Below are 57,671 nucleotides of genomic sequence, written 5' to 3'. Positions count from 1 at the left end.
AGATCAAAAGCGAAAGCAATGTCAGGCCGAACCGATCTCTCGTAGTCTCTTCCTGGCATTTCTGGATCTGAAACGGGTCGTGCTCGCTGTGATGGTGGCTGAAAATCATCTAAGCCTTGATGCTCTCAAACGAATTAATCGCACGAGACGATCAATCGAACGCTGGACCGATCTGATGCTGGGCCAGTTTGTACTGCGATACAACATGCAGGAATTTGCCCACGATCCGGATCGCTCCCGCGATTTTGGCGAAGACCAGTCTTCAAACCTGAATGCCCCTTCCCCCGTGCAGACCTGGGACCTGATCACAGCCGGGTTACGCATTTCATTCCCGGCCGGACTGACCAGTCAAAGCAGTGACCACTGGGAAAATATGCTGGCAGCCGTCATGGCCTGCTATCCTGCAGAATGCTTCCACCAGTCTGCAATGATGAAATCAATCCAGCACATTCGCATCGCACGCAGTGGACTTGCCGCTGAAACTCACCCCGATCAAGTTCCCGAACTGTTTCGTACACTGTTACCACACACCTCCTCGAACGATCACAATCCCCCTCACTTCAAACCAACAAAACAACAGCAGCAAATAAACTCCAGTTCCCCAAACCAGGGAATCAGTTTTTCACATCTCCATAAGCGAACTTCAAAAGGCCCTCATTTCTAAGCCGTCCAGACCCATTAAGAAACTTTTGAATTTCTCGGTTGACTTAATTTGTTCCGCAGGAGTATGATTTACCTATGCTGTTTCCTTTAGTGGAAATTTAATAGAAATCTGATTTTCTCCTGTTTGGAGTTTCTCCGTGACACGTCGGTCTGGTACTTTTAGCTTTAATTTCGTGCGGCTGTCTTTTTTTACAGCCTGGCACTTTTTGAGCTATTGGTTTACCGGAACAGGTTACCTGACCGATCGAATAGATACCGTTCATATTTGATGAACAAACCCTGAAATCGATTGGCCCTGTAACCTCACTGGTTACAGGGCTTTTTTTATTCCCTGAGACTGAATTAGAAATGAGTCAACGCCATGATAGTTGTAATGAAACCAAATGCTACTGCTGAGATGGTCCAGGCCATGGTCAGACGCGTCGAAGAAATGGGACTGAAAGCCCACGTCATTGTCGGTGAAGAACGCACCGTTATCGCTGCTGCAGGTGTCAAACGCGATGGACATCAGGAAGAGCTGGAATCCTGTGCTGAAGTCGAAAAAGTCGTGCCGATCATCGCCGCTTATAAAGTCGCCAGTAAAGAAACCAAACCAGAACCAACTGTCGTGACCACGCGCAATCTCAAAATTGGTGGTTCCCATGTCGGCGTAATTGCTGGCCCCTGCTCTGTGGAAAGTGAAGAACAAATCCTGCAGGTCGCTCACCAGGTCAAAGCCGCGGGCGCCACCGGCCTCCGTGGGGGTGCCTTCAAACCCCGCACCAGCCCCTACTCATTCCAGGGGATGAAAGAGGACGGCCTTAAACTCCTCGCGATGGCTCGCGAAGAAACCGGTCTCGCTGTCGTCACCGAAGTCATGACACCAAACCATGTAGATCTGTTATGCCAATACGCTGACGTCCTGCAGATTGGTGCCCGCAATATGCAAAACTACCATCTCCTGCAGGCTGTGGGGGAAACCCGTCTGCCAGTCCTGCTTAAACGCGGCCCTTCCGCAACAATTGAAGAATTCCTGCTCGCCGCTGAGTACATCCTCGATCAGGGAAATCAGCAGGTCATACTCTGCGAACGAGGTGTGCGAACTTTCGAAACACATACCCGCTTCACACTCCCGCTCGCCACCGTCCCCTACCTGCATGAACGCACCCATCTGCCTGTTGTCATCGACCCCAGTCATGGAACCGGCATCGCCAGTCTGGTCCCCCCCATGTGTGCCGCTGCGATCGCAGCCGGCTGTGATGGACTGATCCTGGAAGTTCATCCGGACCCATCTCGTGCCGTGAGCGATGGCGCCCAGTCACTCACACCGGAAGCCTTCTCAGAAACGATGGAACTCTGCCGCAAAGTAGCAGCAGCCGTTGGAAAAGAATTAGGATAAACAAGTCGTCTACAATCTTTCGAAGCAACCTGTTCCCGGGAGTCCGTTCATGAAGCTCTGCCTTTTTTCAGTCAGTTATGCCGGTTTCTGGGGACAGCATGCCTTGAGCTTGAACGAATTCATCGCGCAGTCTGCAAAACTGGGCTACGATTCCGTGATGCTCATGGGAAAACGCCCCCATCTGGCCCCCCTTGATACTTCTCCGGAACTGACCGATTCCATCAAAGGGGCTCTCGAATATCATCAGATTCAATGTGCAATCATCGGCGGCTATACCGATTTTGCAGGCTCTGCTGCAACGGAAGTCCCCCTGATCGAATTGCAGATTCAATACGTCCAGCAGCTCGCGCAAATCGCCAACCAGCTCGGTGCTGCGACGGTTCGCATCTTTACCTCTTATGATTCTCCCCGGCATACTCCACAGGCGCTCTGGAACCAGACGGTCACAGCACTACAGGAATGCTGTGACCGGGCCGCGGAATACAATGTCACAATCGCTGTTCAGAACCATCACGATGTCGGCGTCCACTCCGATGCCCTGCTCGAACTCCTGTTTGACATTGACCGTCCCAACTGCAAACTTGGCTTCGATGCCTGGTCCCCTGCACTTCGCGGCGAAAACCTGTTCGATGCCGCTCGCAAATTGGCACCCCACACCGCAATCACGACCAACGCCGATTACATTAAACTCCCCCGCTTCGCCTACCAGCCCGATCTCATTAACTACCAGCGACAGGAGCCGGACCTGGTCCGCGCTGTCAAATTTGGTACGGGTTTCATCGATTATTCTGCGTTCTTCCACGGCTTGAAAGAAGGCGGCTTCAAAGGCATCGCGACCTACGAAATGTGCTCCCCCATCCGCGGCGGAGGCAGCCTCGACAACCTGAACGCATACGCCAGCGAATACCTGACCTGGATGAAAACGCATCTGCTCTGAGTGACCTGAAACTCACTTCTGTCTGGGAAGATACTCAATCAATTTTTTCACAACCTTCGATTGTGACTTTGTTAAATCCTCAACCGGATCTGGCGTTTCAGTAATATCATATAACTCAATTTTGGTCGGTTCCCCCTGTTTCATGCTCGCCGTCATACGATACTGCTGTGTGCGCACACTCACCGCGTTATTCCAGTAACTCAGTGCTGCTTCGCGGATTTCTGTCTCCTCACCGGTCAAAATCGGTTTCAGACTCTTTCCATCCAGGGGATACTCTGTCTGTCGAAATGCAGGCTGACACAAATCAATCAGCGTCGGATAGATATCTACAGTCTCCACTAACGCCGCTGACTTCAATCCTGCTTCCGACACACCGGGTGCGCGGATCATCAACGTACTCTTCAACGCCCGCTCCAGCGGTGCATGCTTGGCCCACAAAGCCGAATCACCCAGAAACCAGCCATGATCACCCCATACAATCACAACTGTATTCTCGCGCAACCCCAGATCATCCAGAGCCGTTAAGACTTTTCCCACCTGTCGATCAGTATAACGCACACACGCCAGATAACCGCGCCGTACATTCTCCCGCGACTCGCGCGACAAGGGGCGGGTTTTCTCAAACTCCATATCATAATTGTAAAACTCGCCACTCTTATGCCAGTACGCCGACTCTGCTTTCTCCGGATGGGGGACCGGTGGGATTTCTACATTCTCAAACGCCTCCCAGTCCTGTTTGGGCGCGACAAACGGCAAATGTGGCTTGATGAATCCCAGTCCCAGAAAAAAAGGCTGCTCCCCCTGTTTGAATTCCCGCAGTTTCTTAATCGCCTGTTGCGCCAGCAGACCATCGGGTAATTCTTCGTCCCGCTCTACTTTGAACTCCATCAGGTCCCGGATGCCGCTGCCATCCTCCCGGCTGCGTCCGTTCGCATACGCAAAAAAGATCCCCCAGCCCCGCTTCCAGGAACCAAAGGGCGTCGCCAGCTCATCCCACGCGTGAGGCAATTCGTCACGCCCATCCCCATTCCCGTTATACTCAAAGACCCGACCGTCCGCCGTATGGGAGATCTTTCCGATACACGTCGTCTGGTATCCACTCCGCCGAAACAGTTCCGGCATCGTCTGCGCCCCGGCTGTCTGTTTTGCAGACAAAGCGGAGGCTCCCTGGTAAAACGCCTTGTTGTTACGTGTCACTCCTGAATTCTGTGGGCTGCGTCCCGTCAGCAGAGCATAGCGCGAAGCACCGCAGGTAGGAACCTGCACAAAATGATTCGTAAACAGGACTCCTTCCGACGCCAGTTGATCCAGCGACGGACTCTGCACATGAGACAGGCCATAGCACCCCAGTTCGGTCCGCAAGTCGTCAATCGCGATCAACAGCACATTGGGTTGTGACTTCCCGGAAGATTCAGCTCCTGTAGTCCGGCTCACTTCAACCAGAGAGCCCATTACAAAAACGAGACAGCAGACAATAATACGAATCCACATTATTTAATAACGTCTCCAAAAAGGATGTACGAAGTGACCTTAATTTGACACAATAGAATTATAACAGATTGAAACAGTATTTTCCTTAGAACTCCAAGCCACTTTTTCCGGGAATGTACTCTCATGAGCAGTGATTCCGAATACCTTCAGAGCAATGACAACTTCGTTACTGCCAGGCAGACGATGATCGAGCAGCAACTCCGCAAAAGGGATATCACTGATCCCCGCGTGCTGGAAGCCATCGGACGCGTCCCCCGGGAATACTTTGTCTCCCCCGAATCGCAGCGTTTTGCCTACAACGATTCCGCACTCCCCATCGATTGTCACCAGACAATCTCCCAGCCCTATACTGTCGCCTTCATGTGTGCAGCAGCAAAGCTGACCGGAAAAGAAACCGTCCTTGAGATCGGCACGGGCTCCGGATATGGTGCCGCCGTCCTCTCACATCTCGCGAGTGTAGTTCATACCGTCGAACGCATTCCTGAACTCGCCATTCAGGCCACCGAGCGACTGCAGCGACTCGGCTATGACAATGTCCACGTCTACACCGATGATGGCACGCTCGGCTTGCCTCAGGCAGCTCCCTTCGATGCCATTATCGTCACCGCTGCAGCAGAACAGCTGCCCGAACCCTATCTGGCCCAGCTGAAAGAGAAAGGTAGAATCATCATCCCCCTCGGCTCCGATTCAACCGGACAGCGCATGTACCGTTTCACACTCCGCAACGGAAATCTTGCAGAAGAAGTCCTGGGAGCCTTTGTTTTCGTTCCGTTGATCGGTAAATTCGGCCACCCATCTGATCGTCCCGAATAACCGGCCACTCGTTACCGGATTTTAACCGGCGGCTTCTGCCCCTTCGGAATGAGGGTAATATATTTACGGTCTTTCATCCGCTGGTCAAAATCCGCTTTGGCCTCCGTCACGATTTCAGGGTTCTCCATCAACTCAACGGTCGTTGCTGCCAGCGCCTGAGCCGCATACAGAATTCCCTTCTCACCAATCGAAGAACCGATACAGGCCACATTCTGCCAGCTGTGTCCCGGATTCCCCGCAGCAAAACAGGTCGTTCGCACCCCCCCGGTGGGAATATGCCAGCTGATATCCCCTACATCGGTAGAACCCTTTGAGGATGTCTTTGATTCCAGCAACGTATGCACCCGGCTGTCAATCGCTACTGGAAACTGTTGACCGAACTCCTCAATGAGTGGCTGTTGAATCCGGCGGGCAAACGCTTTCTCTTCTTCAGAAAATTCAGGGGGACCAATCGTCATCAACTTCCCGTGAATCACTTCCGACAAGGGTGTATTGGGGATCAACTCGTGATTATCCGTGTCAACCTGCACCGCCAGTTTCGTCCGCGTCATCAACGCCGCCCCTTTGGCAATATCCACCACCCATTGATAATTCCGCTCCAGATCCTCATGTGTATTTGCCCGCACGTAGTACCAGACGGTCGCTTTCGCGGGCACCACGTTTGGCTGGCCTCCCCCGTCGATAATCACGTAATGCATCCGCGCATCTTCTTTCACATGCTCACGCATATAATTCACACCGGTATTCATCAGCTCGACAGCGTCCAGCGCACTTACGCCACTCTCAGGACTCACCGAAGCATGCGCAGGCAGACCCGTGAAGGTGAACTTCACGGAAACCAGTGCTTTCGAACTCCCCAGATGCACATTGGTGCTATTCGAAGGATGCCAGTGCAGACAGATATCCAGATCCTTAAACTGCCCGTCCAGCAGCATGTAAACTTTTCCGAGTCCGGTCTCTTCCGCCGGCGTTCCATACAGACGCACGGTTCCTTTCAAATGATGCTTGTCAATCGACTCTTTCACCGCCAGCGCTGCGCCCAGCGCTGCTGTTCCCAGTCCACTGTGACCACAGGCATGCCCTGCGCCTCCCTCTGTCTGAGATTCGCGAAAAGGAACCGTCTTCTGCGACAGGCCGGGCAGCGCATCATATTCCGCCAGGATCCCGATCACAGGTTTTCCGCTGCCATAACTGGCCACAAACGCGGTTGGCATATCAGCCACACCACTTTTCACCGTAAACCCATCCTGCTTCAGTTTCTCAATCAGCAACTGGGAGGACTGATTTTCCTGCAGACCAACTTCCGCGTAATTCCAGATCGACTGATTCACCGCTTTCAGATCTTCCGCTCGCCTGACGATATCATCAACGGCCGTCTGCTGAGGGACACTCAGTTTCTCTGGTGCTTTCTCATCTGCCTGGACAAAGCGGGCCAGCAGAAACACACAGCCGACTGCTATCACAAAGTTCGCTCGCATCATGGTCTTTCTCTCCGAAAACGGAACGCATTTATGAAAAGGGATCATTTCAGACTACCAAAGCCTGCGCAGGTTGTCATCTCTATTCCCTGTGCACTTCACGTTGAACAGTGAAACGTGGACCAGTGAAAGAAATCGACTTGACGCCGTCGCGCTGCCGCAGAGACTTCGCAGTTAAGCGTCGCGCGCATAGCCTGTTTTTCAACGCAATGCACAGGTTGAACCAGTAAAACTCTGATAACTGGTCTGGCCGCTGTATACAGCTGAAAATCACCTGTTTTCGACGCACCACTGCAGATTGCTTCATTACTTTTCGGACCCTTTTCGTGCAAGTTTTCTGCATTTGAATACCACTGTTCCTCCCTGGCTCATCCAATCCGACGTCAATCAGGCGCACTATTGCAGTTGACCTGCTCGAGCCGACCTGCATGATCTTTTCCATCGCACAATCTGTTTTCTTTTTTCAGACAGGGAATAAAAACATGACCACACCTTCCTCCCAACCACGAACTCGCATCTCTCGTGAACAGCGTCACCAACTGCTCCAGGCCATCAAAACATTACTTGGCCTGCACAAGCACCCTTCCGATATCAAACGTGTCATCAGCAAAGAGTATCAGCTGTCTCCCCGCTCGGTCGAACGCTATATCACACGTGCCCGCCGTGAAATGGTCGAGAGCCTGACCATCCCCTTTGAAGAACTGCGTGCCCAGTCGTTTCAGTACTATCTGTATAAACTCAATAATGCGAATCTTTCCGAACGCGAACAGATCCGCTGCCGCGAACGTATGGACAAGTTGCTGGGACTGGACTGCCCCTCCCAAAATAAGCGGAAACGCTGGACGCACAACTTGACTCCGGAAAAAATCCGGAACATGTCAGACGAAGAACTCGATGCCACACGAGAAGTGATCCTCAAAGATTATTACCGAGGCACTGGTCAATCATATCCAAAGTGCGAGACATCCCCTACATGAAAAACCAGCACGATAACAATAGGTTCAGATACGGCTGACAGAATTCTGAACTTCAGCATCGTCGGTTCTCCGTCTCTCTCATCTGGAGTCAGCATAACTCTGCACAGAATCTTCTTGCATACTCGATCAAGAATCGACAAGATGAAGTCAGGCAACGATGTCTCCCACCTACTCTGTTCAGTAAGAAAGTTGTTCCATGCGCACAATACAACTCATCTGCCTGGTCGTCTTTCTCAGCCTGCTGACACTGGTTTCTCCTGCAGACGCCACGAATGACTATTTCCTTCCGGACGACGCTTTCTTTCCCTCAAAACTCAGACTGAAAGATCTGAAACAACAGGAGCAGGAACCCGAACCGGTATTTAACTATAACTATATCTGCGAACTGGCCTTTTGCGGTTACGCCGGCTATTCGCAACTCAAGCTGGACAAACAGAATTCAGAACTGGCACAGAATATCCGCAAAGCCTACTCTTATATTCGTCAAAGGCAGCCAATCAGACTCGTGCCCAAAAAAGTCGTCAAGAACCCCGGGACTAAACAGGGGCTCCCGAATCTGGAGAACTTCAATGAGATCAACAGCCTGAGCATTTTCTTTTACAATGCAGACCACGACTGGCAGCGCTGGAAAATTGCCGTCAAGTATAATGAAAACTGGCGCGAGGAAATGAAAAAATTCATCAACGCAGGTTCGTACTGTGCCTTCGTAAAAACCCCCGCTGCGCTCAATCATTCTCAGGAACAGGGCAAAAATGTCCCGCCCCTGAACGTTCAGTTGCCTGAAGCAAACATAAAAACAGGCAAGCCCGTCGATTCCCCGCTGACCCCCAAAGGCCCGCTGAAAGCGCTCATCCTCTACGATGATGACTATGAACAGTACTACGATATGAGAAACGGCAAGCGGCTCCTTGAAGTCACCAGTCAAGGCATCACCGAATACGTCATTCACCGCAATAGATGGAAAAAATACAGGCTGGTCAACTGAGACGAAAACGTGAACCACACGATCACCGCAGCAGAGTGAATCTTCACTCGTCACAAGGTTCCAGAGGAAATCTGCACAGGCCAGTCCCCCCTGTTCGTGGTCGATTAATTCAGCACGATCCCGTCATAGCGTAACACGTACTCTTTCTTGAAGACGCTGGGCTTAAGTTTCATGCCCTGCTCCCGGTCCTGCTCGGCTTTCTCCGCTTCCTCATGATGATTGTAAGCCTGCCAGCGATGGAAATATGCTTCCCAGTCTTCCGGATCCAGTTCAATGGCCCGCGAATAATCGGCAATCGCCAGATCAATCTGCTCGGCGTTCCAACGCAGTAATCCCCGATGCACGTAGATGGATGCCAGACGTTCTTTACTGTAACCGGGACGTCGATCCGCCAACTTAATCGCCGCGGTCAGATCATCTTCTGCAGGCAGATATTTTCCCACGCCCATATAAAGCAAGGCACGGGCAAAACGGGCATCCATGTCGGTCGCATCCGCTTCAATCGCCACGTTGAAGCGGGCCAGCTGATTCTCATATTCCGTGATATTATCTACCGGATCAAAATAAGAGAGCGGCCGATACAGTTCAGGGGTCGTCATCGGAACCGGAATACACGCTGAAAGACACAGCAGCAACAGTACGCCTCCCGACAGCAGGCGCAACGACAGATTCAGCATGAAACACTTCCTTGTTCAACCCGATAACGGCAGCATTTTCTTTCACAAGTACATAAACAACAACACGTTATGCACCAAATCCCATCCAGACCGTATCAGGAGTATGACATCCCCTCTGCGCGTAATGTAGCCCAGAACCCTCTTTTTCTGCAATACGTTTCATTTCACCGAATTTCTGCCTGATGTGTCAGCATTAGATTAACATCGGATTAATGATCGATGAATAAAAACAGACTTACCCAGAATGAGATTGAACGTCTGGAATCGGGTAGATAGTTTAATCGAACAATTATCGTGCATTACAGAAAATAGGCATTTCCGATTGAAACAGATTGACACATCTGATTCTCTCATTTTATTGGTTCTTCTCTTATACTGATCCAAGTAACAAGGAACACAAGATGCAAAGCTCTTCTTTCTGCCGTTACATTTCCCGGTTACATCGTCGTCATGCATTTACCTTGATCGAGCTATTGGTCGTTATTGCCATTATCGCGATCCTTGTCGCCTTGTTACTTCCGGCAGTCCAGCAGGCACGGGAAGCGGCACGACGGTCGTCCTGTAAGAATAATCTAAAGCAACTCGCACTCGCATTACAGAACTACCATTCGACTTATGATGTTTTTCCCCCCGGCTCCGTCAATGGTGCGGGTGATAATCCAAATGGAGCCCATGGATCAGGGGCTGTCGCCATCGGGGGTTCCTGGATCCTGATGATCCTGGCTAACCTTGAGCAGTCTGCCATGTTCGATGATTTCATGACCATCGCCAATGAGCGCAACGAAGTGCAGGACTGGCTGGGGAATGGAACCTACACCTCGCAAGGCATGGAGGTTGGCAGTAAACCGTACAACGCCATGTTGTGTCCATCACATCCGGTGAATCGAGAACAGTTTGGTAATGGAACCGGTCTGGAAAATCTGGGCCGGGGTAATTATGCAGCCAACTACGGGAAAGCCGGGTATGGTCGTGTGCATACCAATGATGCAAAAATTGGTGGCATCTTCGGGAATAATTCCAGTATCTCCATTCGAGATATTAAAGACGGTACTACCAACACGCTGGCTTTGAGCGAACTGAAGTTTCGACTGCAAAGTTCATCCGGCCCCTCCAGTCAGGATACTCGAGGCACCTGGCCTTATGGAGTGATGGGGGCAAACATTTTCAGTACTCAGACCGGCCCGAACAGTTCCACACCAGACGGGATCTGGGGCTGTCGCAGCTACCCCGACGAGGGAATGCCCTGTATCCAGATCGGGTCACCTTATACCGAAATGTACTCGGCAGCACGCAGCTATCATGCCGGTGGAGTTCAAGGAGCCATGGCCGATGGTTCGGTGAGATTTTTCTCAGATAATATCGACATGACACTCTGGCAGGCGTTGAGCACACGCGGCGGGCGGGAAGTAATCGAAAACTTTTAAAGGGAACTTTCCATCGTCTTCTTAAGGCAGTATTGAAAACAGGACCATTCAATACTGCCTGTCTACCTTTTCAGTTTCTACTGAGTCATTCTTATCGTGAACTCAGTTTGAATCCGATTCAGCATAAAGCAATATCATGATCTTCCGGAATCCTCACTTCACCCAGATTTGCCTGCTGCTCAGTCTTGCTTCCACCCTGACTGGCTGCGGTAACGACGGTAATGTACCCGTTTTTCCCACAAGTGGCGTAGTGCTCTACGATGGAAAGCCGATGGCCGGAGGCGGAGCGATCTCGTTTGTCCCGCTTTCCCCTCAAAAAGGCAAGGCCGCCGGCGGAACGATCAATGAAGATGGATCCTTTGTGATGTCAACCTATGGCGAGGGAGATGGTTCCGCCGCCGGAGAATTCCGTGTGACAATTTTCCAGTCCACTTCACAGGAACCGGATACCGAATCCATGCCCGTTGACGGACAAGCGGAAGGGACAAAAGTCACAGAGCCGATTCAAGTTGTGGAAAAAGAAGACATCATCCCACCCGTCTATTCAGATGCAACCAAATCACCGGTCACAGTAAAAATAGACCCGAACGGGAATAACGAGTCTTTGAAAATCGAACTCAAGCGCATGTAACCATCATGGTTCAATCATCAGACCCCTGGTAAACATAACAACGATCAGCTTAAGATCCCCTGTACCACGTGGGCCTCTTCCACGCCCGTCAATTTCGCGTCCAGGCCACGATACGGGTAGGTCAGTCGTCGATGATCAATGCCCATGCAGTGCAGTATCGTCGCGTTCATATCACGAATGTGAACCGGGTTCTCGACAATGTTGTAACAGAAATCGTCCGTTTTCCCATATTCGAAACCCCCTTTGATCCCACCGCCGGCCATCCAGATCGAGAAACAGCGGCCATGATGATCGCGGCCCGAACTCGGGCTGCCGATCTTACCCTGGCTGTAGACCGTGCGACCGAATTCGCCCCCCCAGATCACCAGCGTCTCATCCAGCAGACCTCGCTGCTTCAGATCCTTAACCAGCGCGGCTGAAGGTTGATCCACGTCCAGACACTGGTTCGGCAGTTGGCTCTTGAGAGACACATGCTGATCCCAGCCGCGGTGAAACAGCTGCACAAATCGCACACCCCGCTCCGACATCCGACGGGCCAGCAGGCAGTTCGCAGCGAAGCTCCCCGGCTTACGAACTTCAGGACCGTACAGTTCGAATGTTTTTTCGGTCTCACTCGAAAGATCCATCAAACCTGGGACAGAGGTCTGCATGCGATAGGCCATCTCATACGAATTGATCCGTGCCTGAATTTCCGGATCGCCAATCTCTTCCGCCTGTCCCCGATTGAGCGTTGCCAGGTCGTCTAACAGTTTGCGTCGCTGTTTGCGATCAATGCCCGCCGGATTCGACAGATACAATACCGGGCTCGAACCTGGACGCAGTTTGACCCCCTGGTGACTGGGAGGCAGAAACCCTGATCCCCACAGGCGATCGAACAACGGCTGCCCGGGGTTCTTCCCGGTCCCCTGCGACAGCATCACCATATAAGCGGGCAGATTTTCGTTTTCACTGCCCAGCCCATAACTGAGCCACGAACCCAGGCTCGCATACCCGATCTGCTGAGAACCCGTGTTGATAAACGTAATCGCCGGATCGTGATTGATTGCTTCGGTATGCACCGACTTCACAATCGTAATGTCATCGGCAATCGTCTGAGTATAAGGCAACCGCTCGCTGATCCAGGTCTGGTGCTGACCACACTGTTTCATATCCCAGAAGGGAGCCACAACAGGAAACGATTTCTGCCGCGCCGTCATCCCGGTCACCCGCTGCGTTCCCTTCACCGAGTCAGGCAGATCCGTGCCGTGCAACTTCTTCAAGATGGGCTTATAATCAAACAGATCGACGTGCGAAGGCCCGCCCGATTGAAACAGATAAATGATCCGCTTCGCTTTGGGAGCGATCTTCTTCACACCTGCGGGAATGGCAGTTTCTGCCTGCGCATTCCCGTTAAACAACTCCGGCTGCAGCAGGCTCGCCAGCGCCGCACCACCGATGCCGCGGGCCGAGCGACCGAGCAGCGTCCGACGGGTCACATTGCGTTCGTATTCAAAAACAGGATCCATGTTTATCCCCGTGTGATAAATTCGTAGGTATTAAAAATCATGCTCGCCACAGTCGTCCAGGCAGCCGCTTCCGCTACTGGCAGACCTTGATCTCGCTGCGATTCCCCCTGATTCAACAGCGCCACAGCCGCACGTTCATTTGACTGGTAATTTTTTAACTCTCGCTGGTAGGCGGCCCGAACCGTTTTCAGTTCCCACTCTTCAGGTGGTCGCCCTAACGCTTCCTCATAGGCAAAACGAATACGTGAATCAATCCCGTCGCCCCCTTTTTTCATGATGCGTTCTGCATAATTGCGGGAGGCTTCTACAAACTGCACATCATTCAGTAAAACCAGTGACTGCAGCGGCGTATTAGTACGGGCGCGACTTACCAGACAGACTTCCCGATTCGGCGCATCAAAGGTCTGCATATTCGGCGGTGGCACAGTCCGTTTCCAGTAGGTATACATGCTCCGGCGGTACAGCTTCTCGCCATGATCCTGCACGAAGACCTGCGCCGTCGCCGGGGAACTGCCGTAGTGACTGACTTCTCGCCACAAACCTTCGGGCTGATACGGGTTCACACTCGCTCCCCCTACCCGCCCAACGAGCAGACCGGAAACATCCAGCGTCGCATCTCGAATCACTTCCGCCTGTAACCGGAACCGGGCACCGCGGGCCAGTAACCGGTTTTGTGGATCGTCCTTCCAGAGTTCGGGTGTGCCCGCTGATGATTGCCGATAAGTCGCCGACAGCAGAATCTTCCGCAGGAGGTGTTTCACATCCCAACCCTGCTCATAAAATTCGACCGCCAGCCAGTCCAGCAACTGGGGATGCGTGGGAGGATCTCCCTGCGAACCGAAGTCCGCCGTCGTCGAAACGATTCCCTGTCCGAACAGCATTTCCCAGAACCGGTTCACCGCCACGCGCGTCGTCAACGGATTGTCCCGCGAGGTCAACCATTTCGCTAATGCCAGACGGTTTCCAGGATTCTGCTCAGGCAAGCCCGGTAAAAAACCCGGCACCCCCGTACTGACTTTCACTGTCGGCTGATCATATTGCCCCCGATTCAGAATAAACGTTTCGCGAGGTTTCGCAGCCGTATTCATCACCATCGTTTCGAACGATTCCGTCAGCATCTGGCGGCGTTCCTGCAGGTTCGTCAGTTGATACCGCGTGTTTTTCAGTTCGGGTGCAATCAGACTGTAATATTCTTTGAGTGCTGCCTGCTGATTCGCATCACGTTTGGCTGGTTCGACAGCCAGAATCGCCTGGATCGCTTTCGGGATTGTCGTGCCATCATCAACGCCTGAAATCCCGAATACCTGGTAGTCACCAGCCATCAAAGCCTGACGTCCCCCAAATTTCCCCCCGCCCCAGACCAGCATCACGGTAATATATTGTGAATCTTTTGTTTCATAAGGCTTCTCAAAGGTCACTGTCAGATGCTGCTGGTTCTGATTGTGGGGCGCGGGTGACCAGCCGTTATGATCGCGGGGATCCAGGCAGTCCTGTACCGGATAATCGGGATGTGACTCACTGGCAGTGATCTTCGCAATATTAAAAATGGAATACAGGTCAAGCTGATCCGAGTGAATGGCTGTTCCCGAAGCAGCCAGGCTCGTCAGAATGAAACCACCGGGAAACGACTCTTTCTTGCCATGTCCGATCCCCCCTTCTGGCAGTTTTTCATTGGGATAGAAAACAATCCGCAGGCCCGTCAGTTGATCGACGCCTGGTTTGACTTTCAGCGAGATCGAAGGCGAACGCCCGCTGGCCGCCAGAGCAAGAATGTGCCCCTCTTCACTGGTCTCAAAGTCAGAGCGGGTATTCGGATCGGAAACCTTGACGATCTCCAGTTCATGCAATTTGAGATTTTTTCCCCGTTCGGCCAACTGCTGCTGTGTCGCCACTTCCCAGTTACGCATCGCGGCTTCATCCGGGTGATCCAGTTCCGCCTGTAAACGCTTCAATTCCGTCTTCAGCGTTTTTAGTTCCTCACGGGCAAACGAGAGTTCTGTTTTCACCGAGAGTTTCGGTCCGGCGTTCACGCCACTGTTTCCATCCAGCCCCCGGTCTTCCAGCCGATTGAAGTACGCAAAGAACTGATAGAAGTCCTGCATCGTAATCGGATCGTACTTATGATCGTGACACTGGGCACAACCCATGGTGAGCCCCATGAAGACTTCGGATGTAGTCTTCACCCGATCGACGGTGTAGTTGACCAGATTCTCTTCGGGGATCGTCCCTCCTTCATGGGTAATCATGTGATTGCGGTTAAAACCGGTCGCTACTTTCTGCCAGTCCGTCGCATCGGGTAACAGGTCGCCAGCAATCTGTTCGGTGATGAATTCATTAAAGGGTTTATTTTTATGAAAGGCGTCGATCACCCAGTCACGCCAGATCCACATATGGCGTCCGCCGTCAATCGAGTACCCGTTCGTATCCGCATAGCGGGCCAGGTCCAGCCATTTGAGTGTCATCCGCTCTGCATATTGAGGTGTTTCCAGCAGACGATCAACCAGTTTTTCATAAGCACGGGGATCGTCCGATTTCACAAACCGTTCGACCTCCTCTTTCCCAGGAGGTAGTCCCAGCAGATCCAGATACAGTCGTCGCACCAGCGTCCGTTTGTCGGCGGGCTTCGCAGGTTTCAAGCCTGCTTTTTCCAGGCGCGCCAATACGAAATAGTCGATCTCATTCTGCGGCCAGTCTTTTAATTTGACTTCCGGCAGAGCCGCCCGTTCTGGTTTAATATAGGCCCAGTGTTCCTGCCACGCAGCCCCCTGCTGCACCCATTGCTTTAACAGTTCGATTTCCGCCGGTTTCAGTTTTTTACCAGACTCTGCGGGCGGCATCTGCATGTCGGGATCATCCGACAGGATGCGTTCGATCAGCGCACTCGCTTTGAGATTACCGGGAATAATCGCCGATTCAAAAGCGCCAGCCTTGGTATCCAGACGCAGATCGGCTTCGCGATGTTTTTCGTCCGGTCCGTGACAGAAGAAACAGTTATTGGACAGAATGGGACGAATGTCCCGACTGAAGTCGACCGTCGCATCGGCTTTCACTGCGGGAGCCGGCTGCTTCTCATCCGCAAACAGTGTCAGACACGAGATACCAACGGCCAACAGAGGCAGCCAGTGTCGTAGAGAAAGGGTACGCATACTTATCATGCCCTGTGTTTTTCAGCTGAATTCGATCCTGGTGCGTCTCTTAAGAACCGGAACATGCCATCATGGTCCGGGAGAACAGGTGGGTCCCAGCAAACGGATCGTATTATCGATCTTAAAGCCTCTGAATAACGCCTGTCAAGGTACGAATCAGGCAGAGCGGAGCATTTCATTTGACTCAGGTGAATTGCCACGCTGATTCGAACTGTTCACGGCATCAGACGTAGAAACCGCAGAAACCCGCAAGTGTTTCCAACCAAGGAACACCTGCGGGTTTCACAATGTTTACCGAGTCGAAAACGCGGCTCTGATTACAGAGGACGTACGACGGACAGGCTCCGCCAGTAATCAAACAGCGTTTCGACAGACAGGACGCCGCCCCCCATGCCGCTCTTATTGATACCACCATAAGGGATACCGTGGGCAAACACATTATGCGCGTTAATCCAGCTGTTCCCTGCACACATGGCTTCGGCAACACGGGCCGCCCGTGACAGATCGGACGTCCAGACACTGTTGGCCAGGCCGTAATCCGTGCTATTGGTCATTTCAATCGCCTGCTCTTCATTTTCAAACGGCGCCAGAAATGCCACTGGTCCGAAGATTTCTTCCCGGGCCGCTACATTATCCAGCGTGCCTGCCAGCAGAGCCGGTTTGACATAATAGCCCTGATAACCGGGGACTTCCGCAGCGCCTCCTTCCAGCACGCATTCGGCGCCTTCCGCCTGACCTTTTTCCAGATACGAAAGCACGCGCTGATGCTGTTTGGCGTTGACCACAGGTCCCATCTGCGAGGCGTCATCCAACTGATAGCCCACCTGTACTTTTTGCAGACGTCCCACACATTCATTCACGAATTCATCATAGATATTCTTGTGAACCAGCCAGCGGGTCGCATCACAGCAGACCTGACCGGTGTGGAAGGTGATTGCATTCACCAGCTTTTCTGCGGTATCGGGAATGTCGACATCATTAAACACGACGGCGGCTCCCTTACCCCCCAGTTCCAGTTTGACGGGAACCAGGTTACGACCGCAGGCTTCCGCCACCATGCGACCGACTTCAGGAGAACCAGTGAATGACATGCGCTTCAGTTTGGGATTCGCAGATAATGCGGCTCCTGCGACAGCACCATCGCCGGGTACAACGTTGATCACGCCATCGGGAATCCCCACTTCTTTCGCCAGTCGCGCCAGATAGATGGCGGACATCGGCGTATCTTCGGCTGGCTTGATGACAACCGTATTACCGGCAGCCAGAGCGGGCGCAATTCCCCAGCCGATCAACAGGAACGGAAAGTTCCACGGGAAGATAAATCCGCAGGCACCGTAAGGCTGACGCACGGTCCAGGCTTCGTGATTCTTAACCGCCAGCACCGAACGTCGCTGGACGTGTTGTGCCAGGTCAGCAAAGTAACGAATCGTATCGACAAAGTTCTGCACATCCCCTTGCGCCTGACCTTCAATCTTGCCGGCGTCCAATGACTCCAGCTGGGCGATCACATGTTTCTGTTGTTCGACGGCATCCGCCAGACGATGCAGCAGGGCACTCCGTTCATTCTGAGGCAGTTTGGCCCAGCCGGTTTTGCGGAATGCGGCATCCGCCACATCAACGGCCATATCGACATCAGCGGCCTGAAAACTGAAGACCTCCGCCAGTTGTTTGCCCGAACCCGGATCGGATGTGACAAAGGTTTCGCCACCCGTGGATTCGATCTCTTTTCCGCCGACGACTCCTCTGAGCGGTCCTCCCTCGAGAAAGGCCTGGACTTCGGGATACAGATCATTCGCAGTAGTTGTTGACATCGCGCGCTCCTGTTCAATGAATTTCAGTAAAGACTGCTTCGTGCCCCGATCTTTAAAATATCACCATGACTGATCAAAGGGCAGATTATTGCATTATTATTTCCCGACGGCTTCCTGCTGCCGCAGTTTATCATAACCGTAATCCCATTGAAATTTAAACGGTAAACGCGGATTAAGTTAGAAGGATCCGGGCCTCCTGAGTTTTCAGAAGCCCGTCTAAACTCCCCCAAAACACCGATTTTAATTACAGGCAGAGCGTATCGCTTTGTAAGCAAAAGCGCTGCCACTCCCCAGTAAGATCATCTCACCGCTCTACTAGAGAAGTGAAGAATTACTGGCTGACAGCAGATGTTTATTGACCTTTCATTCTGGTTTCCATCAATTCCATCCTGGCTTTAGAAGCCGCGAGTTGTGCCTGGCCAACGCTCTTAGCCAGAGCAGGTCCCAGACTCGGAGTCGACTGCAACCGTTGCATCTCAGTTCTGATTTTCGCTTCAGCTGCCTGATCACGTGCTTTCAGTTTTTCTTTGATCTCGCGATCTTCTTGATCTGAATATTCCTTGGTGCGTTTGAATTTTCTGATCTGATCTTCCAGATGGACCGCTTCAACCGAGGACTCTGCCATTCTGTCACCAGCTGATTCTGCACTGGCAGCATCTGTGATCGAGGCAAACATATCAGCGGCCTGTTCTTTAAGTTCCAATTCCCGTGTGAGCATTTTTTCATATTTACCGGGTAGACCTATACCCTCCCCGATCGCCTGCCAGTCCACCATAAACACCCCGGCGACAAGCACCAGTGCGCCGGCAGAAAACAAAGCGATCTTGATCAGTGCCGCAGTATTGACGGACTGCTTTTTTTTCTTTTTGCTGCTGGAACCCGGCTTCTTTTTTCTTCGGCGAGGGGACTGATACTCTGGTTCAGAGGAACTGGATGTTCTGCGTTTTCTTCGACGGGGAGGGGGGGGCGTCACGGAATAGAAACCTTGCTTTTGACTTAAATCAAATTTGAAAACTAATGTTCAATCTAAGCCATACATTCTATATATGCCCGTAAAGTAAGATCAACTCTGGATTACATCGGTTTACAAATTGAAAACCAAGCGATGATTCTCAGCTCACTTCCCATTAAGAATCTCCACCTGAGCCCGCGAACTGGGAGCATCGAGTAACTCCAGTCGCAGTACGTCGCGTTCAGGGGTGAGATCAATCGCGAATGTCAGGCGATGCACGCCTTTCGTCAGTTCGATTTCGGTTTCCGGTTTGAGGACAATCGGTTTTTCGCCGAGCCACATCTTCAATCCATCTACGGAATCAAATTTCAGAATCGCTTTGCCTGGTGAGAGTGCTTCCAGTTCGCAGCGGACAAACGCTGCGCCTGTCGCCCGGTTTGAAACATGCAGCTTGCCGATCTCATCGAACTTGCGGACAGGCAGACTGCCATCCACGCGGCTGTAAGCCGGTTCCCAGACAAAAGCAGGATTCTCAGTCGCTGCGGTCGCATGTCGCGTACGGCGAATCGCATTCATGGCGCCCGGCGTCCCTTTCATCACCCGCCAGCGACGCACCACGCGGTCTTTACTCACTGTATACGCGTCTGTTTTGCCCAGTTCGGTCAGAAAACGTACCAGGTCGGTCAGTTCCTGCTGAGTCAATTTTTCCAGCAATCCAACAGGCATCAGTGATGCAGCCGGCGCTTCTTCGTCAATCTGGTCCAGGGGAATATTCATGATGTTATCATTCACATCCCGCAACACGAGCTGGCTGTCTGAACGTCGCACGAGCACACCCGAATAAACTTTCCCCTGCAGTGTCACCACAGTCACCGCATTATAATTTTCTTTCACTGCTTTATTGGGGTTTAACAGGGAGTCGACAATGTAATCGGGTTGGGAACTGCCACCCAGGCTGATCAGGTCGGGACCGACTTTTCCCCCAGCGCCTCCAATCGCGTGACACTTCAGGCAAGACAGATCTTCCCGACGGAAGATGGCTTCACCACGCTTCGCATTTCCTTGCGTCTTGACAGCATGGATCATGTTTGCCATTTCCTCCGGTGGAAGATTCACCGGCTGAGGCGCCCCGCTGCTGGACAATCCTCCGGCCACGGCAATCGCTTTTGCCAGTTCCGGATTCGAACGGCCCGTCGATTGAATCGAGCGTCCCAGGTGAATCGCAGCATCTTTAGCGATTGTTTTGCCTTTCAATGCGTTCACCAGCACTCCCGTGCCTCCCTTACGCTGCAGGAAGATATTTGACAGTGCGGTTAATTGATCAGGCGACGTCACGGTATTCATCAGTTTCACAGTCTGCGCGGCAGCCAGTTTGACATTCATCTCCGCCAGCGCAGCGACCGCAGCAATTGCCAACGCCTCTGACTCTGTACTCTCAGTCTGTTTTAATAACAACTGCTGATTCTCTTTGCCTCCCAAACGTGCCAGGGCATGCAGACTTGTCTTTCGCAATTCCACTTTGGCTTGATCAGACTGCGCCAGTTCACGGATGGACTGCTGCAATGAAGCAATCTTCCAGAGACCTGCACATTCAATCGCGGCCTGCTGAACCGCCGGGTTTTCCGAGCGAAACAACTGCTGTAATGCTTCCAGTTCTCCCGTAGGACGTATTTTTCTTGCTTGAACAGCGTGAGCCAGCGTACGCAGTATCGCCGCCTGATGGCCGGGCTTCGTTTCCGGTTTAAGAGCCAGTTCATACAGCTGCTGCAGATCGCCGGCGTTGGCAAATTTCCCCAGCAGATTCAGACTGGTCTGCAGTTCGCTGTCCGGAATCTGGCCTGTCTGAATCAGTTTTGTAATTACCGGAGCGACTTCAGGAGAATTGACGGCCGTTAATGCAAACAGCAGCTTCTTCGGATGCTTTTGCAGGGTCGACGTTCCGTCCAGCACCTGAGGCAGCCAGATCGATTTGGTTTCGCGGGTCGTCAGCCACAAGGCATAATCCAGAAATTCATCAGCCGGATGATCGAGCGCCTGGTAAGCGTCTGTCAGCACAGTCGGTTTGTCGTACAACGAAAGCGCACGAACTGCTTCCAGACGTACGCGCGGATGTTCGTCATTCGCCAGGGGCGCAATCAGAGCGTACGTCTCGGGCAGTTTGTCTTTCCAGTGCCGGGCGACACGAATCGCGGCAGCACGGGCGCGCCCATCTTTCGCAGACAGACATTGTTTCAACAGTTCCGGTTGCACACTGCTGAGGCTTTGCGCGACCCACAGGCCTTCCAGTTGATTGTGTTCAAACTGCGGATCCTGGGGATCAAGTGCTTTCAGCCAGGCTTTCAGATCGGCTTCGACTTTTTCCCGGCCCCGCTCCCGCAGCACATTTTTGGCGTTCTGTCGCGTCCACTCTTCGGGCAGTTTTAATGCTTCCAGCAGTTCCTGGTTTGACGCATCCACCAGTTGCGGTCGTGGTAATGTCGGTTTGCCTTTATAAGTGACTCTCCAGATGCGGCCATGCGTATGATCGCGGCGGGGATCGCGGAAATCGACTTCACCATGCTGAATGATCGGGTTATACCAGTCGGCGATGTAAATCGCTCCATCGGGGCCCATCTTCACATCAATGGGTCGAAAGGCAACATGATCGGTTTTGATCAGTTCAACCTGCTCGCGCGAAACATACCCGGCTTCATTTTCGGTTACGACAAAGCGGCACACACGATGCCCACGAAAGTCGTTGGTAATCATATTCCCCTGCCAGTCATCAGGCAGATGACGACCACTGAGGATCTCCAGGCCACAATGTTTGGGAGAGCCGAGATTCAGTCCTTTCAGAATCCGATCCATGCCGACCGCTGTCACAAAGGCTGCACCGGGGAATGTATAATTGATTCCATGTCCATAAGCACCGTCCGTGCAGAATGACTGCCCCCAGCGATCAAAATGATGCCCCCAACTGTTGACCATGCCGCGCATGACCACTTCCAGGTCCATTGTCTCCGGTTGATACTTCCAGATGCCTCCCCCATTCAGCCGACGCACGCCATACGGTGTTTCGATATGGCTGTGGATATAAATCGACTGATTAAAAAACAGTTGACCTGCTGGTCCGCGGCGGAGGGTGTGCAGAATATGATGAGTGTCTTCTGTTCCAAATCCCGCCAGTTCCGTTTTACGAACATCCGCTTTGCCGTCACCATCGGTATCTTTCAAAAACAGCAGTTCGGTGCTGTTTCCGACATACGCGCCCCCATCACCGGGCATCACCGCCGTGGGAATCAACAGGCCGTCAGCAAATACGGTTGTTTTGTCTGCGGTTCCGTCTCCGTCCTGATCTTCCACCACCAGAATCTTATCGTTGGCTTTTTCACCCGGCTTGATGTGTGGATAAATTTCGGAAGAGGCAATCCAGAGTCGCCCCTGTGCATCGAAATTCATCTGAATCGGCTTGGCGATCTGGGGATCGGCGGCGTACAGATTGACTTCGAACCCTTCAGCCACTTTGAATGACTTGCGTTCCAACTCCGGATCTGGTGGGGGAATGTCCGTCAGGTCACGCTGGGCACGGACTGTTGATACAGAGAACAGGCTCAATAGACAGACGGAACTGAGGATAAGACGTTGAAATGATGAAGGGGCTTGATTTATCACAGGAACGATCCTTGTAGAGATCTATTAACAGGTCGGGATGTAATTCGTGAGTCGGGATACTTCAGAGACAGCTAATGTGAGGAAACCAGGCTGTGGATCGCGGCTTCTTTGGCTTCGATTAACGGAATGAACTGAGGCAACTCTTTTGCATTCTGCCCCTGTTCATGTTTGCGAAAACCCAGTAGATAGGTAATATTTTGAGGACGCCAGTTATAAAAATACTCCTGGTTCTTATCGAAGGTCAGTTGGGCTACTTCATCTGCGACAGCAGGAGAAAGTTCAATCGGCTTTAGACCAAGATCAACAGCGATCATGCCGGCAGCACGTTCGTATCCCGCTTTCGTCAGGTGAATCCCGTTCGTTGTCCACTCGACCCCGGGATCTCCTTTCGGTTCCGGAATCAACTGTGAGTACAGGTCGACAAAATAATGATCTCCTTTTTCCGCAGTCTGCTGCAGGATGTCGGCATACAATTTCAGATCCTGATTATGTTTCGCCGGGTCAGGCAGCGGCCCCCCTTCGTTTTCGTAACGATGAGGAGAAACAAAAATCAATTTCGCGCCAGTCGGTTTCAAATCACTGATCAGTTTCTGCAACTGTGCCTGAAAGGCAGGTAAACCCTCTTTACCGGCGAAAGCTTCATTTCCCCCGTAACCCAGCAGAATATAGGTCGGTTTGAGTTCGTTGATCTGCTTGATCATGCGCTGATAACCAACGGCGGGCGGATCAAATATGCCACGAGATTCCGCCCAGACCGTATCTCCACTCCAGCCCAGATTGCGAAACGAGAGCTTTGCCTGGGGGAAACTGCGGAGAAAAACACTTTCCCAACTCCCGAATTTCTGTGACCGTTCGATCATGGTATTGCCTAGAAAGACAATCCGATCACCCGATTTCAATCTCAAAGCAGGTGGAGCCGCGGAAACGGAGGAGGCGGAGAAAAACACAAAAAGAAGCAGGCAGATGCTGAGACGCTGATTCACGGAGAAACCTCAATAACGGTAGTTGAGTAGTGGATAGTTCTTCTACGCTAAAATAACAGGCTGTGTGAGTTACAGCAAATCAGGAAATACAAAAAACAGGGCAGGAATTGACGATTCAAAACAAATGCTCAGCGCATCTGTTTAATTAGCTTTGTAAAGATATCACGGCAAAGCCAGCGACACAGAACTCCGCTGCTCATTGATTCTGACTGTCTTCCTGCCATTTACGTGTTGTGAAGACGGTTGTATTCGGATCAGCGTTCAACTGGGCATCCTCAAAGTAATCTGTTTCAACTTCCTCAATCCAGAGCCGTAATTCGTTTGCATAATCGCTGGGAAGATCGCTTTTGACAAGCAGTCGATGAAATTCCGCCGCGCCATCTTCACCCAGATCTGCGGATTCCGCCGTTTGGAACCGTTCTGCCGGATCGGGGTGAACCAGGCGATGGATCAGTTTCATCAACGGTTCGCTGAGCGCAAACTCCTCTGCAGGAAACCATTGGGGAAGCTGTTGTAAAATATTCTGTTTGGCTTTAATCAGTTGTGCATATTTCAGATTCGCAAATGGTTGAAATCCGGTGATGACTTCGATCAGAATATATCCCAGACTGGCCAGATCGGACTGGGGGGTTGCCCTTCCCCCGGACAGAATTTCCGGAGCTGCATACGTTGGCGTACAGGGTTGCGTGGAAGGTAGATTATTTAAATCGATGGCGGATCCGATATCAATAATCTTGGCATTCCCACTCCGCTTGAGCATGATATTTGCCGGCTTCATATCACAGTGAATAATCTCGTTGCGATGCAATGCCGCCAGCGCTGCCAGGCACTCGCGAAGTATCGACACTGCGATTCCCGGCTTCAGACGCGGTTGCTGAACCCCTTTGGTAAAAACATTGTTATTGATATTTCTCCAGCGACGGGACGTAACCTGTTCACGAATCTGCTTGAAGGTCGCCGGTGTTAACAGACTTCGCAAGTCATATCCATCGATCCACTCCATTTCCATGATATAGACTTGATTACGTGTCACAAAATTCTGTACGGCAACGAGATGGTTTTCCTGAACACGCGCGACTTGAGCTGCAACCTGCGATAGTCGGGCCATTTCGGTCTGATAGGCGGCTGAGTCGGCGTAACGTTTGGGAGAAAATAATTTGAGCGCGACGGGAATCTGGAATCCATCAGCGCCTTCGCGAGCACTCAGGTACACCACTCCCTGCCCACCAACCCCCAGGCAGCGGGAAAACACCCGCTGATTATGCCAATCCAGGGAATTGGCATCGAGCAGGTACTGGTATTGCTGGTCTAATTCTTCCAGCGAAACAGGATGTAAAGATTCATTAGTAGTCAAAGTAATTCCGCGTCAATTAAGGAATGAAATCCCTCCCGAATTAATCCAAACCAGGATTGTGTCTGCTATTGTTGAGACTGATTTGAATCGAAACTCATAGTGTCTTCAGTTCCGTTATAGGATCTTTTGAGTTTGAATCGAACTTCGTGAGCATTTTTGAATCGCATATCATAATCAGGAATCGGTGAATGTGAAATTGGCCGCATTCTCTAATTCGGACACGATTCAAAATAATTGTTGCTTTTTAGAAGTGAAGTGATAAACAATAGACATTGAAGGCACACTGAAATTGGCCCGGTTACAGGAATCGTATCACATCCTGTTAACAAAAACAGGGCAGAGTTCCTGAAACTACTGGTTTGGACAAGATACCAGAAAGTCAGGTTCAACCCTGTTTTTAACTGGTCCCCAATTTCTAAATTTCAGGATATTTGTTCAAGGAGCAGGACAATGATTGCGACGATCAAATCCACTTTAAATGCGCAATCGATTTCACAACTGATTGATGAAGTAGGTAACATCCTGGAAGCGGGTGAGGGATGTTGGAAATTAGAATACGGCAAACGTGTCCTGTTTCTGATTGTGGATGCAGAACACGATCGCGTCCGCGCCATGACCCCCATCCTCAAAGAAGAAGACCTGGAAGAAGATGATCTGTGGGATGTAATGGAAGCCAACTTTGACCGTTCTCTGGATGCCCGCTACGCGATCGGCGATGGCGTACTCTGGTCCGTCTTCCTGCATCCGCTCAATGACTTGAGTCGCACACTTTTTCTGGATGGGCTGGACCAGGTCGTTACCCTGGCCAACAATTTCGGCGGTTCTTTCTGCAGCAGCGATATCGTTTTCGGTTCAGAATAATTCCAACCGGAAACCGTTGATGATCAAGCATCCTGCTCATCGATAATCAATGTGCAGTCGGGCAGGCTCTGCAGAAATTTTTCTCCATAACGTTTGGTTCGCACGCGCGGATCGAGAATCACGACCTGCCCGTAATCACTGGCGGTCCGGATCAGTCGGCCAAAGCCCTGTTTCAATTTGATGACCGCTTCCGGAATCTGGTAATCCATAAACGGATTCCCGCCACGGTTCCGAATCGCTTCCATCCGGGCCTCCAGCAGGGGATGATCGGGCACACTGAAAGGCAGCTTGGTAATAATGACGTTGGTCAATGCATCCCCAGGCACATCGATGCCCTGCCAGAAACTGTCGGTACCGAACAGTACCCCGCGCGGATTATTACGAAACCGCTCCAGCATCAGAGAACGAGGCAAACCTTCTCCCTGCAGATACAAAGCCAGATTGTGTTCTGACAGCCACCCACTGATGCGGTTAGCACATTGCTGCATCATTTTATAACTGGTAAACAAAGCGAAGGCATGCCCGTCGGTCTGCTCTATGTACTGCTTTAATTTCTCTGCAACCGCCGCTTCATACGCCGCCGGCGACTCGCCGGGATCGGGCATCGAAGCGGGCAGTATCAACCGCACCTGCTCCTGGTAGTCAAACGGACTGCCGAGTTTCAATTCTTCAGACTGAGTCAATCCGAGGCGGGATCGCGTAAAGCTGAAATCCTGATCGCCAACCGCTAACGTAGCTGAGGTCAAAATGACGGTCTGTGCCTGGTTAAACAGTTCGTCTCGCAGCACCGGACCGACATCCACGGGCGCATTCACCATTTTCACCCGCTGATTTCGCCCGCGAGTGGTTTCCACCCAGTAAACCGAGTCGCCTTCTGCCTGTTGAGTCAGCCAGCTGTTTAATGAGTCTCCCAATGCGGTACATCGCTCAGCCGCAGCTGACAGCTCGATTTTCTCTTCTTCATTTTTCAGAGTGAAAGCATATTCAGCAATACGGGCCGCCAGCAATCGCATTTCCTGCGAAACACCATTTTCAATCGGAGGCAACTGCCTGATCCGGCGATTGGCCAGACCGGAACTGTCCTGCCATTCCAGGAGATGATCGAATAAATCTTCCACCATAAATCGCAGTTGAGTGACATGCTGCTGACAGTCGATCAGGTTGTGATGCAGCAGCAGTCCTTTCTGAGTGCGGTCGTTATACAGCTTGTTAAACAGATAATCGAACTGACTGTTTGTAATCGACAGTCCCAGATGATCTCCGGCAACCGCCTCGATCGTATGTGCTTCATCAAGAATCACGGTATCGTAATCCGGAAGAATGCTGCTTCCCTCTCTGCGAATCGCCAGATCGGAGAAGAACAACGCGTGGTTCACTACCAGCACATCAGCATTCCAGACACGTCGACGCGCCCGATAATAAAAACAGTCGTTGTAAGTCGCACAGCGTTTCCCCAGACAGTTCCCGTGCTCGCTCTGAATTTCATCCCAGATTTTTGGAATGGGTCGAAACTCCAGATCCGCACGACTGCCATCGCTGGTTTTATGGGACCACTGCACGATCTGATCCAGTTGGCTCAGTTCTTCTTCTTTAGAAAAGGTACTGCTCGCTCGCTCCACTGCACCTTTCAATCGGCGCAGACTGATATAATTTGAACGTCCCTTGACCAGAACCGCAGAAAATTCCACAGGGAGCACGGCATTCAAAAACGGGATGTCGCGGTTAATCAGCTGTTCCTGCAGGCTGATCGTATTCGTTGAGACAATCAACCGCTTTCGGTCTTTTCCGGAACGGGTTTCATTCTGTTTACAGGTCGCCAGTATCGCGGGTACCAGGTACGCGAAACTTTTTCCCACACCCGTCCCCGCTTCTACCAGTAGATGCTGCTTCTGTTCAATCGCGTTGGCAACAGCCTCCGCCATTTCCAGTTGTTCGGGACGGTGTTCATATTTTTCGAGCCGCTGCGCGATCTTGCCATCGCTGCCAAGAATAGAAAGTACATCTGTAGTCAATACGGGCCTCATCCGGTGAGATAGAACAGCAATACCTCCGATCATTCAGGAGAGGACTGCCAGAGAATTTTATTTTTTGCGACGGAAACTGACCACGCAGATGTCGTCCTTCTGCACGGAATCATTACAAAAGAGTTCCACGTCCGCCAGCAGCCCCTTCACGAGCGGCTCCACGGAATCGGGACCGCTCTTCAGAAACTTGACCAGTCGATCCCGATGATACAGTTTATTGTCCTGGTCCATGGCTTCCGTGACCCCATCCGTATACATCAGCAGGGTATCCCCTTTTTCCAGGGTGATCGTCTCTACATGGAAGACCTGTTTCTTCAGGACTCCCAGAGGCATCCCCGACTTCTCCTGTGCAATCGGTTCTACTGAGCCATCAGAGCTTTTTCTCAGCAGGGGTGCCATATGCCCCGCATTGACAATGGAAACCGTATGCTTTTTGGGATCCAGGACTGCCAGTATGAACGTGATGAAACGCAGGCCGACTCCATTCGAGGCAATTTCTGTATTCAATTCGGCCAGTGCTTTATCAGCGGTATTTCGGGACAGCACTTGATACCGGGCTGAGGCATAGAGACGTGCCATCAGCAGTGCAGCGGGTACACCTTTTCCCGCAACATCACCTAACGTCACTGCCAGTTTGCCGTTGGGAAGTTCGATGTAATCAAAATAATCACCGCCGACACTCTGGGCTGATTCATAATAATCAAAGAACTCATACTCTTTATATTTTGGACGATTGTGAGGCAGCAATCCCAGCTGAATCTGATGCGCAAATTCCAGATCGCGTTCGATATCCCGCTGTTTGACCAGATCTTCATGCAACTTCGCATTTTCAACCGCCAGACTTGCCTGTTGGGTAATCGCCACGAGCACGTCCAGGTCATCTTTATCAAACTGCTGACCAATATCACGGGTCGCTATTTGAATTACTCCCAGAATGTCCCCCCCCTGAGAGACAAGAGGCACACACATCATGGATCGAATCCGCAGGGACGTAATACTCTCGCTCATTTTAAAGCGATCATCTTCGACAGCGTCCGCACTCAGAATCGCAGAGCCGCTCATGATCGCCTGACGGACGATCGTCGTACTGATGCGAATTGAATCTTCATCTTCAGTTCGCCGGGCCTTGGTTGCTTTCACTACCAGCTTTTTTCGTTCCGGGCTCTGCAACATGATAAAGCCCTGATCCGCGGGAGGGAAAATCTTGAACAGACCATCCAGAATTCGCGGCAGTACTTCATCCAGTTTCAAGGCGCGACTCAGAATCTGGCTGATTTCCAGCACGGCATGCAGTTTGACTTCGGGTTTAACGTTGATCCGTAACTGGCTGCTCGTGTTCAGATCGAGCGAGCTGATAATCGAGGAACCGTCCAGCACGCCCTCACTCGGATTCGTGTCATCCAGGGAAAGTTGCGCGTCCTGTTTCAATGACTGACTGTTGACTTCCAGCGTCTGCTGAATGGCGGAATCAATAAAATCAGGGGATTCCTGATAGTCCAAAAGGAACTGCATCTGAATGTCACAGATACTGATGGTATCGTTTTCATGCAGTTCCGTTCGACCTTCAATCACGGTTCCATTTAAGAGGGTGCCATTGCGACTGTGCAGATCTTCCAGATAAAAAAAGCCGTGGCTTTCCAGAATCTGAGCGTGGTAGCGACTGACGGCGACATTATCGAGCACGATCTCACAATTCGGGTGGCGCCCCATGATCACCCGCTCGCCGTTCAATTCGACGATCTGTTCGGGAACCTTCCCTTTGAGTATTTGTAATATCGCCACCGTTGTGCCCGACTAGACTGGAGTTTGACTGATAAATTTGAACGGACCGGAACCGAGGCTTCTATCTGAATTTGCCTTCTCACTTCACAGATCCAGAAATATCCTCGGCCCATGCAGTACAAGAGCTTATTATAGAACATTTTCTGAGAAATGACAGCGCTTCCGTCACGGAGACTCCCCAAGATTCTCAGAACCCGTTCAGAGAGCGAGATCCCGATATCAAGGGTTAAAGTTCTGCTCTTCTTCAGTTTGAAAAGATTCAAACAGCTTTTGCATATCTTCCTTGGTTGTAATCTGAGGTGATTTCTGGTTTCTCTCCAATGCCAGCATCACGATATCCCGTAATTCCGCATCCAAACCATTGATATTATCTTTGACAAAGAGTTCCCAGATATCCTGGGATTTTCGTGCCTGCCCATTGAGACTCTCCAGAGCCATCAAACCCGCATAGCCATTGGTAACCTGGTCAGCCTGTCCTGAATTCACCAGTTCCTGAAAAATCGCCTTGGCTTCCTCATATCGCCCTGGTCTGATCAGCAGAACGCCCAGCCTGATTTTAGCCCGGGGAGTGTATATCTTATCTTCCGGATAGTTCTTAATCACGGCCTGCCAGCCATCCTCGCTGTTACCCAGGCGGGCTGCCAGAAGAAACTGCTGAGACGGGCTTTCTTCCTGGGGAATGATTGCCAATTCCGAATTTTGATTCTCTGAAGTCGGATAGGGCGCCTCCAGTGGATTGCCCGGTCGATTCACCCAGCCCACCGCTGCTGCCACGCCTCCCAGGCAGAGTGACGCCAGAACAAATGCCAGCAGCTGTTTCTGAAAACTCCGATTCCCCTGGAAAGGCAGCAGTTCGCTCCAGCTGCGTTTGTGAACCCCGGGACTCTCTTCCGATATCTTTTTGATCTCCTGCATTAACTCTGTCGCATTCGCGGGCCGCTTGTCCGGATTTTTTTCCATCATCCGGTGCACCAGGTTACACAAGTCTTCCGGCAAATCGGGACGGCGTTTTTTCAGTGGGAAAGCCGCTTCATTCAGATGTTTCACAGCAATCGACAACGCCGTCTCACCATGAAAAGGGGGCTTCCCCGAAATCAGGTGATAACAGGTCACGCCCAGCGAATAGATATCGCTCCGTTGATCGAGGGTTCTGCCGTTGACCTGCTCCGGACTCATATACAGGGGCGTTCCCATGGTGGTTCCCACCTGGGTCAGGTTCACCCGTTCTTCCGTCTGACCAATCTGCGCCAGTCCGAAATCAGCTACCTTGATCAGTTTTTTAGAGGTGATCATGATATTCTCGGGCTTGATATCCCGATGCACGATCCCTTTTTCTGCAGCGGCATTCAATGCGGCGGTTGCCTGTCGCATAATCCGTAAGATCAAGGCACAGTCAGGCGGAGTATTTCGAGCCAGATGCTCTTTCAGATTGACGCCACGCACATATTCCTGCGCGATATAATGCGTTCCCTCGAAATCGCCCGTCATATAAACCTGGACGATATTAGGGTGAGTCAGCCCTGCAGCGGCCTTGGCTTCCCGTTCAAATCGCCTGACATGCGTTTCATCACTCATCAGCTCACTGTGCATGACTTTGATGGCAGCTTCTCGCTTGAGCGAAACCTGCTCGGCCAGGTACACGGTGGCCATTCCCCCCTGCCCCAGCTTGCGTAAGATCTTAAAATCTCCCAACTGTTTGCCAATTAGACTCACAGACTCGGTGGGGGGATACAACTTTTGTGTGCTTTCATGGGTACGATAGATCGTTTCCTGTGAGGAATCAGATTCCACGAAACTGGACGTTGGGGGCACACGCATCCCTTCTGACTCACGAACGGGAGAGACAGAGCTATCATCAGAGGTTTCAGCGGAAACCTTCCTGGTCTTATTCTGCGGCTTTTCAGATGGCATAAGTTGTTATCTGGCAGTATCGTAAGTCGTTTGATCACTGAAAGAAAGCTGCACACTCTCTCCATAATAGAGGTGATACCCTTTCAGGTATAGAGAAAGTTTTTATTTGTCTGAAAAAACCGGTGGCAGCCGGAACTTAATCAAGTGGTTAACGGATTATTCACATTGGACGGTCTGCCAGACGGTTCAAAATTGCGGCTCCCTGCTCCAATACGGGGTTCTCCTGAGCATACGAAATCCGAAAATGCGTATCCCGACCACTGAACACATTACCCGGTATGATCAGCAGGTTATTCTGGATCGCGGCGGTACAGAATTCAGTTGCCGTCCCCCAGGGAGTGCGGATAAACATGTAAAATGCCCCCTGAGCCCCCGAGATCTCGTACTTCTCGGAGAGTAGATCCCGCATCAAATCCCTTTTTTCCCGGTATTCTTCCACACGATCAGAGATATCGCATTCCAGAGCGGCCAGCCCTGCCCACTGCACCGGATGCGGCGCACAAACAAACGTGTATTGTTGCAGCTTGATCATCTGCTGAATCACGCTTTGGGGCCCATGCACGAAACCCAGTCGATGCCCGGTCATAGAGTGCGATTTACTGAAACCATCGATCACGATGACATTTTCGTTATAGGTAGCCGGACTCACAAACGGCGCGTCATAACAAAAGGAACGATAGATCTCATCGCTGACCAGCGCAATATTCTTTTCCGCCGCCAGCTCAGCCAGCGCCCTCGTCTCTTCCTCAGAAGCCACATGTCCGGTCGGGTTACTTGGGCTGTTAAACAGAATCAGTTTCGTGCGATCGGTAATCGCAGCGCGGACCTTTTCTATATCGATCGAGAAGTCAGGGTAGGTCTCCACGAAAACCGGCTTCCCCCCCACCACGCGTGTGAGGTGTGTATACATCACGAAATAGGGATCAAAAATGATCACTTCATCACCAGGATTGACCAGCGCATTTAATACCAGCATCAACGCACCACTCGTGCCACTGGAGATAAAGACCTGGCGATCAGCGTGACCATAGGTCTCATCGACCTGCTCCTGGATTTTCCCAATCAGCGGTGCAATCCCCTGTGTCTGGCTGTAGGCATTTTTGCCATCCCGCACAGCCTGACACAACGCATCTTTAATGGAATCAGGCGTGTCAAAGTGGGGTTGTCCGATACTCAGATTGATCGGATTTTCCATCTTCGCTGCCAGGTCGAATACTTTACGTATGCCAGACGCATCAATCAGATGCATCCGGTCGGCGATCCATTCTTCACTCATTTGATTTTCGTTCTCTATGTATTAAAAGGCTGAATTGATCATCTTTGCTACCTGCAGTTTATCATATGCTTTTCATGCAAAGAATGCAGGAACCGCTTACACGTTTTTCTGAATATGCTTCGTGATAAAATACAGTCCGGCATAAATCCGGGCATCCAGCAGGCATCCCCGTTGCCGCGCATCCTCCAGCCAGCCTTCTATCTCTGCAAACGGGACTGCGTGCACTGTAATTTTTTCGGATTCATCTCCGCCCCCGGCACCGACTTTCTGCAAATCCAGCGCAAGAAAAAAATCAACCGCTTCATCCGTCAGGCCCGCAGAGGATACCGTGGATCCGAGCGCCACCATCTGCCCCGCCTGGTAACCGGTTTCTTCCAGCAGTTCCCGGGCAGCGGCAGTCTCCAGTAACTCCTCTTCCTGACCAGCAATGTCACCCGCGAGACCTGCAGGAAATTCAATCACGTTCGCATCCACCGGTGGTCGGTACTGCTCGACCAGAATTACCCGCTGATCAACCGTCAGCGGAAACAGACAGACGACTCCCGTCGTGTTGACACGCTGCACAAACTCCCAGCGTCCCCGTTGGACCAATCTGATAAAACGGCGTTCAATGATCGTCTGATCGGATTCCTGACCTTCATCGCTCATAATGATCTCTCAATTAATTCCATTAGACAGACAGAGGGGCCCAAACAGGCTCATCATGTTTCTTGCAGAGAACAGGCTCATTCGCTCCCTTAACGATTGATCTGCAGATTCAGTTTATTGAGAATGGAAACCTGATTCTCTCAATTTCACATTTACCATCAGAACAGAGGCGCTGGTTTGATGTATAAAAAAATGATACATAAAATTCAGCAGAGGTTCGCTCATAATTCCAGGCAACCCGCCTTGAGACTTCTTCTCGTCCCGATTGTATGTGCCCTCAACGGTTTTTGCTACACTTGCGATGGGGAAGCACAAGTCAAATTTTCAACCACCCGTCAAACCGCTTCCCCGGCCAAAATAAGCTGACTATGTTCATTGGGAACTTCTTTTTCTCAGACACCAGGAAACATCTATGAAACCGCTCGCTCTATTACTCTTCACATTCACATTACTCTTGAATCATGCCCTGGCAGCAGACTCCATTGTCGATACCGCTTCCCCGCTGGAAACGATTGCCAGTGACTTCGGCCTGGCAGACGGCCCCGCCTGGGACGGGGGAGGCAGCCTGTATTTCCCGGATGTCAAGGGGGGCAAACTGTATCGTTACTTTCCTCGCACGGGAAAAGTTTCGGTCTTTCTGAATGACGCCGGCCGGATCAGTGCCAGCTATTTCAATCATGGTAAACTCTTCCTCTCCGATAATGGAAACAGCCAGATCTGTGTGCTGAATGGGAAAACAAAAACTCCGATCGCCGGTCAACCCGCGGATGCCAAACCGCCCCGCAAACCCAATGATCTCGTCGTCGATCAACAGGGAGGCATCTACTACACACTCACAGGTGCAGGGGAAGTGATCTGGATTTCTCCCGCAGGCAAACAGTCAGTCGCCGTCAAAGATATCAAAACTCCGAATGGGCTGATTCTGTCGCCGGATGGGAATACCCTGTATGTCGCTGCCTACGTTCCTAAAGAAATCTGGGCCTATGATGTCACCAGCCCCGGCGTCACAAAGAACGGACGCCTGTTTGCTAAAATGGATTCCGGCCCGGACAAAGGTGCAGACGGGATGACCGTCGACCGCGCCGGCAATGTCTATTGTGCCGGTCCCGCTGACATCTGGATCTGGAATCCCGCGGGTAAACTTCTGGCGAAAATCCCTACGCCCACACGCCCCATCAACTGTGCCTTCGGCGATTCCGACATGCGTTCGCTTTACATCACCGGCTTTGGAGGCCTGTATCGTCAGCGCATGAATGCCTATGGCTGTATGCCGGAACCTGCGGTCTCTGCAACAAACGGAAATACAAAACGTCCCGCCACCACAGTTCCGGAATCCGTCACACCCCATTTGAATGTTGTCTATGGCCAGACAGGAACCCGGAAACTGCTGGCCGATATTTTCGTACCCAAAACAGGGAAAGGCCCTTTCCCCGCAGTCGTCGTTGTGCATGGCGGAGGCTGGATGCATGGAGATAAAACCAAATTCCGCGCCCTGGCGGTCGCACTTTGTGAACGTGGCTATGTCACAATGGCCGTCGGATATCGCCTGGGACATGAAGCAAAATTTCCTGCGGGAATACAAGACTGCAATGCGGCAGTCCGGTTTCTGAGAGCAGAAGCCAAACAGTATCACGTCAATCCGAAACAGATTGGTGCTGTCGGTGGCTCTGCCGGCGGACATCTGGTCGGCTTGATGGCGGCTGCTCCTGATGAGAAACAGTTGCAGGGAGATGCCGGCTACCCGGATCAATCCTCAAAACTGCAGGCAGCGATTGTGATGGCCGGTCCCATGGAAATGGCTTCCGGCACTGTTGCTGAACGTTCCCGCAAGAGCGGCGACAAATCCTATTCTAACCAGTGGCTGGGAAAATCGATTGATGAGGCCCCCGAACTGTATCAGATCAGTGATGCCTACCTGCATTTCGACAAGAAAACCCCACCGCTTCTGTTCATGACTGGCGAGTTCGACAACCCCGATCGCAATGTGCCATCGCGCGAAAAACTGAAACTGCTTGGCGTCACCACTGGCATTAAAGTTTATCCCCAAGGCAAACATGGCTGCTGGAATCAGCTGCCCTGGTTTAAGGACATGGTCGAAGATATGGACCAGTTCTTTCAGCAGAATTTGAATTAAGGTGTTAACACAACAAGAAGAAGGGGATGAAGTTTATTTGTCCTCTTCTTCATCTTCGTCAAACTCGTATTCATCGTCCGCAAAGTCGAATTCACTATCTGACATTTCCCCACTGACTTCAGCATCATCAAAATCATCACCGATCTCGAGATCGCCGGCTGATTCGAACATGTCATCATCCGCTTCGTCGAACTCATCTTCTTCGAACTCTCCGGACAGCTCGGCAGCAGAATCAGAAACCAGTTCTTCATCGCCTGACTCATCTTCGTCAAATGAATCTTCTTCCACATTATCTTTGCCTTTTTTCTTGGCGCCCCCTTTAGGGCCAAAGATCAGTGCCCCGATGGGCAACAGTACCAGAACACCACTCATCAGTAGAGTGGTACCTGCTACCGCCAGCAGCATGGTCGGCATTGATTCTGCATGGTTTAAAAATGACATTACCAGCAGATAGGCTAAGAAGCCACCCGGGATGGCAGCCACCAATGAGATCAACGGAAGTTGTAGTCTTGACACAATTGCTGTTCCTGAAACGAGATCAAAAGCAGTAAATCTGATGCGGGCGCGTATGCCGACTCACAGTCGGCGATAGAATAACGTATCCACCATCCTAAAGCGGACTGAGACGAATTATCAAGCCTCGAATTTAAAATGTTCTTTTTAAATATAGAGTCCGGTTTGACGACTCGACCTGTTTGCTGGTATTGATAGTGCAGATAATTCGCATTTAATCGTCTCGATTAGTCTAATTGTTATAATATACACTTCCGACAGCGTACATCACGTTGATCGTCTTGAGGAATCCATGCCTGCTTCACAGTGGAATCAATTGAATCAGAACATCGTTGCCTGCACCAGGTGTGAACGCTTATTGGCCCACTGTCAGAAAATTGCATCGGAAAAACGAAAGTCCTTCCGGGACTGGGATTACTGGGGGCAACCCGTGCCCAATTTCGGGGATCCAGAGGCCCGACTGCTGATTGTGGGTCTGGCCCCGGCAGCCCATGGAGCCAACCGCACGGGCCGCATGTTTACTGGCGATCGCAGTGGGGACTGGCTGTATCGTGCCCTGTTTAAAGCAGGGTTTGCCAGCCAGCCTGAAGCAGAACATATATCTGACGGACTCATATTAAGTGACTGCGCCATCACAGCCACCTGCCACTGTGCACCTCCAGCTAACAAACCGACGCGAGAAGAGATTGAAAACTGTCACCCCTGGCTCGAGCAGACTGTGGAGCTGCTGCCGGTTCAGGTCTTCCTGGCACTCGGGCAAATCGGCTGGAAAGCAGTGCTGGACTTCAAAAAAAGACAGGAAAAACTTACCGGAAAGCGACCTAAATTCTCGCATGGTGCTGAGTATCAGTTTCCTGACGGGCACTGGCTCGTCGGCAGCTATCACCCCAGTCAGCAGAACACGTTTACGGGCCGATTGACCGAACCCATGTTTGATTCGATCTTTGATTTGATCAAACAGAAGATGAATAGGCAGTAAAGGCCGTTTCAGCTTTTTCCTTCTATGCCGACCACGCGATGGAAATGCAGTTCCACTTCCTGATCAATCACGCGGCGCACCCCTTCCACCAGACATTCAGGCTCGTGTTCCGTTTCACCGATCCGTTTGATTTCTTTGAGCGAAGTTCCCGGTGATACCGTAAAGGCATTCTGGTGAATGATCTGATTGCCCGCGTCCAGTTCTGGAATAATAAAGTGGATGGTGGCGCCAAAAGTCAGCATATGATGGCTGAAAGCATCTTCGTATGGCTGGAATCCGGGATACGAGGGAAGCAGTCCATGATGCAGATTAATAATCCGTCCGCCGGCAAAACTCCAGCAGATACTCGGAGGCAGCACACGCATATAACGGGCCAGCAGTACATAATCGACTTCATAGGTATCAAACAGTTCCACCATCCTGGCATTATCCGGATTTCCCCGATCATCGCCGATATTCTGAAAATCAAGCTGATACCGATCCGCGAGAGACTTACATCGGTCCCGATTTCCAATGATGACTGCGGGAGTCGCATTGATCACTCCCGCTTCAATCGCATTCAACACCGCTTCTGCCGGTTCACTGCGATAAGTCGTGCAGATGGCAATTCGGGGGGGCCGTTCGTATTCCTCACGAGCCCAGACACGCAGTGTCAGACCTTTTTGGGTTCCTATCTGCATGATCCGCTCACGTAAAACTGAGATGGGTTCGACTTCAGTCGGCCAGTCGATGCGCAACAGCATCGCAAACAGACGTTCTGAATCATGGTCATACATCTGAATTTCATGAATATTTGCCCCGACACCGGTCACATAGTGCACGATAGGGTCGGCTAATCCGCGGTTATCCGGTCCGACGGCTGTAATCGTTACCTGCATGTTGTCTTCACGCTTTCACAAATTGTAGAAATGCTCATCCGGGTCATTAGATCTGCTTACCCGGTCACTAATTGTATCACATCACCATCCCAGCCCCTGCTGCATCCAACCGCGGAAAACAGAATCGTCTTCCATGCGAATCAATCCTGTTCAATGTAAGCTTTTGTTGGATTTCGTAAACACGAAATGTAAAGAAGTGTTTCAGATTCCTTACAAAATCAAGCTGGCCTGCTGAATCTTCACTACTGTCCACTCAAGTAAATGTTCCTGTTAAGCTGCACTCATTAAAGGCGTTAGTTAAAACTTGCGTGTTTTGCATACTGTAGGGCTTATGAAGATTGTTCCTTCGGCATGGTCTATGCAATCTGCATAACTGGCAAAATGGGATTTTCGCAGGGGAAGAATGTGTACTCCACACCTCTGACCCCAGGCTTATTGTGAGTGAACCGGTTCTCACCTTTTGTTCTGGCCTGCAGCTTCCCTGTGGTCATCGAAGTCTCAGGTAGACCTTCTCAAGGTCTTTCCGATTTGGTGATGACCATTGCCAGGACTCGGAAGCGTGTTTGCCTCCGGGTTGTCTCTCGCGGTTCATGGTTTCTCGATCAGGGCCGAAAACAAAAACGTTACTCTCAAGTAAAACACAAGGAACTCAAACATGTTGAATCAACTTTGGAACGACGAAGCTGGTTTCGTTATTTCTGCGGAACTCGTACTCGTCCTGACCATCGCTGTCCTGGCCATGATTGTTGGCCTGAGCGAAGTCGCTGTCGCTGTAAACACTGAACTGAACGATATTTCAAACGCAATCGGAGCCCTCAACCAGAGCTATGCTTACACTGGTTTTCTTGGAAATGGCGGAAAAGCCAAAAGCTATTACGCCGGTTCACGCTTTGCAGACGCTGCTGATGACTGTGACCTGAACACAACTTGTGATCTGGTTACTGGTACTGCCGTTGTTACTGCTGCTGAAGGTACTACCTTCTAAAACGACTACACCTTGGTCTTAAGGTGCGAATTGAGAGAAACTGATATAATCAGTTAATTCGACTCATCCGGAACTCTGGCAGGGGTTTGCCTCTTCCAGGGTTCCGATGTTTCAAAAAAAACGCATTTGATTCACAGTCTCTTTTACAGACTGTTTAAAATCTTTGATAATGCCTGTTGCCCGAATGCAACCTGTCAAAATTTCTGCGCCCTGCTGGCCCCCTTCCCGACAGATTCTGTAAATCGCAAGTTTGATTACAGTTATAGCGATTCTCAAATCGCGTTTCTTCAGGTCCACATGCCTTGTGGACTTCTCACAACGCCTCCCCACCGGACAAATGGCACAACGACTGCGTTATGAGATCTGCAACAAGACTGAATGAAAACAATAACTGAAATTTAGATCCCAATAAAACAGATACTGATTGATTCGCTGCGTTGTGACCCGTGTTGAGGCTTCTTCCTTTTTAGTGATTTGTCCCCGAAAGAAGAAGAGAAGCCAACGGCATTGCATGAAGGTGAGAGAGCATTCAATGCGAATGATGCTATTGGCACCATTTATGGGCTTCCATTGCTCCGCGGGTCATGACGTGCGATTTACAAAATATTGATGAAAACAAAACTGCAGTTTGTGCTGTGAAATCGCGGGCCGGTGATTTCACAAAAGTGCCTGAATGGAGCGTAGTCTCTCAATCTGGCTAAGTGATAAATTTCGCCATTGCGTGATTTATCGATATGTCGTGGGCTGCTTTCTTTCTCGGAAAGCAAACCACAAACTCGTCTCTCAATTTAGTTTTTTAAGACCAAGGAACTCACTAAGATGTTAAATCAACTTTGGAACGATGAAGCAGGTTTCGTAATTTCAGCTGAATTAGTACTCGTTTTGACCATCGCTGTTCTGGCTATGATCGTTGGACTGAGCGAAGTTGCTGTTGCTGTAAACACTGAACTGAACGACATTTCAAACGCAATCGGATCACTGAACCAGAGCTATGCCTTCACTGGTTTCGCTGGTACTGGCGGAAAAGCTAAGAGCCACTACGCTGGTTCAAAGTTCAACGACGCTGCTGATGACTGCGACGTTAACACAACTTGCGACCTGGTTACAGGTACTCTCGGACTGACTGTTTCTGAAACTCCTTAATCTGGAGCTCAGTCAACTCTGCACAACTCTGTTCAGGGACTTCCTGAACAGAGTTTTTACCAGAAAAAAATGAAACTCCGCCATCTGGAATTTCAACCAACTTACTTAATTCTACTCAAACTTCTCTCTACATAGACAATTAAAAACACAAGGGGATATAATTATGTTACGGGCTTTATGGCAAGATGAATGTGGATTCGTAATTTCAGCTGAACTGGTTCTCGTTTTGACCATCGCCGTTCTGGCTATGATCGTTGGGCTGAGCGAAGTCGCTGTTGCGGTCAACACCGAGTTGAATGACGTTTCCAATGCAATCGGCTCTCTCAACCAAAGCTACGCTTTCACCGGATTTGCAGCCAGCTCAAGCTGCGATGGCAAAAGCAAAAGCCATTACTCTGGTTCAAAGTTCAACGACGCTGCTGATGACTGCGATGTAAACACCAGTTGCGACCTGGTGACCGGTACTCTCGGTCTGACAGTGGATGAACGGTACTAAACCTTAGTAAAGATGAGCGACAATTTAACTCTCTCATTGAACCGGCGGATCTTCCGCCGGTTCTTTTTTTCGATTACACGCTCTTACAGTTTGTTTAGCCCTGATGTTCAGGCTGTTTAACACTTTCATGCCCCACCTGCATCTGTTCCCACCCGATTCTCCTTTCTCCAGACACAACCTAAGTCTTTGACAGGCTAGAACATAGCCTGAGTCACGTATCTGCCATCGTCAGCAGATTACATCCCTCTGGCATACCGTCTGCATTATCAGGTTTCCGTAAGCTGATCTATAAGCAACCACTCATCGATCAAACTTTACAAGCGGAAATACTCTCTCACATTCAAAACTCTCTCTCACACTGCCGCCGGTTGAACACGCATTTCACTGTCGGCGCACTTTATGATTAAGTAAGGGGACTCTCTCATGTTGCGTATCGTTCAGCGTTTGTACAATGAAGAAGCTGGTTTCGTGATCTCTGCGGAATTAGTACTGGTTCTGACGATTGCTGTTCTGGCGATGATCGTTGGTTTAAGCGAAGTCGCTGTTGCCGTGAATACGGAATTAAACGACGTTTCCAATGCCATCGGCGCTCTCAATCAGTCCTATTGCTTCACCGGGTTTCAGGCCGGTTCTCATGGTAAAAGCAAAAGCTATGTGGCAGGCAGTCACTTTAAAGATGCGTACGATGACTGTGACCTGAATACCAGCTGTGATCTCGTTACCGGGACTTCAAGTATCGGGACTGAAGGCTGGTAAGAAGATCCAGTCTCACAATTCAACGTAAAAAAAAGGCAGGTTTCAAATGAAACCTGCCTCTGTTCAATTACATCACACGCGAATCCAGTGTCCTGTTATGCAGATACTTTCGGCTTGACAGGAGTGAGTTCCGGATTTGCTTCTGGTTCTGGCTGCGGTTCTGGAACAACTGGTTTTGCTGATTCCCGACTTTGGGGAGCCAGATTACAGTTACCAGTAGCACAGGCAGTTGTCGGGCAGACTGTGCTGGGAACCATTGTGCAGACTTCGTAAGGAACCTTACGGGCAACACATTTGGTAACATACCGCGTGCAGGTTACAGGAACCTGTTTAGGTACACAACGGGCAACACGGTGTGTGACAGTGAAAGGCACTTTCCGCGTGACGCATTCAGCGACTTTGCGGCTGCACTTTTCTGACACCATTTTGCAGGTTTGCACAGGAACTTTACGTACCCTTTCTTCACAAACCCAGTTACAGGTCTGGTAAGGAACCTTCTGAGCGACTGTTTCCGTAACCCAGCGGCAAGTCCGATAGGGAATTTTGGTCACAACCACTTCAGGTACCATTTTACAGACTTTTACAGGGACTTTGTTCACAATCACTTCAGGTACGTAACGAGTTACCTGTACCGGGCAGTTCTGGCGAACCACTTGCGGCACATACTTGGTACAAGGTACCTGGCAGGCAACACGTTTCAGTCGCCAGACCTTTCGGCAGTGAGTGCGTCCTGGTACCTGAACCATGGTCATCACGGGACGTCCACATGGATCCGTTGACCAGCAGGGACGGCATTTACCAGGCTTGGTAATCTGCTTTGTTTCCCAGACACCCTGCATACGATGTACGGTACGGTACGTGGTAACCGGTTTCATCACCGTATAGCACCGTTCCTGGTTGACCGTTTCCGTTACAGGTCGCATGACGGTTCGACGGCATTCCTGTTCGATGGTTTCCACAACCGGTCGCATCACAGTACGTCGACACTCGCGTTCATGGTTTTCCCAGACAGGCCGCTGTACCTGATAACTGCAATCACGGTACTTTGTTTCCACAACAGGTCGACGAACAGTGTAACGCTCTTCCCGCTCTGATGTTTCATATACAGGTTTTTGAACCGTATATTCGACATCGCGGTAAACCGTTTCATTCACCATGCGATAACAGGTTTGCTGCTTGTCTTCGTAAACTGTCTCGTATTCGGTGCGATAAGCCGTGTACTGTTGAGGTTCTGCAACCTGATCATAAACAGTACGGTAGCATGTTTTCCGCTCGACACGACAAGCGGTATAACAGGCTGTAGGCTGACAGGCAGTCGTGGGACAGCAGTTATAACTGGCTGCTCCAAAATACCTGCAGGCTTGCGCCGAATCATTGACAGCCAGCATTGCCACGGCGGCACATGCTAAGGCCATAATCTTTTTCATTTTTCCCCCTCCAAAAAAGTTCGTCACATGATGAAAGTGTGCGTTTTCCGATTTTCCGTCTCATCTATGACTGCCTGCATTATTGACATGACCTGAAAAAAGATGCAAATCAAAAGCTGACGTCCCGGACGGAAAAATCAAAATCACAGCGGGTTGTTCTATTTAGCACTCAAGCATAGATCACATAGTTTCGGCAACTTGAGGAAAAAAGGGGGTTATCTCTTTTTAGTGAAGAGCTTGTTGCATGATCTACTTTATAATCGTTATCACCTGCAAAGTTTCACAAATGCAACATCCGTTCGAACTAAACTGTTATCAGAACTCAACATGAATCATAGAAACGACATCCGATCTGTCACATCCAACAGGAAATGAAAACATCTACATCACTGGATGTATCAATTTTTTTTATCTGTTCCGTATTTCTTGCTCAATGCATCAAAATCTTCCGGGGTATCCAGGTCGAGCAGAATTTCCGGCACATCACATTCCTGCAGATAAGGTTGTATGTTCCGACTCTGCCAGAGCGCATTGATGCCCTGCTCTTCAGACAGCCTGAAAATCTCACCTGCCAGCGACCAGCGAAAAAAAGTCGGATGTCCTTTCCGATTCTGGTACGTCGGAATCATTACATCAGCCGGACATCGTTCCCAGGACTGACATAATTCGTCTATGACGGACTGCTCCAGCACAGGATGATCCGCGGGAACCAGTAACCATCCCTCTTCTTCCTCAGGCTGATAATGTTCCTCAATCCAGCGTAACGCATACTGGACGCTGGATTTCATATCGGGCGGGTCCGATTCTGGCTGAACCAGATCAACCTGCAGATCAGCCAGATGCTTCTTTAACAGCACGTCATCTCGGCGGGCGACAATGACGATTTTTGTAATCCCCTGACTGCTCAAGCCTCTCACCAGTCGCTGAATCACCGTTTCAGTTCCCAATGTCAGCAGCAGTTTATGTGTTCCCATCCGTCGACTTCGGCCGGCAGCAGGAACAATAGCAAACAGGCGGCGCGTTGTCATTAAATCACTCATTCCGATAAGATACTGTCAGGCCGGCCTTTTTAAAATCCGACTCCGGTGGAGTACTGTCATAATCCAAGTGGTCGTTCAGAGCTTGTCTGAACTATTCAGAGTTAAGGACGAATCGTGCAAATATTGTTGACTAATGATGATGGAATACACGCTCCCGGCATTCGCAGCCTGCAGAAAGCGTTAACCCAACTCGGAGATGTTGAAGTTGTTGCTCCCCTCGCTGAACAAAGCGGGGTGGGATTAAGTATTACCTACTTACATCCCCTGATGATACATCAGGAATTCGAAAGTGAAAAGCACTGGGGCTGGGCGGTCGCCGGCAGTCCCGCAGACTGCGTGAAACTGGGAATTCTGGAGTTCTGTCCGAAACGACCCGATCTGATTGTCAGTGGCATCAATTCCGGTTCGAATGTGGGCATCAATGTTCTCTATTCCGGTACAGTCGCTGGAGCCATCGAAGGTGCCTTCGCGGGTATTCCCTCGATCGCGATCTCAGCCGCAAGCAGTTTTGCCAACGACACGAAACCCGACTACGACCGCTGTGCCGCTCAGAGTGTCCCCATCATCAGTAAACTGTTACAGGAAAAATCACCCTCGGATGGTCTCTGGAATATCAATTTTCCTGAAATACGTCCGGATTGGCCACGGGGAGTGAAATGGACTTCACTGGGGGTTAAACGACATTTCGATGTCATGGAAAAACGAATTGATCCCCGCGGGCGACCTTATTTCTGGAGTGGACTTGACCCCATTCAAAACCATCAACTCGAACCAGGCACAGACATCCATGAACTGGCGGAAGGCTTTGTTACGGTCACCCCCCTGAAATTTGACTTAACCGATCACGAACATCTGCAAGCATCATCAGAACAACAATCTGGCGGAGAGATCGACTTGAACCTTAAATGAGTGCAAATACCGGATTTACCAATCCCGCTTTGCAAAGTTTGACATTTCCCGGCAATGCGGGATAATCAGGAAGTAAACATTCATCTGCGGTACAAGCCTGCTTTCAAACCGCACGTATTATAAAAACTTTAATCTGTCTCTAGTTGTGTTAAGGAGGTGCGCAGTGAATCACAATCAGTCACCGGAACACAACAGACTCGCCTCACGAATCATATCAGAAACATTCCCGGAACTGCAGACCGGCGATTTTCTGCAGAACATCATCGATTCAGATCAGCAACTGCTCCGAAACATCCTTTCCATCACTCCCCTGATCATCTGGGCCGTCGATCGTCATGGCAGCGTCACACTTTCTGAAGGGGGTGGTCTGTCCCGCCTGGGATATCTTCCCGGAGAATGGGTTGGGAAATCTGTTTTCAAAGAGTTTGCCGATGACCCGGAACTGATTGATATTTTCAAACGAACACTCAAAGGCGAAGAACAGCAGCAGACCCGGGCCGTAGGTGAGCTTGTCTTTGATGTCGAATACAATCCGTTGTTTGATGAACACGGACACGTCGACGGATTTCTTTCAGTCGCCATTGATATCACTGAAAAAGTCACTTCACAGGAAGAACTCCGCCGTTCCGAAGAACGCTTCAGCAAGATTTTTCAGGTCAACCCGATCGCCATGTGCATTACGGAGATCGACACCGGAATCTTTATCGAGGTCAATGAAAAATTTCTATCCGCGCTGCAGTGCGACCGGGAATTTATCCTGGGGAAAAGCGCCTTTGACATCGGTTTCTGGCCCAGTAAAGAAACTCGCCGGGAGATGATTGAAAAAGTTCAGAAAGAAGGCACCGCGCGCGAGCTTTCATTTGACTTTATCATTCCGAATGGAACCCGTTTATGCACCATGCTCTCCGCGGTCCAGATCTACTTTCGTGGTGAAACTTTCCTTCTCTCCTGCGTAAAAGATGTCACCAGGGAACAGTCAGCTCTGGAAGAACTCGAAAAATTGAACGAAAACCTGGAAGTCAGAGTCGCTTCCCGCACGGCCGAACTGGAACACGCACATGCCATTCTCAATGAAGAATACACCAAACGGAACCGATTGTATAACGCGCTGCAACAGACAGAAGCCAAGTGGCGCTCACTGGTGACCAATGCACCTGATACGATTCTGACCCTGGATCATGAAGGGAACATTCTCTACATCAATCACCAGATCGAATCGGTAAATATGGCTGACGTTATCGGCTCATCCATTTTCAGCTATATGAATCAGGCAGACCTCCATAAAGCCCGCGAAATTCTTCAGGATGTCTTTCATTCGGGAAAAACACAGGTTATGGAGACAGAAGGACTCAATCCGGAAGGCAAAAAAACACTCTACTCCTGCCGCATCGGTGCCATGGTGAGTGAAGGTATTATTATCGCCGCCATGGTCATCGCAACCGATATTACTCAACAGAAACAGGCAGAACAGGAACTCGTACGACGCCGCGCGGAACTCGCGCACCTTTCCAGGCTCTCTACAATGGGAGAACTGGCTGCCGAACTCTCGCACGAATTAAATCAGCCACTGGCAGCCATCAACAATTATACGAATGGCTGTATTCGACGCATTCAGTCAGGAACCACGACCCTGGATAATCTGATTGAACCTCTCGAAGAGATGTCACGTCAGGCACAGCGTGCCAGTGAAACCATCAAGCGTCTCAGGAGGCATGTTCAGAAAGGCGAAGTGGAACAGAAAAAGCTGGATATCAACGCCGTCATACAGAATTCGATCGCGCTCCTGGAACACGAAATTCAGCGTAATTTTGTCTCACTGCACCTGGAATTAAGCCCGGGACCTCTTCGGATCATTGGAGACGCGATCCAGATTGAACAGGTATTGGTCAATCTGCTGTTAAATGCCTTCGAAGCCATGTCGGAACATGCCCCCGAACACCGCAAAGTCATGATTCAATCGGATCAGGATCAGACGGGAAATCTCATGATTTGCGTAACAGACAGTGGAACAGGTTTGAAAAAAGGGCAGGAAAATTCTATCTTCGAAACGTTCTATACTACGAAACAAAAAGGACTGGGCGTCGGTTTGTCAATCAGCCAGACGATTATCGAAGCCCACGGAGGGAAACTGACCCCACGTCGTAACAAACAGGGAGCCAGTTTCATTATCACCCTTCCATTAGCTCATGGAGATCGAAACAGTGATGACTGAAAACATGACCATCCAGCAGGAAGCAACCGTCTTTGTTGTTGATGACGACCCCGCCATCAGAAAATCACTCCGCTGGCTGATTGAATCGATCGGTCTGAAAGTGCAGACGCATGAACTTGCCAGCGATTTTCTGGAAAGTTATTCCCCGGATATCCCCGGCTGCCTGGTTCTGGATGTCAGAATCCCCGGCATGAGTGGCCTTGAATTGCAGGAAAAACTGCGAGAACAAGGCTACGATATCCCTGTCATTATTGTCTCTGGTTATGGGGATGTCCCCATGGCTGTCAGGGCCATGAAAGCAGGAGCAATCGACTTTCTCGAAAAACCCGTCAGCGATCAGGTTCTGTTGGACTACATTCAGAAAGGCATCGAAACTGATATTCAGAATAAACAGAACCGGGTACAGAATCAGGATCTGCTGGAACGCAAAGAATTACTCACCCGCCGCGAACGGGAAGTCATGGAGTATGTTGTCGCCGGTTTTTCCAGCCGCGAAATTGCCGAAAAACTGAATGTCAGTTTTAAAACAGTCGAAGCACACCGCGCCAAAATCATGAAAAAAATGCAGGCCAAAAGCGTGCCAAAACTGATTCAGATGGACCTGCAGATCAAAGATGTTCCCGAGTATCACCGTGATCACTGAGACTTTGATTTTGACCCTGATTCCGCAATAATCAAACCAGTATTCAATCACTTTTATAATTGCCCCTTGAGATTCCCCGGGAACAATTTTGAACAATCATACCGAACTGGCATTAAACGGCGTTCCCGTTTGCGATACGTTTGCGGAAGCATTTACCACGGTTGGCACGCGAATCATCGTGACGGCTCTAACAGAATCCTGGGTCAGAATCGCAGCGGCAGAAGTCACCGGTTATGCAACCAGCGTGATTGCCTGTGACGCCGAAGCCGGAGTTGAAAAATATCTCTCACCGGCTGAAAGTCCCGATGGTCGCCCCGGGGTCAGCCTGATGTTTTTTGCCTTCGGACAGTCGTCTCTGGAAAAAGCCGTCTCGAATCGCGTCGGGCAATGCATCCTCACCTGCCCGACCACTGCCTGCTATGCCGGTTTTTCCTCCGACGATCCGGAAAAGAACATCGCCTTAGGCAGCCAGTTACGATTTTTTGGAGATGGCTTCCAGGTCTCCAAAAAATGGGGAGACCGACGACTCTGGCGCGTGCCCGTCATGGATGGAGAGTTTGTCTGCGAAGATCAGACGGGAACGTTCAAAGGGGTCGCCGGCGGTAATCTGATTATCTCTGCCACTGATCAGAAAAGCGGACTTCTCGCAACAGAAGCGGCCGTCTCAGCCATGCAGCAGGTCGATCTCACCATTCTTCCCTTCCCCGGAGGCATCGTCCGCAGTGGCAGTAAAGTCGGCTCCCGCTATGCGAAACTCAAGGCCAGTACCAACGATGCCTTTTGCCCGACTTTACAGGCTCAGACAACATCCGAACTACCGGAGAACACCGGCTGCGTCTATGAAATTGTCATTGATGGTGCAGCGTTTGAACCCGTGCAACAGGCAATGCGGGTCGGCCTGCATACTGTCTGTCAACAACCGGGCATCCTCCAGATTACCGCCGGAAACTATGGCGGCAAGCTGGGAAAACACCACTTCCATCTTAAAGACCTGATCGACACCGCTCTGGCCTGAGCGGTCATCCGCATCGGTTAGAGCGCATCACATTTAAGTAGAGCGTCTCTCAATCTAATATACTCGGGCCAAACACCCCTGGAGACGCTACAGTAAAACGGAACACAGTCTAGTCTTCTTTTCGAAAACTTTCGGAAATCAGCATTTCCTGTTCAAACTGGTGGCTACGTCCCGAACCGGTTGCCGGACTGGCACTTGCCGGACGATACACGCCTTTCAACGGATGACGACCAAACAGATTGCCCTTGAAGCGACAATACATGAACCGCCAGGCCCCCATGTTTTCAGGCTCTTCCTGAACCCAGTACACGGGAGTTCCATCCGGAAACGGTGCCAGCTGCTGTTCCAGTTCCTCTTTGGGAACCGGATAGAGCTGTTCCATGCGGATGATGGCTACATCGTCGCGCTCAGTCTGTTTGCGGTGCTCACTTAAATCATAATAGATCTTTCCAGTACACAGCAGAATGCGTTTGACCTTCGCTGGCTCCAGATCGGTGGTATCGCCGATCACTTTGATAAAGGATCCCGAACACATCGACTTAAAGCTGGAAACCGCGTCACGATGCCTTAACAGGCTCTTGGGCGTCATCACAATTAATGGCTTCCGCCATTTGCGGATCATCTGACGCCGGAGCAGATGGAAAAACTGATCCGGAGTGGTGGGCATCGCAATCTGGATATTACTTTCCGCAGCCAGTTGCAGAAAACGCTCGAAGCGAGCACTGGAATGTTCCGGCCCCTGCCCTTCAAAACCATGTGGCAACAGCATTACCATGCCGCTGTAACGCTGCCATTTGTCTTCCGCACTCACGATAAACTGATCGATAATCACCTGGGCAGCGTTACAGAAATCACCAAACTGTGCCTCCCAGATAATCAGACCGTCAGGACAGTCCAGACTATAACCATAATCAAAGCCGAGCACCCCTGCCTCGGAAAGCGGGCTGTTGACAAACTCGACCGGCCCCTGTCCCCCGACCAGATGTTTCAACGGGGTATATTTTTTACCGGTTTTGACATCATGCAGCACGGCATGTCGATGGCTGAATGTGCCGCGTTGTGCATCCTGACCACTGACGCGAATTCGGTATCCTTCGGTCAGTAAAGAGGCAAAGGCCAGCGCCTCAGCCGTTCCCCAGTCAATCTTTCGCTCGCCCTCTGCCATCTCCTTACGGATATTCAGCAGCCGCTGGATTTTCTTGTGAGGTGTAAAGTGCTCGGGAACCTCAGTCTGCTTCAACAGCAGGTTCACCAGGTTTTTCTCGGGCACACCGGTATCAATCTGGTCTGCCGGTAACTCTCGACCGCCACGGTAGCCGGCCCAGATCCCTGCGGGCAGCTCAACGGTATGCGGATAATTCTCGACCCGGGCTGCTGCCAGCTCGGACTCCAGATGGGAAATACTTTCATCCTGCAGTCGGTCGCCGTCCTCTTTCGTCACAGACTTCCGTTCCAGCATTCGCTGCAGAAAACTGTCTCTTACCGAAGGACGCTTGTTGATAATGTCGTACATCAGAGGCTGCGTGAATGCGGGCTCATCCCCTTCATTATGTCCACGACGACGATAGCAATACATGTCGATCACAACATCACGGTGAAATTCTTTTCGGAAATCCATCGCCAGGCGAACAACCTGGGCCACCGCTTCCGGATCTTCCCCGTTTACATGGAAAATGGGAATCTGCAACATCTTCGCCACGTCTGTCGCGTAGGTAGATGAACGACTCTGTGCCGGATCAGTTGTGAAACCAATCTGGTTATTCACGACTACATGAATGGTACCACCGGTTCGATAGCCCCGGAGCTCACTCAGGTTCAAGCTCTCCTGGACAACCCCTTCCCCGGCAAATGCAGCATCACCATGAATCAGCAGGACCATACCTTTGGTACGATCAATATTAGCCCAGCGATCCTGCTTGGCCCGCATGCGGCCCATCGCAACCGGGTTCACAAATTCCAGATGGCTCGGGTTGAAACAGAGCGTCAGGTGCACGTTGTGACCCGACTCGGTCATCCAGTCGGAACTGTAACCCAGGTGATATTTCACATCGCCTCGACCGACGCTCATCTCGGGGACAGAGTCTTCGTATTCGCGGAAAATTTCGCGCGGCTTTTTCCCCATAATGTTCGTCAGAACATTCAGACGACCCCGATGTGCCATCCCGAAAACGATTTCATCGACCCCCTGCTCTCCCGCTTTTTCAATCGCCAGATCCAGCAGAGGTATCAGACTCTCGGCTCCTTCCAGCGAGAAGCTTTTCAGACCGACGTATTTTTTCTGAATGAACTCTTCAAACACAACCGAATCGGTCAACCGTCGCAGAATCCGCAATGACTCGGGACGTTCGAACTTCAGAAAATTCGCGGTGCTCTCCATCCGGTTCTGCAGCCACTTCCGCACGCGCAGACTGTCGATGTGCATAAACTGCGCACCGATTGATCGGCAGTAGGTATTCCGCAACCACTGGATCATCTCACGCAGGGTGCGCTGCTTGGGACCACCAAATGTTGAGGTGGAAAAGACGCGGTCGTAATCCCGTTCTGAGAAATCATAGAATTCGGGCATCAATTCCGGTGGCGTCGCCCGTTTCTTTCCCAACGGGTCCAGTGATGCCAGAATGTGACCACGCACCCGGTAATTACGAATCAGCTGGTCCAGACGCTCCTGACGATCTGCAATTTTCATCGTCTGGCGGTCCATCCCCTCGGTCTTCTGTTTACCAGGAGGGTTGAACATCGTATGACGTTTGAAGGAAGGCCCGAAACCTGGCTTGCGGCTGCGGGTCATCTTCTGGGAGAACTTCGAGAAATAGTCACGCCATTCCTGCGAGACCGAGCTCGGCGACTCCAGATAGCTCGTGTACAGCGACTCCACGAAAGTTAACGATTCCGAGCTTAAATCGTTGACCATTTCTTCAGGCAGCTGATTGTCGGAGTGCCCATTGCCTTCTGAGTAAAACGAAGCAGAATCTGGTTTATCAAGCATTATGCCCTCTCCGGGCTTAGTTATGAATCCGGACAAAGGCATCAACAGTGTCTACTCGACACGCAGGGAGAATGCTCTGTCGCGAATACAGATTTAAAACATGTTTCTTCTACATTACCGTATTAGATCAGAGATTTAAAGCTCTCTACTCTAGCAGACTTGCGCTGTCCGAAAGAAAGTTACCAAAGTCGATTTCACTTTCCTACTCAACCGCTGCCATACTTTTATCCAAATTTTCAGGAAAAACCGGAAAATCGGGAATCAACCCTCTGACAGACCATCACAGGCATTATTCGACCATTCCATTCCCGATAACAGCAAAAAAAAACCGGCTCCGATGTCCAGGACATCGGGCCGGCGGGTAAGCTTGATCTTTCGTGATTGTTACCTTCAATCGTTTCCCATTGCAACCGGAAACAAGGCAATCACCGTATTTAGACCAGTGGAGTGTCATTTTTAAATTTTGGGTTGAAACATATCACAAGAGTGCGACAACGGAGCACGTAAACAATACCCCCAACCCTCAATTTTCAGCTTGACAAAGCACTAAGTCTGCTGACGAACAACTCGTTTACGGATATCTGTTTCCAGAACACCAAATGCCTGCTCATGACGCTGTAAAGCCATTGAGAGAGCACTCAACAGTCGCTTGGCGGTGTAATGGTTCAGGATGATTCGCTGACCAACATTGATCTCAGTGTTCGCTGGATCCAGTGGCTGAGGATTCAGACCCAGATCTAAAATCAGTTCTTCTGGTGTGCTCGAAACACGGCAGAAGTTGGCGTAGCTGGCAGCCACATTATCGTCATTTACTTTGACCTGTTGCTGCTGTGCGGGAGCCTGTGCCGCTTCTGCGGCAGGTTCTGTTGTCTCATCAGCTGGTTTGTCATCTTTCTTAGCACTCACGCTTTTTTTCTCCTCAATGTGATACAAATTCTTAAGAAGTAACTGGTTCCAGAAATACAGAACCTGAACTGATTTGAAATGAACTTCACCCTGAAACTTCGGCAGTTCACCCCGAAAATACTTGATTGATTCGTCCTGACTGTACTCAAGACACCTGAAACATACCACCGCGGTGTTCAGCATTCAAGAACAGAACACAAAGACTTTAAAACTCTTGGAATTCAGACTGTAAGCGTTTACGAAAATGACTGCATGTTGACAAAACGCAACTCGACAACCTATTTCTCCTACAGCTTCCAGAACATGGGGTTTTTAGAAAAAAGGCCCTGATGACAGCTATCGCATCCTCACCAGGGCCTGAAATTTACTTAGACTATTTAAAGTATAGGACCTGCCCAGTCTGAGAAGACATCGTCGAAATCGGCATCGATTTCATTGCTGAGCCCGGCCAGGTCCAGATCACCGCTTTCCTCATCGATCAGATCCGAAACATCGATCTTTCCGCCATCGACAATCGAAAGACCGTTCAAACGCAAGTCATTGATCAACTCGTCGCTCAAACCTTCCAGAACTGTCAGATCCAGTTCGCTTTGATCCAGACCCTGGCTCTGCAGCAGCTGATTCACGAACTGAGTCAAACCTGGCTGAACCGGCGTTTCACCTGTCAACAGGCTGCTGGTCACATCAAACACAACTGGAGACAGTTCTTCCAGTGGCGCGATGACAGTCACCAGCGAACTCTCATTCTTGGTGACCTGCGTCACAGGAGGTTCCGCCACCAGAGGCAGATTAGCCATCAGCGGAGCATTCACCCCGATCAGGATCTCAAAGCTGCCGGCAGCAGCGGCTTCGTGGGCAGACTGTAGAATCAAGGTATCCAGAATGGAAGGCAGTTTGCGAACACCCGGGTCCAGGGTCGCGTTCATCACGTCGCCGGCATGAACCGTATCATCCAGGTGCAGACCATCATCGGTCAGCGTCGCTTCAAAGCCACTCCCGACGAAGGACAAAGTTCCTCCCACTCCGGTTTGTATAAAACTTTCAAACGGTGCATACGTGTCCGTGAATCCGAGCACGTGGCCGATTTCGTGTAACAGAACCGTCAGCAGGTCATAATGACCGGCGGCGGCAGAACTCGCATCAGCTGTGTAAGATACACCCCCTTCCAGATCAGTATCACTGAAGGCAGAGGAATCCAGATCCGAATACCAGCCCAGACCGGCGGCATTATCATCCAGTGTCACGATCCCCGAAACCGGACGACCCTCTTCATCCACTCCGGTAATCTGACCTTCACCCAACTGAGTTCCACCCAGATCGGTGATCACCAGTTGAATATCCAGGGACTCTTCCAGTCCCAACGCATCCTGCCAGATTCCCAACGCTTCATCCATCACCTGATCGATCGAAGACTCACCGGTAATATCCGTCGTCCTACCGTACCAGCGTTGCAGGAAGTTGGATGGATAAACAACCTGTCTGTCTCCCCCTTTGTGGACGCCGTAATTGGTCGCCAGGAATGTCAGATCGCGATGATTCACTGTTCCGCTCTTATCGGAATCCAATGCCCAGACATACGGGGAATTCGAATCCAGCACGTTCTGCCCGTAAACAGATACCAGCATAATCAGGTCACGATAATTGATTTTGTCGTCATCATTCACATCGAAGGCGATGGCCCACAGATCGGTCTGCGGAGCATCACCGACAATGATCTGCGTCTCAACATCGCCTGTCAGACCGACTTTAACATTGCCCAGGGAGAGCCCCAGAGCGTGGGGACCAATGAATTTATCCTCAAAGTCAATCGTGACATCATCCTGTACCAGCGATTCAAACTTCACGCGGGCCAACAGGGCTTTATTGTAATTACCGACACGATCCAACGCCGCGGAACCACTGAGTCCTGTTACCACACCCGTGGTATCATCAATAATGGCTGTACCATTGTCAGAAAATGCGCGGCTGAATTCGATCTCAGTCGCTGTGAAGAAATTCGTATTATAATTCAGATCAACAGTCGCATCAGTGATGGAATTGGCATCCGCTGTTTCCACATAAATTTCCACCCAGAATGAACTCCATTCATCAATCCAGGTGTCACTGACAGGCAAACCACTGATGTGTCCGGTCGAATCGATCTCAGTCTGATTCCGTACGACCACGATATCGAAGGCAGTCCCCTCATTCAGAACCTGATCGTTGGTAACAGCCTGGGTGCCATGCAATGGATCACCGACTCCTGGCGTCACCGTAATCGTCAGGTCATAACCACCGCCATCAAACGCGCCGACCTGCTGATTACCTTCGCTATCATGACTGGAAATGTCGAATGGATCATAGCTACTAACATCATCATAGGCTCCATTCAGAGCACTCACACCAATGTAATAGGTACCGTCCGCATCTGCGGTGAAAGTCACATACGAATCGCCTTCACCATAAGTGACCAGGTATTCATCTGGCGCCAGATTAGTATCAGAAAATGCAACGATCTCCCCTGCTTCATTGAAGATATAAATCACGCTGTCCAGTCCGGTGAAGAGCATGTCGCCGTCCACATCGACCGTCACAGAATCCCCATTATTCAACTGTACCATGAACATATCGACGTCCACCAGGGGATCATCCAGGGTTTCATTATTTCCAATGACCCCCTGGTAAACCTGAGTCCCCGGCTCGTTATGGGTTAAATTGGTATCCGTTGCCGTCCCAGTCGTATCACCATGTTTATCCGACTGATCAGTATTGAATGTCGAGGTAATCGCCCCGGTGAAATTCAAAGTAATCTCTGCACCAGTGGAATCAGTGAAAGTCAGCGTGCGGCTGATCGGCACGACCAGTTCAAAAACCCCTCCCCCCAGATCCGTAAGCTCAGCTTCAGACCAGGAAGACAAACCATCCGGTGGAGTTCCGCCTGGATCAAAGAATGTCAGTTCCAGACCGGAGGCAGTATCTGTATTCTGTGAAATCACACTGTCATTAAATGCATTCAATGTAATTGAGTCGACTTTACCATTTTCCAGAATCCATGGATCGGTGACGGAAAAAGTACCATTATTCAATGATTGCTGACTTGAAAGCATCGAAGCAATCACATCACGTAGCCCCAGGTTATAAGTACCAAAACCACCAAACACAGTACTTGTCAAACCAAAGTCTGCCAGCGAAGTATTACTGGCATTTCCAGTTGCACCTCGCTGGGGATTAACCAGTCCTGAAGGATTAATTTCCAGATAGGAATCTGCAATCTGGATGCTGGTAGGAGTGACCAGATCATCCAGGACCACGGTCATACGACCACTCAGGTCAGTCTGATTCAGATCCATATCCTGAGAACTCAGGTTTGAAATTTCCCCACCGCTGTTCACACTACCGGAGACCGAAATATGACTCTGATCAGTCTGAACTTCAAACTGGTAGGCCTGCTTCTGAGTCACATTGGATCCAACAATGTTAATTTGACTGGAGTGGACACTCCCCCCCCCTTTCTGCAGTGAATCGGGTTGAGAAATATCTACTGAATATTCGATGGGGTCGGCATCCAGTGTGACATCGAAGGCCTTGAACTGGGCATATCCGATACGGGAATAGGAGCCCCCCACACCTGCAGATAACGACGTCACACCACCATTGAACTCGACAATTATATTACCATCATTATCGATGTTGATCGCAGCATTACCAGAATTCAGACTGAGTACCGACGCTTCACCCATGATGTTGGCCGCCAGTGCCTCTGGAATATTTCCGGCCCCCGCCCATGTCAGGGAGACCAGGGCTCCTGAGAATCCGGTATTAGCATCATTTCCCAGCAGTTGCTGCAATTGATCGCTGATCCAGACCTCGACGACATAATCCTGTCCGACATAGTACTCGGTTTGCTCGGAAGGCAGCGATACCGCATTATCGACTTCCGGTGAGACACCAATATTATTACCAGACAGAATCTGTGTGCCGAGCCCGGCAATTTCCACTTCAACAGCCAGATCACCATTATAGAGCTGGTCCAGAATCGCGCTGGTAAACACTGTCGAATCATCATGGGCCCAGACACCACTGATGAGCCCCTCTTCAAAGTCGACAGTCGGGTTATCGTCGGTATTGGTTTTATGATAGATCGTAAATACCGTACTACCACTGTTTGTTGTATCGATAATACGAACAGCAGTCAGATTTGCCTCGATGTCAACGATGGGGCCTGAACCGGAATCAGAATTATTGAAATCGGCAAGCCCGCCGATTGTATAATTCAGATCCTGCTGACCATTCGTCAGATTAAAAACGGCCCCCCCCTTAGCACCTAAGACGACTGTATCAAAAGTTGTCGAGGCACGGAAGTAAGTAAAATCAGTGCCCGAAGAGGCCACCGGACGAGCGATCAACCGAATCTCAGTCGTAGTCTGTGCATCAGGCGTCAATATAAACGAACTTGAAACATCGTCGGAAAGTGTATCATCGGAATGAGCGGTCACCGTAATTTCAACCGGCAGACGAACTTGACTGCTGGCATATTCATTATAGGTAATATTTAAATTACTCCCCGAGATGGAAATCACGTTCGTCCAGAAATTGGCAGGCAGCGATCCTCCGCCAACCAGCGTTGCTTCCACACTATAAGTCACTATATCGCCAGCGTCTGGATCGTTGAAATGCAGATCCAGATCAATGGTTTCTGGTGTCAGGCCATCCCGCGAAATATCTTCCAGTTCGTCTGTAACGACCAGATCCTCATTGCTACCGTGAATCGTCACATTTACAGTCGCGGTATCAGTTACAGTACCATCACTAACAGTGTAGACGAAGGAATCCGCCTCGGTATCAGGTGGCAACAGATCCGGATGAATACCGTTCGGATCATAGGTCAAACTACCATCTGCCTCGAGTGTGACGGTCGCACCCGAAGTCAAGGTCACAAAATCCCCTGCGTTGGTCACAGCCTGACCATCAATCAGAGTCACCGTCAGAGTATCGGTCGCATCAACATCAACATCATTACCCAGAACATCAATGTTGACCGTACTGTTTTTAGATACGTTGGCAGTATCATTGTTCGCTTCAACAGGATCGTTGACCCCCGTCACAGTGACCGTCACCGTCCCGGTGTTGCTCACACCACTATGGGTATCAGTCGCCGTATAAGTAAATGAAACGCTTGTGGTCTCATCAAGTGCCAGATCCTGGAAGTCGGTTTCCGGATCGAATGTGAAGGTGCCATCTCCGTTATTCACAACAGAACCGTCACCGGCATAGGCAGGCGAGATCACATAGGTCAATCCACTACCGTCTTC

Annotated in this window: 42 protein-coding genes (1 of these 42 running past the window's edge); 20 read left to right on the top strand and 22 right to left on the bottom strand. The window is 50.7% G+C overall.

The genetic code is table 11. From position 1 onward, the window contains the following. The 3 genes from ACN0YH_RS16430 to ACN0YH_RS16420 all read left to right on the top strand — a co-directional run. A protein-coding gene (locus tag ACN0YH_RS16430) for a hypothetical protein (RefSeq protein WP_417380662.1) crosses the window boundary here: on the top strand, window positions 1–664 show its 3' portion. The gene continues 272 nt to the left of window position 1, outside the view; the window shows 664 of its 936 coding nt (coding positions 273–936); its start codon lies off the left edge, out of view; its stop codon occupies window positions 662–664. A gap of 360 nt (window positions 665–1,024) precedes the next feature. Beyond that, the gene (aroF, locus tag ACN0YH_RS16425; RefSeq protein WP_417380661.1) at window positions 1,025–2,041 is read left to right on the top strand and encodes a 3-deoxy-7-phosphoheptulonate synthase; all 1,017 of its coding nucleotides are present in this window, start codon (window positions 1,025–1,027) and stop codon (window positions 2,039–2,041) included. Window positions 2,042–2,090: 49 nt separating this feature from the next. Then, entirely contained in the window at window positions 2,091–2,978 is an 888-nt protein-coding gene (locus tag ACN0YH_RS16420; RefSeq protein WP_417380660.1) for a sugar phosphate isomerase/epimerase family protein, read from the top strand. Between the two features lie 12 nt (window positions 2,979–2,990). Here ACN0YH_RS16420 and ACN0YH_RS16415 read toward each other — a convergent pair whose 3' ends face one another. After that, entirely contained in the window at window positions 2,991–4,469 is a 1,479-nt protein-coding gene (locus ACN0YH_RS16415) for a sulfatase (RefSeq protein ID WP_417380659.1), read from the bottom strand. A gap of 123 nt (window positions 4,470–4,592) precedes the next feature. Here ACN0YH_RS16415 and ACN0YH_RS16410 point away from each other — a divergent pair, with 123 nt between their 5' ends. Continuing rightward, window positions 4,593–5,282, top strand: a complete 690-nt coding sequence (locus tag ACN0YH_RS16410) for a protein-L-isoaspartate(D-aspartate) O-methyltransferase (RefSeq protein ID WP_417380658.1) — start codon at window positions 4,593–4,595, stop codon at window positions 5,280–5,282. A gap of 11 nt (window positions 5,283–5,293) precedes the next feature. Here ACN0YH_RS16410 and ACN0YH_RS16405 read toward each other — a convergent pair whose 3' ends face one another. Further along, on the bottom strand, window positions 5,294–6,763 hold the full coding sequence (locus ACN0YH_RS16405) for an amidohydrolase (protein ID WP_417380657.1): 1,470 nt from the start codon (window positions 6,761–6,763) through the stop codon (window positions 5,294–5,296). A gap of 479 nt (window positions 6,764–7,242) precedes the next feature. Here ACN0YH_RS16405 and ACN0YH_RS16400 point away from each other — a divergent pair, with 479 nt between their 5' ends. Together ACN0YH_RS16400 and ACN0YH_RS16395 are read left to right on the top strand one after the other, a co-directional pair. After that, entirely contained in the window at window positions 7,243–7,737 is a 495-nt protein-coding gene (locus tag ACN0YH_RS16400) for a hypothetical protein (protein ID WP_417380656.1), read from the top strand. A 196-nt stretch (window positions 7,738–7,933) separates the two neighbouring features. Beyond that, window positions 7,934–8,722 (top strand): hypothetical protein, encoded by a 789-nt coding sequence (locus ACN0YH_RS16395; RefSeq protein WP_417380655.1) that lies wholly within the window; start codon window positions 7,934–7,936, stop codon window positions 8,720–8,722. A gap of 104 nt (window positions 8,723–8,826) precedes the next feature. Here the strand turns inward: ACN0YH_RS16395 and ACN0YH_RS16390 are convergent, their stop codons facing one another. Next, on the bottom strand, window positions 8,827–9,399 hold the full coding sequence (locus ACN0YH_RS16390) for a hypothetical protein (RefSeq protein WP_417380654.1): 573 nt from the start codon (window positions 9,397–9,399) through the stop codon (window positions 8,827–8,829). Window positions 9,400–9,800: 401 nt separating this feature from the next. Between ACN0YH_RS16390 and ACN0YH_RS16385 the strand changes: the two genes are divergently transcribed. Both ACN0YH_RS16385 and ACN0YH_RS16380 read left to right on the top strand, forming a co-directional pair. After that, complete coding sequence (locus ACN0YH_RS16385; RefSeq protein WP_417380653.1) at window positions 9,801–10,823, top strand: DUF1559 domain-containing protein; 1,023 nt, start codon at window positions 9,801–9,803, stop codon at window positions 10,821–10,823. A gap of 136 nt (window positions 10,824–10,959) precedes the next feature. Continuing rightward, entirely contained in the window at window positions 10,960–11,454 is a 495-nt protein-coding gene (locus ACN0YH_RS16380) for a hypothetical protein (RefSeq protein ID WP_417380652.1), read from the top strand. A gap of 44 nt (window positions 11,455–11,498) precedes the next feature. Here the strand turns inward: ACN0YH_RS16380 and ACN0YH_RS16375 are convergent, their stop codons facing one another. Both ACN0YH_RS16375 and ACN0YH_RS16370 read right to left on the bottom strand, forming a co-directional pair. After that, on the bottom strand, window positions 11,499–12,959 hold the full coding sequence (locus ACN0YH_RS16375; RefSeq protein WP_417380651.1) for a DUF1501 domain-containing protein: 1,461 nt from the start codon (window positions 12,957–12,959) through the stop codon (window positions 11,499–11,501). Window positions 12,960–12,961: 2 nt separating this feature from the next. Further along, complete coding sequence (locus ACN0YH_RS16370; RefSeq protein ID WP_417380650.1) at window positions 12,962–16,105, bottom strand: DUF1553 domain-containing protein; 3,144 nt, start codon at window positions 16,103–16,105, stop codon at window positions 12,962–12,964. 7 nt (window positions 16,106–16,112) lie between these two features. Between ACN0YH_RS16370 and ACN0YH_RS16365 the strand changes: the two genes are divergently transcribed. Beyond that, entirely contained in the window at window positions 16,113–16,310 is a 198-nt protein-coding gene (locus ACN0YH_RS16365) for a hypothetical protein (RefSeq protein ID WP_417380649.1), read from the top strand. A gap of 112 nt (window positions 16,311–16,422) precedes the next feature. On the opposite strand, the gene ACN0YH_RS16360 is transcribed toward ACN0YH_RS16365, so the two are convergent. The 5 genes from ACN0YH_RS16360 to ACN0YH_RS16340 all read right to left on the bottom strand — a co-directional run bounded on the left by ACN0YH_RS16360 (window position 16,423) and on the right by ACN0YH_RS16340 (window position 24,856). After that, window positions 16,423–17,916 carry an aldehyde dehydrogenase family protein gene (locus ACN0YH_RS16360; protein ID WP_417380648.1) on the bottom strand — a complete coding sequence of 498 codons (1,494 nt, stop codon included), beginning with the start codon at window positions 17,914–17,916 and terminating at the stop codon, window positions 16,423–16,425. Window positions 17,917–18,268: 352 nt separating this feature from the next. Next, window positions 18,269–18,889 (bottom strand): hypothetical protein, encoded by a 621-nt coding sequence (locus tag ACN0YH_RS16355; RefSeq protein ID WP_417380647.1) that lies wholly within the window; start codon window positions 18,887–18,889, stop codon window positions 18,269–18,271. A gap of 144 nt (window positions 18,890–19,033) precedes the next feature. Next, window positions 19,034–22,519 carry a PVC-type heme-binding CxxCH protein gene (locus ACN0YH_RS16350; protein ID WP_417380646.1) on the bottom strand — a complete coding sequence of 1,162 codons (3,486 nt, stop codon included), beginning with the start codon at window positions 22,517–22,519 and terminating at the stop codon, window positions 19,034–19,036. Window positions 22,520–22,590: 71 nt separating this feature from the next. Continuing rightward, window positions 22,591–23,502, bottom strand: a complete 912-nt coding sequence (locus tag ACN0YH_RS16345; protein WP_417380645.1) for an SGNH/GDSL hydrolase family protein — start codon at window positions 23,500–23,502, stop codon at window positions 22,591–22,593. 196 nt (window positions 23,503–23,698) lie between these two features. Then, window positions 23,699–24,856, bottom strand: coding sequence for a serine/threonine-protein kinase (locus ACN0YH_RS16340; protein WP_417380644.1), 1,158 nt, complete (start codon window positions 24,854–24,856; stop codon window positions 23,699–23,701). 450 nt (window positions 24,857–25,306) lie between these two features. Between ACN0YH_RS16340 and ACN0YH_RS16335 the strand changes: the two genes are divergently transcribed. After that, window positions 25,307–25,717, top strand: coding sequence for a hypothetical protein (locus ACN0YH_RS16335; protein WP_417380643.1), 411 nt, complete (start codon window positions 25,307–25,309; stop codon window positions 25,715–25,717). Window positions 25,718–25,740: 23 nt separating this feature from the next. Here the strand turns inward: ACN0YH_RS16335 and ACN0YH_RS16330 are convergent, their stop codons facing one another. The 5 genes from ACN0YH_RS16330 to ACN0YH_RS16310 all read right to left on the bottom strand — a co-directional run bounded on the left by ACN0YH_RS16330 (window position 25,741) and on the right by ACN0YH_RS16310 (window position 33,358). After that, on the bottom strand, window positions 25,741–27,741 hold the full coding sequence (locus ACN0YH_RS16330; protein WP_417380857.1) for an ATP-dependent DNA helicase: 2,001 nt from the start codon (window positions 27,739–27,741) through the stop codon (window positions 25,741–25,743). A gap of 57 nt (window positions 27,742–27,798) precedes the next feature. Continuing rightward, window positions 27,799–29,523: a SpoIIE family protein phosphatase gene (locus ACN0YH_RS16325; RefSeq protein WP_417380642.1), complete on the bottom strand. Its 1,725-nt coding sequence runs from the start codon at window positions 29,521–29,523 to the stop codon at window positions 27,799–27,801. A gap of 219 nt (window positions 29,524–29,742) precedes the next feature. Beyond that, window positions 29,743–31,434 carry a serine/threonine protein kinase gene (locus ACN0YH_RS16320; RefSeq protein WP_417380641.1) on the bottom strand — a complete coding sequence of 564 codons (1,692 nt, stop codon included), beginning with the start codon at window positions 31,432–31,434 and terminating at the stop codon, window positions 29,743–29,745. A gap of 160 nt (window positions 31,435–31,594) precedes the next feature. Beyond that, window positions 31,595–32,710 carry a pyridoxal phosphate-dependent aminotransferase gene (locus ACN0YH_RS16315; protein WP_417380640.1) on the bottom strand — a complete coding sequence of 372 codons (1,116 nt, stop codon included), beginning with the start codon at window positions 32,708–32,710 and terminating at the stop codon, window positions 31,595–31,597. A gap of 96 nt (window positions 32,711–32,806) precedes the next feature. Beyond that, complete coding sequence (locus ACN0YH_RS16310; protein WP_417380639.1) at window positions 32,807–33,358, bottom strand: NUDIX hydrolase; 552 nt, start codon at window positions 33,356–33,358, stop codon at window positions 32,807–32,809. Window positions 33,359–33,770: 412 nt separating this feature from the next. On the opposite strand from ACN0YH_RS16310, the gene ACN0YH_RS16305 reads away from it, so the two are divergent. Further along, window positions 33,771–35,492: an SMP-30/gluconolactonase/LRE family protein gene (locus tag ACN0YH_RS16305; protein ID WP_417380638.1), complete on the top strand. Its 1,722-nt coding sequence runs from the start codon at window positions 33,771–33,773 to the stop codon at window positions 35,490–35,492. Between the two features lie 33 nt (window positions 35,493–35,525). Here ACN0YH_RS16305 and ACN0YH_RS16300 read toward each other — a convergent pair whose 3' ends face one another. Continuing rightward, the gene (locus ACN0YH_RS16300; protein WP_417380637.1) at window positions 35,526–36,008 is read right to left on the bottom strand and encodes a hypothetical protein; all 483 of its coding nucleotides are present in this window, start codon (window positions 36,006–36,008) and stop codon (window positions 35,526–35,528) included. 289 nt (window positions 36,009–36,297) lie between these two features. Between ACN0YH_RS16300 and ACN0YH_RS16295 the strand changes: the two genes are divergently transcribed. Beyond that, complete coding sequence (locus ACN0YH_RS16295) at window positions 36,298–36,984, top strand: uracil-DNA glycosylase (protein ID WP_417380636.1); 687 nt, start codon at window positions 36,298–36,300, stop codon at window positions 36,982–36,984. Window positions 36,985–36,992: 8 nt separating this feature from the next. On the opposite strand, the gene ACN0YH_RS16290 is transcribed toward ACN0YH_RS16295, so the two are convergent. Beyond that, window positions 36,993–37,862, bottom strand: coding sequence for a formyltransferase family protein (locus ACN0YH_RS16290; RefSeq protein ID WP_417380635.1), 870 nt, complete (start codon window positions 37,860–37,862; stop codon window positions 36,993–36,995). A 655-nt stretch (window positions 37,863–38,517) separates the two neighbouring features. On the opposite strand from ACN0YH_RS16290, the gene ACN0YH_RS16285 reads away from it, so the two are divergent. The 4 genes from ACN0YH_RS16285 to ACN0YH_RS16270 all read left to right on the top strand — a co-directional run bounded on the left by ACN0YH_RS16285 (window position 38,518) and on the right by ACN0YH_RS16270 (window position 41,242). Further along, entirely contained in the window at window positions 38,518–38,847 is a 330-nt protein-coding gene (locus tag ACN0YH_RS16285) for a hypothetical protein (protein WP_417380634.1), read from the top strand. An 819-nt stretch (window positions 38,848–39,666) separates the two neighbouring features. Next, entirely contained in the window at window positions 39,667–39,990 is a 324-nt protein-coding gene (locus ACN0YH_RS16280; RefSeq protein WP_154933905.1) for a hypothetical protein, read from the top strand. Window positions 39,991–40,153: 163 nt separating this feature from the next. After that, a complete protein-coding gene (locus ACN0YH_RS16275; RefSeq protein WP_154933907.1) occupies window positions 40,154–40,486 on the top strand; it encodes a hypothetical protein in 333 nt (110 codons plus the stop codon). Between the two features lie 423 nt (window positions 40,487–40,909). Then, the gene (locus tag ACN0YH_RS16270; RefSeq protein ID WP_417380633.1) at window positions 40,910–41,242 is read left to right on the top strand and encodes a hypothetical protein; all 333 of its coding nucleotides are present in this window, start codon (window positions 40,910–40,912) and stop codon (window positions 41,240–41,242) included. Window positions 41,243–41,337: 95 nt separating this feature from the next. Here ACN0YH_RS16270 and ACN0YH_RS16265 read toward each other — a convergent pair whose 3' ends face one another. Beyond that, window positions 41,338–42,669, bottom strand: coding sequence for a hypothetical protein (locus ACN0YH_RS16265; protein ID WP_417380632.1), 1,332 nt, complete (start codon window positions 42,667–42,669; stop codon window positions 41,338–41,340). Between the two features lie 398 nt (window positions 42,670–43,067). After that, window positions 43,068–43,697, bottom strand: coding sequence for a nucleotidyltransferase family protein (locus tag ACN0YH_RS16260; protein ID WP_417380631.1), 630 nt, complete (start codon window positions 43,695–43,697; stop codon window positions 43,068–43,070). A gap of 126 nt (window positions 43,698–43,823) precedes the next feature. Here ACN0YH_RS16260 and surE point away from each other — a divergent pair, with 126 nt between their 5' ends. The 4 genes from surE to fhcD all read left to right on the top strand — a co-directional run bounded on the left by surE (window position 43,824) and on the right by fhcD (window position 48,488). Then, window positions 43,824–44,618: a 5'/3'-nucleotidase SurE gene (gene surE / locus ACN0YH_RS16255; protein WP_417380630.1), complete on the top strand. Its 795-nt coding sequence runs from the start codon at window positions 43,824–43,826 to the stop codon at window positions 44,616–44,618. A gap of 163 nt (window positions 44,619–44,781) precedes the next feature. Further along, a complete protein-coding gene (locus tag ACN0YH_RS16250; RefSeq protein WP_417380629.1) occupies window positions 44,782–46,830 on the top strand; it encodes a PAS domain S-box protein in 2,049 nt (682 codons plus the stop codon). Next, the gene (locus tag ACN0YH_RS16245; protein WP_417380856.1) at window positions 46,823–47,473 is read left to right on the top strand and encodes a response regulator transcription factor; all 651 of its coding nucleotides are present in this window, start codon (window positions 46,823–46,825) and stop codon (window positions 47,471–47,473) included. The genes ACN0YH_RS16250 and ACN0YH_RS16245 overlap by 8 nt, the downstream gene beginning before the upstream one ends. An 88-nt stretch (window positions 47,474–47,561) precedes the next feature. After that, window positions 47,562–48,488, top strand: a complete 927-nt coding sequence (gene fhcD, locus ACN0YH_RS16240) for a formylmethanofuran--tetrahydromethanopterin N-formyltransferase (protein WP_417380628.1) — start codon at window positions 47,562–47,564, stop codon at window positions 48,486–48,488. A 109-nt stretch (window positions 48,489–48,597) separates the two neighbouring features. Here the strand turns inward: fhcD and ACN0YH_RS16235 are convergent, their stop codons facing one another. The 3 genes from ACN0YH_RS16235 to ACN0YH_RS16225 form a co-directional block, all read right to left on the bottom strand. After that, window positions 48,598–51,474 carry a 2-oxoglutarate dehydrogenase E1 component gene (locus tag ACN0YH_RS16235; RefSeq protein ID WP_417380627.1) on the bottom strand — a complete coding sequence of 959 codons (2,877 nt, stop codon included), beginning with the start codon at window positions 51,472–51,474 and terminating at the stop codon, window positions 48,598–48,600. Window positions 51,475–52,020: 546 nt separating this feature from the next. Next, window positions 52,021–52,380: a DUF3467 domain-containing protein gene (locus ACN0YH_RS16230; RefSeq protein WP_417380626.1), complete on the bottom strand. Its 360-nt coding sequence runs from the start codon at window positions 52,378–52,380 to the stop codon at window positions 52,021–52,023. Between the two features lie 377 nt (window positions 52,381–52,757). Beyond that, window positions 52,758–57,671, bottom strand: a 4,914-nt coding sequence (locus ACN0YH_RS16225) for an Ig-like domain-containing protein (RefSeq protein WP_417380625.1), incomplete at its 5' end; no start/stop codon positions are given.

The organism is Gimesia sp., from assembly GCF_048262075.1.
Classification (GTDB): domain Bacteria; phylum Planctomycetota; class Planctomycetia; order Planctomycetales; family Planctomycetaceae; genus Gimesia.
This window is presented reverse-complemented; position numbering and strand designations above follow the sequence as displayed.

Bases quoted from the DNA above. Each gene is read 5' to 3' on its own strand.
- ACN0YH_RS16290 (WP_417380635.1), bottom strand. From the start codon at position 37,862: ATGCAGGTAACGATTACAGCCGTCGGACCGGATAACCGCGGATTAGCC.
- ACN0YH_RS16415 (WP_417380659.1), bottom strand. From the start codon at position 4,469: ATGTGGATTCGTATTATTGTCTGCTGTCTCGTTTTTGTAATGGGCTCT.
- ACN0YH_RS16260 (WP_417380631.1), bottom strand. From the start codon at position 43,697: ATGACAACGCGCCGCCTGTTTGCTATTGTTCCTGCTGCCGGCCGAAGT.
- ACN0YH_RS16395 (WP_417380655.1), top strand. From the start codon at position 7,934: ATGCGCACAATACAACTCATCTGCCTGGTCGTCTTTCTCAGCCTGCTG.
- ACN0YH_RS16335 (WP_417380643.1), top strand. From the start codon at position 25,307: ATGATTGCGACGATCAAATCCACTTTAAATGCGCAATCGATTTCACAA.
- ACN0YH_RS16245 (WP_417380856.1), top strand. From the start codon at position 46,823: ATGACTGAAAACATGACCATCCAGCAGGAAGCAACCGTCTTTGTTGTT.
- ACN0YH_RS16295 (WP_417380636.1), top strand. From the start codon at position 36,298: ATGCCTGCTTCACAGTGGAATCAATTGAATCAGAACATCGTTGCCTGC.
- ACN0YH_RS16365 (WP_417380649.1), top strand. From the start codon at position 16,113: ATGCCCTGTGTTTTTCAGCTGAATTCGATCCTGGTGCGTCTCTTAAGA.
- ACN0YH_RS16410 (WP_417380658.1), top strand. From the start codon at position 4,593: ATGAGCAGTGATTCCGAATACCTTCAGAGCAATGACAACTTCGTTACT.
- ACN0YH_RS16360 (WP_417380648.1), bottom strand. From the start codon at position 17,916: ATGTCAACAACTACTGCGAATGATCTGTATCCCGAAGTCCAGGCCTTT.
- ACN0YH_RS16310 (WP_417380639.1), bottom strand. From the start codon at position 33,358: ATGAGCGATGAAGGTCAGGAATCCGATCAGACGATCATTGAACGCCGT.
- ACN0YH_RS16420 (WP_417380660.1), top strand. From the start codon at position 2,091: ATGAAGCTCTGCCTTTTTTCAGTCAGTTATGCCGGTTTCTGGGGACAG.
- ACN0YH_RS16270 (WP_417380633.1), top strand. From the start codon at position 40,910: ATGTTGCGTATCGTTCAGCGTTTGTACAATGAAGAAGCTGGTTTCGTG.
- ACN0YH_RS16280 (WP_154933905.1), top strand. From the start codon at position 39,667: ATGTTAAATCAACTTTGGAACGATGAAGCAGGTTTCGTAATTTCAGCT.
- ACN0YH_RS16285 (WP_417380634.1), top strand. From the start codon at position 38,518: ATGTTGAATCAACTTTGGAACGACGAAGCTGGTTTCGTTATTTCTGCG.
- ACN0YH_RS16320 (WP_417380641.1), bottom strand. From the start codon at position 31,434: ATGCCATCTGAAAAGCCGCAGAATAAGACCAGGAAGGTTTCCGCTGAA.
- ACN0YH_RS16330 (WP_417380857.1), bottom strand. From the start codon at position 27,741: ATGAGGCCCGTATTGACTACAGATGTACTTTCTATTCTTGGCAGCGAT.
- aroF (WP_417380661.1), top strand. From the start codon at position 1,025: ATGATAGTTGTAATGAAACCAAATGCTACTGCTGAGATGGTCCAGGCC.
- ACN0YH_RS16380 (WP_417380652.1), top strand. From the start codon at position 10,960: ATGATCTTCCGGAATCCTCACTTCACCCAGATTTGCCTGCTGCTCAGT.
- ACN0YH_RS16390 (WP_417380654.1), bottom strand. From the start codon at position 9,399: ATGCTGAATCTGTCGTTGCGCCTGCTGTCGGGAGGCGTACTGTTGCTG.
- ACN0YH_RS16370 (WP_417380650.1), bottom strand. From the start codon at position 16,105: ATGCGTACCCTTTCTCTACGACACTGGCTGCCTCTGTTGGCCGTTGGT.
- ACN0YH_RS16375 (WP_417380651.1), bottom strand. From the start codon at position 12,959: ATGGATCCTGTTTTTGAATACGAACGCAATGTGACCCGTCGGACGCTG.
- ACN0YH_RS16235 (WP_417380627.1), bottom strand. From the start codon at position 51,474: ATGCTTGATAAACCAGATTCTGCTTCGTTTTACTCAGAAGGCAATGGG.
- ACN0YH_RS16315 (WP_417380640.1), bottom strand. From the start codon at position 32,710: ATGAGTGAAGAATGGATCGCCGACCGGATGCATCTGATTGATGCGTCT.
- ACN0YH_RS16275 (WP_154933907.1), top strand. From the start codon at position 40,154: ATGTTACGGGCTTTATGGCAAGATGAATGTGGATTCGTAATTTCAGCT.
- ACN0YH_RS16385 (WP_417380653.1), top strand. From the start codon at position 9,801: ATGCAAAGCTCTTCTTTCTGCCGTTACATTTCCCGGTTACATCGTCGT.
- ACN0YH_RS16265 (WP_417380632.1), bottom strand. From the start codon at position 42,669: ATGAAAAAGATTATGGCCTTAGCATGTGCCGCCGTGGCAATGCTGGCT.
- ACN0YH_RS16305 (WP_417380638.1), top strand. From the start codon at position 33,771: ATGAAACCGCTCGCTCTATTACTCTTCACATTCACATTACTCTTGAAT.
- ACN0YH_RS16400 (WP_417380656.1), top strand. From the start codon at position 7,243: ATGACCACACCTTCCTCCCAACCACGAACTCGCATCTCTCGTGAACAG.
- ACN0YH_RS16405 (WP_417380657.1), bottom strand. From the start codon at position 6,763: ATGATGCGAGCGAACTTTGTGATAGCAGTCGGCTGTGTGTTTCTGCTG.